We start from the raw sequence: 54,028 nt of genomic DNA on the forward strand, positions 1-54,028 counted from the left end.
CGACCGCGTCGGGCTGGTCGGGCACAACGGCGCGGGCAAGTCCACCCTGCTGCGGCTGGTGGCCGGGATCTACGAACCCACCCGCGGATCCGCGCGGCGCACCGGCCGGGTGGCGCCGGTGTTCGACCTCGGCCTCGGCATGGACCCGGAAATCTCCGGACTGGAGAACATCGTCGTGCGCGGCATGTTCCTCGGCATGACCCGCCGCCGGATGCGGGCCCGGATCGACGAGATCGCCGACTTCACCGAACTCGGCGACTACCTGCGGATGCCGCTGCGCACCTACTCCACCGGCATGCGGGTGCGGCTGGCGCTGGGCGTGGTGACGTCGATCGACCCGGAGATCCTGCTGCTGGACGAAGGCATCAGCGCGGTCGACGCGGACTTTCTCGAACGCGCCCGGGCACGGCTGCACGACCTGGTCGCGCGCTGCGGGCTGCTGGTGTTCGCCTCGCACACCGAGGAGTTCCTGCTCGACCTCTGCGATTCGGCGCTGTGGCTGGACTCCGGGCGCATCGTGCGAGCCGGCCCCGCGACAGACGTGGTGCGCGCCTACACGGGTAGCTCAGGCCGGGCGGACGCTGAACCCCAGCAGCGCCGGGCCGCCGACGATCCGATCGCCGCCGACCGTGTCCTTCAGCTTGTGCATCCCCGTGTCGTCGCCCCGGACCGGGAAACTCCGGGAGAAGTGCTGCACGAGGATCTGTGACCAGCCGATAGGAATCGGTCAGCTGACCGCCAGGAGCGGCCGGAGGCGTCCGGTGCGCAGGGTCTCGACATACCCGGAGGCCACCCGGCGCAGGACGACGCTGGCGGCGAGGGCGACGAGGAGACCGACGACGAACGAGCCGGCGACGTCGTGCGGGTAGTGCGCGCCGACGTAGACGCGGGAGGCTCCTTCCGCGAGGGCGAACAAGGCGGCGATGGCGCAGAGCCGGCGGCTGACCAGATACAGGGCCGCGACGGTGGCGGCGGCGACGGTGGAGTGGCCGCTGGGGAAGGCGTAGTCGTCGAGTGCGGGGCAGGCTTCGACGATGAAGGCGTTCGGCAGGGAACGGCAGGGCCGCAGTTCGGCGACGCCGGACTTGACGACCTCGGCGACGACGAAGGCGACCAGAACGCAGACGGGGGCGACGAGGGCGGCGGTCATCGTGGCCGCGTCCGCGCGCCGGGCCTGCCACCAGCCCACGATCATCAGCACGGCGAAGACCCCCAGTCCGTACTGGGTCCAGGCTTCGGCCGGAGCGTTGAGCCAGGCGGTGTGCCGCGCGAAGTCGGTCACCGAGGTGAACCACGAGCCGTCGACGGTCGAGCCGTCGAAGGCGAGCCGGAAGGGGGAACTGGGAGCCATGGCAGGTGGTCTTTCTGGGCAGTGGCGAGCGGTGGGCTGGTGCTTGCGACGGGGGGCGGACTCCTCCGTCTTCATCTACATGGTTGTAGATTCTCGTCATCGTAGCGGGATGGGGTCCGGGCGGTCGCCTGCCGGCAGGCGCGCGGCCTCGGCAGGCGGCATCGCTCCTGGTTGAGGTGCGAGATCGCGGCTGGCGACCGGTCCCGGACGATCGCCTGAGCGATGTCGATCATGCTCACGTGCTGCCGTCCTCGCAGGTCGCCGGTTCAGGGAAGCGGTCAGGCTAGCGTGCGGCGGCAGGGGCACCGATCTTGGGGATGCTAACTGTCGTTATTTTCCAGACCTAACTGTTGCCTTGCTTCCAGCCGCAGGTGAAGTGCCGGATGAGCGTCGCCGGGACCAAGGCGGTGAGCAGAGCGCCCACCACGATCGGCCCGGGGGAGCCCATGCCGATCCCGACGACCGTGATCACCAGCTCGGTGGCCAGCAGGGTGAGCAGACCCGCGGCGGCAGCGGCGAGCGTGGACAGGCGCACCGGGTGAAACGCAGCGAAGCGCCGGGCCAGCCGCGGGTTTTCCCGGACAAGCTCGTGCTCGATCTCGTCGAGCTGCTGTTGTTCGTGATCGCGCAGTGCCATGGCCGGCTACACGTCGTAGCAGAGGGGCGCAAAACCGCGGAGCATGACCAGAGTTGCCACCCGTGGCCTCCCTGCCTGTGTGATCGCAGCGATCGTCGGACCAGGCAGGGGCTGTTGGCGGCGCACGGCCGCGGTTGGGTCCGGCGAGCCCCACCGCCGGGCGCTGATGCGCGTGGCGGAGTCTACTGCGTTTCGACGGGCGGGAGAGTCGGCGGCGCGAAGCCGTACTCGCGGGCGTGCCGGGCGGACAACGCGGTGGCACAAGGCAGGCAGGCCAACTGCCGGATTTCGGTGAAGGCCAGGTCTGCGGAGCTGAAGCCGGTGGAGTGCGGGACGGAGTTGTGGCCGACGCGGACGCAGTCGCGGCAGACCGCGGCGCCGCAGGTGGTGCAGATTCCCACGGCGGGGCGCGTTTCATTGGCGAGAGAGCAGTCGAGGCAGTGCACGGGGTTGTCCTTTCTGGTCAGGCGAGGATGAGCACGAGGGCGAGCACGGCGACGAAGGCGATCAGCAGGTAGCCGACATAGGCGTCGAGCCGTCCGTTCTGGAGGCGTTTGGCGGTGCGGACGGCGGCGCGCAGCGGGCGCAGCAGCGGCCGGTAGAGGAACTGTTCGACGGCTTCCACGACGTCGGAGGTGTAGCCGAGGTGGGCGCCGGCGGCGTCGGGGCGCGGGTCGTCGTCCCGGCCGCCGCTCTGGCGTTCGACCGTGCGCAGTTCGGCGCGGGTCAGCAGCACGTTCGCCAGGACCTTGCGGGTCGGGTTGGTGAAGGCGAAGGGTTTGTACTGGTTCTCGCCTTCGACCCCGCCGGTCGCCGAACGCCACGCGGGCACCCGGCGGACGGCGAACATGCGGCCCCGCGCGAACACCAGGCACAGGAGTCCGGCCCCGGCCAGCAGCGCCGGCAGCACGACGGCGAGCCAGGACGGGGAGAGGATGGAGAAGCCGGGGAACACCGGTTGCAGCACCCAGGGCCCCTTGATCGCGGACCCGGTGGCGTCGCGGGGCACGATCGGGCCGAGCCCGGCGGCGATGACCCGCACCTGGAGGGGCGCGACGGCGGCGACCGCCAGACAGCCGGCGCCGAGGGCGGTGAGGGCGAGCTTGCCGAGCGGGCCGGTGTCCCGGGCCAGTTCCGCGTCGCGCGGTCCGCGGGGGCCGAGCACGGTGAGCCCGACGATGCGCACGAAAGCGACGGCGGCGAAGCCCGCAGTGAGCGCGACCAGCGCGCCGGTGACGGCGAGCGGCAGGGTGTAGCCGAGCGCGCCAAGCCGGAACTGCTGCATCAGCGCCTCCAACAGGAACCACTCGGACACGAACCCGGCAGTCAGCGGCAGCCCGGCGAGGGTGAGCGCGCCGATCGCCAGCCCCGTGCCGGAGAACCGCAGACGGTGCCCGACGCCGCGCAGGTCGTCGAGTTCGGTCGTGCCGGTCGCGTCCTCGATCCCGGCCGTGGCGGTGAACAACAACGATTTGGCCAGTGCGTGCGCGATCGTTTGCAGGGTGGCGGCGAGCAGCCCGACCGCGATCAGCGGCGGCATCGAGGCGGCGGCGCCGATCATCGCGACCGCGTAGCCGACCGTGATGAGCCCGGCGTTCTCCACGCTGGAGTAGGCGACCACCTCGGCGAGATCGGTTTGCACGGTGGCGTGCGCGATGCCCAGCAGCGCGGTCGCGCCGCCCAGCAGGAGCACGACGACGGCGAGCCAGGGCGGCGGCTGGTGCAGGAGCGCGAGGGTCCGCCAGAGGCCGTAGAACCCGACGTTCACCGCGACTCCGGCCATGACCGCGCGCAACGGTCCCGGTGCGGCGCGGTAGCCGCGCGGCATCCACACGTGCACCGGGACCAGCCCGACCTTGACCGCGAAACCGAGCACCAGCAAGGCGTAGGCCGCGTCGCGGACGCCGGTGTGCGGCAGCGTCGTGAAGCTGGGGAAGGAGAAGCTGCGGCTTTGGGCGGCGAGCAGCAGCAGGCCGACCAGCAGTGCCGCGCCGCTGACCTTGCCGAGTGCGATGGTGACGATCGCCGGTGTCGCGGTGCAGCCGCGCTGGTGGGCGGTCATGAGGTAGAAGGCGACGGTCAGCGTCTCCCAGGCGAACAGGAACACGAACACGTGGTCGGCGGTGACGATGACCGCGATCGACGCGAAGGCGAGCGCATAGGCGCAGCTGAGGCCCCTTGCCCGGACGCGGTGCGGCCGGACCGCCCAGTCCGCGCACGCCAGCGAGACCGGGACGGCGACGGAGAAGCTGATTACGAGGAACAGTGCGGAGAGCCGGTCGACGGTCAGGTCGGCCGCGCCGAAGCCGAGGAACGCGTCGAGGCTCAGCCGGATCGGGTGCCCCGTGAGCCCGGCGGCGCCGACGATGGTCAGCAGGGTCGCGGCCGCGGCGCCGAGCAGATAAGGCAGGGGGCGGGCCCAAGCGTGCCGGACGCCGAGCACCAGATCGGCCAGCAGCGCGAGGCCGAGCAGGCCGAGCGCGGCGATCAGGACGGCCGTCATCGCGTTCGCCTCGTCCCGGTCAGCCGGCCGGTGGCCAGCAGGATCGCGTGCAGCAGCCGGAACGGGCTCGGCGGCGACCCCGGCACCCACACGTCGACCGGGAGCAGGTCGCCGATGCCGCCGGCAGTGGCGTAGGAGGGCGAGACCAGGCCGCCGCTGATCGCGTCGGCGCCCACGGCGATGACCGCAAGCGGACGCGGCAGCGCCTCCAGCGTGCGGGCCAGCGGCGCGGCCATCCCGTGCGTTCCGGCGCCGGTGACGAGCAGGAGGTCGGCGTGGCGGGGGCTGGCGGTGAAGAAGATCCCCAGCCGGTGCACGTCGTAGACCGGGTTGAGCAAGGCGAGTACTTCCCATTCCTCGGCGCCGTCCGAGCCCGCGTCGACGTGTCTGATGTGGACGGACCGGCGGAATGCCCTGGTGCGCCGGGACAACGCGGCACGAAGACGGCGCAGTTCGGCATCGGTCTCGGCCAGTTCGGGCACCACGAGGGCTTCCCGGGAGAGCCGGGCGACGTCGTTGCCGTCCTGCCAGCCGAACCGGTCGGGCCGGGCGGCGACACAGGCACCGCACCCGATGCACCGGCCCTGGTCGAGCCGGACCCGGCCGTGGTCATCCTGGATCGCGCCGGTGGGACACAGCTCGTCCAGCCCCGGGTCCCAGGCCGTTTCGCCGACCGTGCGGGCGATCGAGCGGACGTCGTCGGCGTCGGGCCGCCGGGGGTGTCCGGTCGTGACGATCCCGTCGCGCAAGCCGCGGAAAACCCAAGGCATCTACATCGCCACCCCGGCTATGGAGAGGCCGAAACTGGCCTCGATGAACGGGAAATCGGTCAGGATGTCGCCGTGGAACGCCTGGGAGAACACGGCGAGGTTGTGGAACGACGCTGACCTCGGCGCGCATCGCCGCAGCCGCCCGTCGCGCTCGGCGTCGAGGAAGTACAGCACTTCGCCCTGCGGTGCTTCGGCCCAGCCGACCGCCTGACCGGCGACCGGGCCGACCGGGGCGGCCAGCGTCTCGTCGGGCCGGTCGCCGAGCAGTTCGACGATCTGGGCAAGCAGGTCGAACGACTCGGCGACCTCGTCCCACCGCACCCGCAGCCGGGCCATCGCGTCGCCGTCGCTGCGGCGCGGCCCGGGCGTGCGGCTGAGCTTGGGGTAGGCGTCGTAGGGCCGGTCCCACCGGGTGTCGTCGCCGGTGCCGCCGGCCCGTCCGACCGGGCCGAGCAGACCGTGCTCCAGGGCGAAATCCTCGTCCAGCGGCCCGGTTCCGCGCAGCCGGTCGAGGAACGACGCGGTCTGCATCAACGCCTCGGCGTCGGCGGAGACGGCGCGGCGGAGAGCGTCCATTCGGGACCGGAGGTCTTCGCGGCCGAGCATCGGAAGCGCGCGTACTCCGCCGGGAATCACGACACCGCGGCCGAATCGGTTGCCGCACAACGCGGACACCAGCCGCAGCGTGCGCTCCTTGTGCCAGCCGAAGCGGGCGACGGCGACCGCGAGGCCGGCGGCGTCGGCGAGTTTCATGGCGACGTCGAGGTGGCTGGCGATGCGTTCGAGTTCCGCGTGCAGCGCGCGCACCAGCTGTGCGGTCAGCGGCGGCTGCGCATCGGCGAGTTCCTCGACGGCGTGGCAGAACGCGAGGGCATGCGCGACGGAGGCGATTCCCTCGACCCGTTCGGCCAGCAGAACCGCGTGATTCGGGGCCATTCCTTCGAAGCGCACTTCCAGGCCGCGGTGTTTGAAGTGCGGGCGGACGTTCACGTGCGGGATGTCCTCGCCCGGGGTCTCGACGACGTACTCCACCGATTCGAACACCCCGGAGCGGACGGGACCGTGCGGGAGGCTGAACAGGCCGGTGCCCATCACGTGGCTGGGCAGCGCGCGCTCGTCCGGCTCGACGTGGGACGGGTGGAACGCGGCGCCGGGGCTGGGCAGGGGTTCGTTGTCGTCCGGGTGCGGCAGCACGAGCGGGTCGAGCCGCGGATGGCCCTGCGGGACCACGCCGAACAAGTCATGCAGCTTGCGCTCGTACCAGAACGCGGAGGGAATCCTCGGCGTCAGCGCGGGATAAGCGCCGGTGCCGGGCGGGAGCCGCAGGTCTACGACGTCGATGCCGCCCGGCCGGGCCAGCAGCACGTGCAGGGTCACGCCTTCGGTGACGTCGCCGTCGCCGATCAGGGCGGCGAACCGCGCCCCGTCGCCGATCCGGGCGAAGATCTCCTCCCGGCTCATGTCCCGCCTCCCAGCTCGGCCACTCCGCGGGCCAGGAGATCGGCGAAGTCCGCTGGCGGGTGCACGCCGAGCACGATCAGCACCACCAGCCCGGCCACCATCGGCGCGACCATCCAGGCACTCGGCTCCCCGCGCACCGGGAGCTCGGTGCCGCCGCGGACGAAGAGCATCCGCGTCGTCGCCACCGACAGCCCGAGGAAAGCCAGCGTGACCAGCACGACGAGGACCACGGTGACCGTGTCGTGGGCGCCGGCGAGCCCGCCGGCGACGATCTGGAACTCGCTGCGGAACAGCCCGAACGGCGGCATCGCCGACAACGCCAGTATCGCGAACAGGAACAGCGGCGCCGTCCACGGCAAAGTGTCCAAACAGGACCGGATGGTGCCGGTGTCCTTGGTGCCGTACTTGCGGACCAGCACCCCGGCGCCGAAGAAGGCGTTGCCTTTCGCCGCGGCGTGGGCGACCACGTGCAGCAGGACTCCGGCGAGTGCCAAGGGCGCGCCGAGCCCGATGCCGATCGTGAGGATGCCCATGTGCTCGACGCTGGAGTAGGCCAGCAGCCGTTTGAGGTCGCGTTGCTCCAGCAGGTACAGCGCGGCCAGCAGCAGGGTGAGGACGCCGAACACGAGCAGCACCGTTCGGGGGAAGCCGGAGCCGAGCGTGCCGGCGGCGACCTGGTAATAGCGCAGCACCGCGTAGAAGCTCACCGCGAGCAGCGAGCCGGACAGCATCGCCGAGACCGGCGTCGGCGCCTCGGAATGCGCGTCCGGCAGCCAGGTGTGCACCGGGAAGAGCCCGACCTTGGTGCCGAACCCGACGACGGCGAGCACGAACGCCAGCTGAACGGCGTTGTGCGGCAAGGTTTTCCCGGCGGTGAGCAGGGGCGCGAACGCGACGTCGTAGGACGAGCCGAGGACGGTGGAGCCGGCGTAGTACATGACAATCGTGGCGAGCAGCCCGATGCCTAGACCGGCGGAGGCGAGCAGCACGTACTTCCACGCGGCTTCGGCGGCGTTGTCGGTGTCGTCCAGCGCCACCAGCAGCGCCGACACGACGGTGGTGATCTCCACCGCGATCCACAGCAGGGCGAGGCCGTCCATGAGCGGCGCGCACATCATCGACCAGGCGAACAGGTTCAGTCCGATGTGGAATCTCCGGGCGTAGCGGGCGAATCCCGGACGGTCGCGTTCGGACTGGAGATAGCCGATCGAGTACACCGCGGTCGCGGCGTAGAGGAAAGTGGTGCCGAGCAGGAACACGACCGACACCGCGTCGGCCCGGAGGATCCCGAACTGCACCGGCCCGCGCACGACCGCGGGCACCAGCACGACGGCGAGGCCGAGGCTAGCCAGCGCGGTGAGCAGGCTCAGCGTCTCGCTCGCCCGGACGCGGGCCGGGAGCGCGCCAAGGGCGGACACCAGCGGGAGAGCGGTCAGCAGGACGAGGACGACCGGCATAGCCTCACCCCCTCAGCTTCGTGAGGTCGCGGGTGGACAGCGATTCCGATCGGCGGTGGTGGACCTGCATGAGCACCCCGAACACGACCACCGCGACCAGCAGGTCGAACAGGAACGCCACCTCGAGGATCAACGGCATCCCGGCAGCGACCACGAGACTGGCCAGGGAAACTCCGTTCTCCAGCGAGAAAAACCCGATCGCCTGCGAGACCACGTCACGGCGCACGATCATCAGCACGAACGCCACCAGGATCACCGCGACCGACAGCGCGAGCGCGGTTTCCGGGAGCGCGGGGCTGGTGACTTGGAAGCGCCCGGTCGCGAAGAACCCGAACGCCGCCACCGCGACCGCCAGCAGCACCTCGCTGGCCACGCCGAGCGCGCCGCTGCCGGCGATCTCGGTGCCCGCCGTGCGCAGCATCCGCAGCACCAGCCACGGCACGACGATCACCTTGAGCGCCAAGGACAACGCCGCCAGGGCGTACAGCTCCGGCACGTCCCGCACGACCGCGACGACCACCGCGAGCAGGGACACCAGCAGCGACTGCGCGGCATACACCCGGACTTGCGCGCGCAGCAACGCGGTCCGCAGCATCGCGAACTCGGTGAGCAGCACCAGCACCGCCAGCCCGTTCGCCACCCCGGCATACACTCCGGGAGGCGCGACGGCGGCAGGATCCGCGGCCAGCACGTTCATCAGCCGCCTCCGAAGTAGAGGGTGAACACGGCCAGCACCGCGAGCAGGAACGCGGCCGCGACGAATTCGGTGATCTTGAACAGGCGGAGCTTCGCGAACGAGTTGTCGATCACCGCGATCAGGACGCCGAGGACGACGCATTTGCCCAGCAGCGCGGCGATCGCCAGCGCCACGTCCCCGATCCCGGGCGTGGCGGCCAGGCCCCACGGGGCGATGAACACGTTGATCAGGATGGTGAACAGGATCAGCTGCTTCATCGCCGATCCCCAGCGCAGCATCGCCAGGTACGGGCCGGAGTGCTCGAACGCCCGGGCTTCCTCGATCATGCCGAACTCGTTGGTCCCGGTGTGCGTCTCCACCGGGATCCGGCCGGTCTCGGCCAGGATCACCAGCAGCAGCGCGGCCGCGGCGAGCAGGTGCGCGGGACGTACGATCTGCTCGGCCGAGGACCGGACGGTTTCGGCCAGCGCGTACGGAAGGTCGGTTCCGGTCACCAGCGCGACGGTGAACACCACGAACAGCACCACCGGCTCGGTGATCGCCCCGAAGGTCTTGGTCCGGCTGGCGCCCAATTGCGCGTAGGGCGAACCGGTTTCGGCGGCCGCGACAGCGATGGCGAAACTGGCCAGCGCCAGCACGAACCCGCCGCCGAGGATGTCGCCCAGGTACCCCAGCGGCAACGGGAACGTGGTGAGCACCGGGATCAGCAGCGGCACGGTCAGGTAGCACGCCATCGCACCGATCGGCGCGACCAGGAAGACCCAGCTCGCTCCGTTCGGAGCCAGGGATTCCTTGCGGAACAGTTTGCCCAGGTCGTAGTACGGCTGGAGCACGCGGGTGCCCCGCCGCCCCTGCAGCCGCGATTCCACCCGGGCGATCACGCCGGACACCCCGGGCGCGGCGACCAGCACAGTCAGCGCCTGCGCCAGCTGCACGAGGGGGATCGGCACCGGCGGGTTCACGATCGCTCCCCGGGCCGGGGAGCGAGCTGATGATCGGGGACTGCGGAGCCTTCGGAATCCTCGTCCACCCGGACCTCCTCTACCGGCCTGCCAGCGTGCGAACACGAAGGTGGTGCGGTAGAGGCCATTAGCGGAGGATCCGCGGTTAAGGCGAGCCCCATCGCCTGTGTTCCCAGTGTGACCACCACGGCGACGTCGCGCAAGCCCGTGCGCCGCCGCGGACCCGGATGGGTTCTTGACCGCCGGGTCCCCGAGCGGTTGTACTGGACGCGGCGATGGATCCCGCCGGGGCTCGTGTGTGCCCGAACCGCCTCCGCCGAGGCTGATGGCTTCCTGGCCGATGCTTGCCGCGCGGACCAGGAGGGCCGCTGTGAAGATCACCAAAAGGGCGCTGCGACTGTCGATCTTCCTCGGCGACGGCGACATCTGGCACCACAAGCCGACATACGTGGAGATCGTGCACCGGGCGCACAAGGCCGGTCTCGCGGGCGCGAGCGTCCTGCGCGGCTTCGAGGGCTACGGCGTGTCGTCGCGGATCCACACCCAGCACGTGTTCCGGCTGAGCGAGCACCTGCCGCTGCTGGTGCTGATCGTGGACTCCGAAGAGAAGATCCGGGCGTTCCTGTCCGAATTGGACGACCTCGAAATCAGCGGCCTGATCGTGGTCGACGAAGTGGAAACGATCCGCTACACCGAATCCGCGCCGAAGCAGTCGCATTGGTGGTCCGTGAGCTGACGCGGGTGAAACCCGGCACAGCCCGCGGGCCCGCGGACGCCGGCTCGGCTAGACTGGAGCTGCGGCGGTGGGGCTCGCCGCTTCGGGGTCAGCCCGGAAGAACCGCGGCTCTGCCCGCCGCCAACAGTCCCTGCTTGACCAGTGTCGTGCCCAGGACAAGCAGGAGGCGTGCGTGAGCAATGAGGTCGACGTGACCGACCCGATCGACCCGGATGTCGATCTCCAAGTACCGGCACAGCGCCGGGAACTCTTCCGCACGCACGGATTGGTGCTCGTCGTCATCGCGGCAGGCGGTGGTCTCGGGGCGCTGGCCCGTTACGGCCTGGCCACGCTGCTGCCCACTGCGCCCGGCCGCTTCCCGTGGGCCACCTTCGGCACGAACGTCGCCGGCTGCTTCCTGATCGGCGTTCTGATGGTGCTGATCACCGAGGTGTGGCCCGCGCACCGGCTCGTGCGGCCGTTCCTCGGCGTCGGCGTGCTCGGCGGATTCACGACCTTCTCCACCTACGCGGTGGAGACGCGCGGCTTGCTGCAGCCGGACACCGTCGGGCTCGCTTTCGCTTACCTGGCCGGAACTTTGCTCTGCGCGCTGCTCGCGGTGATCGCCGCCGTCTGGCTCACCCGGACCGTGACCAGTCTCGTCCGTCAACCCGAAGAAAGGGTCTGATCATGCAGCTCACGGGATACGCCCTGCGCATGTCGATCTTCATCGGCGAGGACGACGTCCGGCACCACAAGCCGCTGCACCGGGTGATCGTCGAACGCGCCCGGGACGCCGGATTGGCCGGCGCCACCGTGCTGCGCGGCTGCGAGGGCTACGGGATCCACGCGATGATCCACACCACCCGGCTGCTGAGCATGTCCGAAGACCTCCCGATCACGATCCTGATCGTCGACCGGGAAGACAAGATCCGCGCGTTCCTGCCCGAACTGGACGAGCTGATCAGCGAGGGCGCCGTCCTGCTGGACGAGGTCGAAGTGCTGAGCACCGACGGAGTCCGCCGCCCATGACCGCCGTGCTCGTGTTCGTCGGCGCGATGGTCGGCGCGCCGCTGCGTTACCTGACCGACCGCACGGTGCAGAACCGGCACGACAGCCTGTTCCCGTGGGGCACGTTCAGCGTCAACCTCGCCGGCTGCCTGATCCTGGGCGGGCTCGCCGGAGCCGGAACCGCGCTGCCCGCACCGCTGCTGGCGCTGATCGGCACCGGCTTCTGCGGCGCCCTCACCACCTACAGCACCTTCAGCTACGAAACGGTGCGGCTGCTGGAGCAAAAACTGTACTTCTACGCCGCGATGAACGTGATCATCAGCGTGATCGCCGGGCTGGGCGCGGCGCTGATCGGATACACCGTCTTGCACGCCCTGGTGGGCTGAACCCGGCAATACGGGTTACCGCTGACCGAGTCTCCTTCCGGGCTCGGCGCCGAACGGATCTCGACCCGGCGGTCATCCGGGCAGCGGACGGCCCAGCAGGCTCAGCGCCGCCCGTCTCGCGGGTGCGGGGCCACAGGAGGCGTAACTGTCGAGCAGATCGCGGTGCGCGCCGACTCCGCCGATGCGGACCAGCGCCTGCAAGACGGCGGTGGCCAGGTACGGGTCGGGTCCTTCGGCGAGCAGCGTGCGCAGCGGGCCGAGAGCACGGTGTTCCTTGCGGGCGCCCAGAATTTCGGCGGCGATGATCCGCCGCTCCGGCAGCGGGTGCCGCAGCGTCCACAGCAGACGGTCGACGTAGTCGAGGTCGGCGGCCACGACGGCACACAGCGGCTCCTTCGCGGGGGAGGCACCCAGCACGGTCGCACTGGTTCATCTGGCAAATCCACGGCATCCGGTCTTCCTCGCGTCGTCCGGCTGGACGGGCGGGACCCTGTGACGAAGTTCGCCGCACCCCGCGCCTGCTTCATACGGCACTCAGCCGCCGGTAGCCCGCGGAGCAGAGCGCACCGCCTCCGCGAAAAATGGCGCGTCCCCCAGGACGAGGCCGCCGAACGGCTCGCGCGCACCAGGCGGTGGCCAGCACCCGGTGGTTCCCCGGAGAGCCCGGTCATCCACGTCGTCGCGGTCGGCGGGCGGGTTGTCGGATGGGTCTGTCGCGAACGGGAAAGCGGACCGTCGTGCGCGCCGGAGGCTCGGTCGCCGAAGCGGACACGTTCGGCGAATCTGTTCGCGTGCTCGCGGGCTTATCATGAGAGGGCTGGCGAAGGAGTCGGGATGTTCGCGAAACGGGCGGTGCCGGTGAGTTCCCTCGACGCGCCGTGCGCTCCGTGGGAGATCCCGGTCGAACGCGACCTCGCCGAGCTCGGCGGCGGCCCGGCGCGGTCCTTCCGGCCGTCGTCCGCGCGGTTTCTCCCGGTGGACGCGGCCGAGGACCTCGCCGATCTCGTCGGCCCGCCGCGCCCGGGCGACCTGCTGGTGCTGCCGTCCGCGACGCGACCGGCGGCCGACGGGCTGGTCTGCGTCCCGGACCAGGTCGTGGGCATGGGCCCGCGCGGGGTGGCGCAGTGGGTGGACGATCTGCCCTACCCCCGCGTGGTGGGCGTGATCCCCTACGCCGAGCTGGTCGCCGCCGAGCACCTGCTGGCGGGCGAACACGGCTGCCTGGTACTGACCGGAGCCCGCACCCAGCTGACGATCCACTACCGCTCGCCCGCGTGGCCCGCTGTCGGCGACCTGCTGACCCGGCTGCGGGCCCACGCGCTCGCGAGCACCGGGGCGTCGACGATGTCCGCCACCGGCGAGCACGTCCAGTGGGAGGAGCTTCCGTACTCGCTGCTGGTCGGCCTCGGCGACCCCCGGCCGCCGCGGTGCCTGTCGGCGGCCGCGGAATCGGTTCGCGGCCGGTGGTGGCGGCACCGGCGGACCCGGCCCGCCGCGCAGGTGGTGCTGACCCGGTACGAATTGGTGGTGCTGCGGCACGTGACCGGCCGGGCGCCGCTGCGGCACGGGGTGAATCTCCTTGCTGTCGCCCGGGAACACATCGCCGGCCTCGACGCGAGCGGCGAAAGGCTGACGGTGCGCACTCCGGCCGGCGAGCACCAGGTCGAACTCAACCCGGCGCTGGCCGAGGCGGCGCAGACGAAGTTCCGTCCGATGCTTCGTGCCTGCGGCGCACGAGGATCAGCAGCGGGACGGCGGCGAGCTGCGCCACGACCGAGAACAGCACCACAATCGTGAGGGACACGCTGAACAGCGCACCGATGGCCGCGCTGCCAGCGAACCACGCGACGCCGTAGACGCCGGTGAACAGACCGTAGGCCGAGGCCCGCCGGTCGGCCGGGACCATCGGGGCCACCGCGGCCGGGATGATCGATTCGTGCACGCCCATTCCCAGCCCCCACAAGCACATGCCGATCAGCGCGGGCCAGAAGCCGCCGAGGAACGCCAGCGGCGCGTAGGCCGCGGCGACCACGGTCAGCGGGATGAGCAGGCCGATCCCGAAGCGGTCGAACAGCCGCCCGAACAGCAGTGATCCCGCGCCGCTGACCGCCATCGCGACGGCGTAGAAGATCGGCGTCAGGTCGGCGGACACGGCGCCTGCCTGCTGGAAGTGGAACGCGATCACGGGAAAGTCGGCGAAGCCCGCCGCGACCAGCGCCGCGGCGGCCAGATACAGCCAGAACCGCCGCGGGAACCCGTGCGCCTGCACCGGGGCCGTCGAGGGCTCCAGGTCCTGCGGGCGCGGGTAGACCAGCCGCGCTACGCCCAGCAGACAGAGCATGATCGCGGCGGGCACGGCGAGGACGGCGAACGCGAGCCGGTAGTCGTGCCGGCTGCTCGCCAGCACCAACGCGATCAGCAGCGGCCCGAACATGGCCCCGAACTGGTCGAGCGCCTCGTGCACGCCGAAACCCCAGCCGTACCCGATCTGCTTCGCGGCATGGGACAGCATCGCGTCCCGCGGCGGATTGCGGATCGCCTTGCCGACCCGTTCGAGGATCACCAGCAGCGCGGCGACCTGCCAGCTTCCGGCCAGTGCCAGCAACGGGACCACCGACATCTGCAACACGTACCCGCTGATCGTGATCGGCCAGTACCGGCCGGTGCGGTCCGCCCCGCGACCGGACACCACCCGCAGCCCGTACCCGAGCAGCTCGCCGAACCCGGTGACCACTGCGATCGCCAGCGCACCGGCCCCGAGCAGCCCGAGGAAAGGCCCGATGACCGCGCGCGACGACTCGTAGGTGAAGTCGGCGAAGAAGCTCATCACGCCGACCATCAGCACGAACTTCAACCCGGCGGACAACCGCCGCCCGCGAGCCTTATCGGCCATACCGCGCCACCGCCTCAAGACGACCGCGTTACGGTAGCAAAGTAACCGCCGTTACGCATCAGCACGCGACGGCACGATCGGGCAGACTGAGCCCGTGCCCGACCAGAAGACGAACGCCCCCCGTGGCTGGCTGCTGCTGATCTACCGGGTCCCGCCGGAACCGACTCGCCTGCGAGCCACGGTGTGGCGCCGCCTCAAAGGACTCGGCGCCGTCTATCTCCAGAACTCCGTCGCCACTCTCCCGGCCGCACCGGCAGCGGAACGCGCGCTGCGGAAGCTGCGCCACGAGATCGTGGAAATGGGCGGAACGGCGCAGCTGCTCACGAGCACCGCGCTCGTCGGGCAGGCGGACATCGTCGCCACCTTCCAGGCCGCTCGCGACGACGAGTACGAGGAAATCGTCGACAAGTGCCAGGACTTCCTGGCCGAAATCGAGAAGGAAACCGCCGCCGAGCACTTCACCTACGCGGAACTCGAGGAGAACGAGGAAGACCTGACCAAGCTGCGGAACTGGCTGGCGAAGGTCACCGAACGGGACGTCCTCGCCGCGCCTGGCCGCGCCGAGACGCTCCGGGCGCTGGAACGGTGTGAGCGGGTGCTCGAGGAGTACGCGGCGAAGGTGTACGCGTCGGACGCCGACGGACACTGATCGGGTCGCCTTGGCGGGTGCCGCGGGCCGTTCTGATGGCATTCAGCCTGGCTCAGCTCTGGCAGCACGTCGTCCTGGCCGGTGCTGCGATCCTGTTGCTGGCGCCCGAAAGCGGAGTCGTCACCGCACTCCGTGCCAGCGCACCAGCAGGGGCGTTGCTCGCGATCGCCGGAATCGCAGTCGTACACCGAGGCACGCGTGCCGCGACCGGCAACAGTTGCGCCATGACTCTTGGCCTGCAAGGCGACGAGCCGATGTCAGGAGGATGACCACGGGCATTGACAGCGAGAGGTGATCAGCACCGTTTGTTGCGATCGGTATCCGCGACGGGCGCGATCTGGTCGACGAGCGGGCCGCCGGTGTCCAGCAGTGCCCGGAGGGTCTCCAGGGGTTCGGGGACGAGGCGGTACCAGCTCCAGGTGCCGCGGCGTTCGCGGGTGAGCAGTCCGGCGGAGACGAGGACGCGCAGGTGGTGGCTGAGGGTGGGCTGCGGCATGGCGAATTCCTCGGCGAGGTCGCAGAAGCAGGCTTCGCCGCCGGGCGAGTAGCGGATGAGGGACACGAGCCGGATGCGCAGCGGGTCGGCGAGGGCTTTGAACAGGGCCGCGGCCTGGTGGGCGTCGGTGTCGGTGACGGCCGCGGCGGGTTCGGCCAGCAGCAGGGTGACCGGGACCGGGGTGCGGTTGTGCCGGTGTTCGCCCGCCATGGGTCCTCCCGTCGGTTCGTGTGCCGTAGTCGACCATACCTGCTGGATTGACAAAGTTCGATGCAATCGAGTTCACTTGGATTGAGAGAAGTCGATCCAAGGGGTGTGGGTGATGGTGCTGCCTGCTGGCGGCTTGCCCGTGCATGACGCGGACGCGCAGGTCGAGCGGATCGTGGACGAGCTGGCGGACCGGTTCCGCGGGACGTTCGAGCGGGAGGCGGTGGCGCGGTTCGTGCGCGAGTCGTACGCGCTGTTGTCGGAGTCGGCGACGGTGCGCACGCATTTGCCGGCGCTGACGGCGCGGTTCGCGCGCGAGCGGCTGCTGGACCGGGGCCGGGCGTCGGGGCTGTTGCGGGTGGAGGTGCCGCAGGTGCTGTTCGTGTGCGTGCACAACGCGGGCCGGTCGCAGATGGCGGCGGCGCTGCTGGACCATCACGCGTTCGGCCGGGTGGCGGTGCGCTCGGCCGGGTCGCGGCCGACGCGGGAGATCCCGGAGACGGTCACCGCGGCGCTGGCGGAGCTGGGCGTGTCGCTGACGTCGGCGTATCCGAAGCCGTTGACCGACGAGGTGGTGCGGGCGGCGGACGTGGTGGTGACGATGGGCTGCGGTGACGCGTGCCCGGTGTTCCCCGGCCGCCGCTATCTGGACTGGGCGGTGCCGGACCCGGACGGGCAGCCGCCGGCGGCGGTGCGGCGCATCCGCGACGATATGGACGCCCGCGTCCGCGGCCTGCTCGACGAGCTGACTCCGTGATTTTTCCGTTGCCGAGAAAGGAATCCTAGTGTCGCGTGTTCCGGAAGTGCTGTTCGTGTGCGTGCACAACGCCGGCCGTTCCCAGATGGCCGCGGCGCTGCTGGCGCACCACGGCCTGGGCCGGGTCGCGGTCCGCTCGGCAGGGTCGGAGCCGGCGGAGCAGGTGAACCCGGCCGCCGCGCGGGCGTTGGCCGAGTGGGGCCTGGACATCACCGCGGAGATCCCGACGAAGCTCTCCACCGCCGACGTCGAGGCGTCGGACGTGGTGATCACGATGGGCTGCGGCGACACCTGTCCGGTGTTTCCGGGCAAGCGCTACCTCGACTGGGCGCTGGACGACCCGGCCGGGAGGGGCGTGGAGGCGGTGCGCCCGATCCGCGACGAGATCGACCGCCGGGTCCGCGGCCTGCTCGCCGAACTGCTCGACGCCTGATTCCTTCACACCTGTTCTGCCGCAAGGAGAATCGTGACACAGACCGCCGACGACACCGCCCCGGCCGATGGCGACGTCCTGCACAAGCTCTCGTTCCTGGACCGGTTCCTGCCGGTGTGGATCATCGTGGCGATGGCCGCCGGGCTCGGCCTGGGCAGCGTCGTGCCCGGCCTGCAGTCCGTGCTGGACGCGGTGAAGATCGGGCAGGTGTCGCTGCCGATCGCGCTCGGGCTGCTGCTGATGATGTACCCGGTGCTGGCGAAGGTCCGCTACGACAAGCTCGACACCGTCACCCGGGACACGCGCACGATGGTGCTGTCGCTGATGCTGAACTGGATCGTCGGCCCGGCGCTGATGTTCGCCCTGGCCTGGCTGCTGCTGCCGGACCTGCCCGAGTACCGCACCGGGCTGATCATCGTCGGGCTCGCCCGCTGCATCGCGATGGTGATCATCTGGAACGACCTGGCCTGCGGCGACCGCGAGGCCGCCGCCGTGCTGGTCGCTTTGAACTCGGTGTTCCAGGTGATCATGTTCGGGGTGCTGGGCTGGTTCTACCTCGAGCTGCTGCCCGGCTGGCTCGGCCTCGACACCACGAGCGTTTCCTTCTCCCCGTGGGAGATCGCGCTGTCGGTGGTCATCTTCCTCGGCATCCCGCTCGTGGCCGGGTATTTGTCGCGGCGCATCGGCGAACGCACCCGCGGCCGCGACTGGTACGAAAGCAAGTTCCTGCCGAAGATCGGGCCGGTCGCGCTGTACGGGCTGCTGTTCACGATCGTGGTGCTGTTCGCGCTGCAGGGCGACAACATCACCTCCCGTCCGCTCGACGTCGCCCGGATCGCCCTGCCCCTGCTGGCCTATTTCGCGCTGATGTGGGGTGGCGGCTACCTGCTCGGCAAAGCGTCGGGCCTGTCCTATGCGCGGACCACGACCTTGGCGTTCACCGCGGCGGGCAACAACTTCGAACTCGCCATCGCCGTCGCGATCGGCGTGTTCGGCGTGACCTCCGGCCAAGCCCTCGCCGGCGTGGTCGGGCCGCTGATCGAGGTCCCGGTGCTGGTCGCGCTCGTGTACGTGAGCCTGTGGCTGCGCAAACGCTGGCGCACCAACGCATCCCGGACGTGAACCGCACCCAGGTAGCAGTGGTCGGCGGCGGGCAGGCCGGGCTCGCCGCTGGGTTCTACCTGCGCCGCGCCGGCCTGGACTTCGTCATCCTCGACGCGCAGCCCGATCCGGGCGGCACGGGTGGGAGTCGCTGAGGCTGTTCTCCCCGGCCCGCTACAGCGCCCTGCCCGGCTGGCCGATGCCGCCCTACCCCGGCGAGGGGTACCCGACCGCGCCGCACGTGGTCGACTACCTCGCCGCCTACGAAAAGCGCTACGCCCTGCCGATCGTGCGCGGCGAGACCGTGACCAGCGTGGTCCGCGACCGCGGCGGGCTGCGGGTCGCCACCGACACGACCTCCTGGGACGCGGCGGCGGTGATCTCCGCGACCGGCACCTGGTGGCGGCCGTTCCTGTCGCTGGTCTCCGGCGAGTTCGGCGGACGGCAGCTGCACACCGTCGACTACGACGGTCCGGCCGCGTTCGCCGGGCAGCGCGTCGTGGTGGTCGGGGGCGGGAACTCCGGCGCGCAGATCGCCGCCGACCTCGCCCCGGTCGCGACGGTGACGTGGGTGACGCGGCGGCCGCCGCGGTTCCTGCCCGACGACGTCGACGGCCGAGCCCTGTTCGACCTGGCCAGCCGCCGCGCCCGCGCGCTCGCCGCCGGCCAGGCCGATCCGGGCGGGGTCGGGAGCCTCGGCGACATCGTCGCCGTGCCGCCGGTCCGCGTCGCCCGCGACGCCGGGCTGCTCACTCACCGGCCGATGTTCGCGCGCCTGGCCGCGGACGGTCCGATGTGGAGCGACGGCAGCCGCCTCTCCGTCGACGCGGTGGTGTGGTGCACCGGGTTCCGGCCCACGCTGGGACACCTCGCCTCGCTAGGGCTGCGTACTGCGGGCGGAGCGATCCGCACCGAGGGAACCCGCGCTGTCGACGAACCGCGGCTGCATCTGCTCGGCTACGGCGACTGGACCGGCCCCGGATCGGCCACTCTCGCCGCCGTCGGCCCGACCGCACGCGCCGCCGTCTCCGAGATCGCCCGGCAGGCCGATCCGGACGGGCGAGCTGGTTCCTGACCTGCCTTGACATCCACCATGCGCGAGCACGGTCGTTTCCGGCGGAACGCGATCAGGTCATCCGTCGTCGCCGCCCGAACTGTCGCGAACCTTCCGGTAGGTCGCAGCGTTGCGCAGGGAAGACCGTCCGGTGTAGGACGCGTAGACCGCGAGCAGGCCGTCTTGCTGCTCGTCCGAGAGGTCGTTGAGGCCCAGCACCATCTGCTCGAACGGGTCGAGGGCAACCCCGGGCACGATCTGCCTGATCTCCGCGTTTAGCAGCATCTCCTCGGGGATGTGCAGCACCTCGCAGATCTTTTCTAGGAGCGATTCGCCGGGACGCTCCCCTCCCATGATCTGCGATATGCGGCCGGGCGTGACGGCAACCTTCTCCGCGAGTTCCTTCTGGGACAAGCCAGCGAGTTCGAGACGGCGGTTGAGCAGTTCGCTGAGCGCCGTAGTCGGCATGCTTAGAAGCTAACTAAACTGCTAAATCGCTGTCAACCTCTCCGCTCGCGGTCTTGCTGAGCGCGTCGACACGGCTACGTCGCCGCCTGCACGGCATTGGCGCTCGCCGCGCTCGCCTGGGCCGGGAGACCGCCCCGGGCCTGACCCGTCGGCCCGGCCGCCGGGAGTGCCTGCGACGATCACGCCATGCCCGACCCGACACCCGCGTCCACCGCGGCGTGCTGCGCACCGCTTGTGCAGGAGCCGCTGTCTGCCGAGGACGCCGGGCAGTTCGCGGCCGGGTTCAGGGCGCTGGCCGATCCGGTGCGGCTGCGGCTGCTGTCGCTGATCTGCGCGGGTGGGGACACCTCGGCCGGGGAGTTGGCAGCGGCGTTCGCGGTGACCGGGCCGACGATCTCGCACCACTTGAAGGTGCTGCGCGAGGCCGGACTGGTCGAGACAGAACGCCGCGGCACCTCGATCCGCTACCGGACCCGCGAGGAAGCCATGTCCGCGTTGTCCGGGCTGCTGGCGGTGCCGCTCAGCTGACCGGCTGGCAGCAGCGCCGCCGGCCTGGTGCCGCGGTGTCGGTTCTACGGCATCGTGGTCAGGGACGGGAGTCTCAGTCCTTCGGGGAAACTGCTTGAGCACGAACTCCGAGCCGTGGAAGGAGAATCACGCTGCGGGCGACGAATCTCGTGGCGGCGGGTGCTCGCTGAGCCAGCGCCGCTCGACGGTCCAGCCCGGATTCATGCTCGCGTATTCGACGATCCAGGTCGGGCCCCCGTGACTGTCTCCGGTCCAGGGCGTCGGCAGCCGTGGCCCGGTCAGCCGCAAGTGCGGGGTCGGGTCGTGGTCACGGTGGCAGAACACCTGGGAGTCGGCGGCGTCGAAGATCATCTGGCTGACGATCTGTCCCGTGCCGCCCTCCATTTTGAACCGGTGGTCGACCCGCTTCCGGGGGTCTTCCTTTCTCGCGCGGTGGCCGGGCAGCAGCAGGAAGCGGTGCGGGTCGAGCGGCAGGATGACGTCGCAGTACGCGGTCGCCAGCAGCTGGTTCTGGGCGTCCTGGGCGTTCAGGACGACGACAGGCACGTCGCCGGTCCACAGGCACAGGTCGCTGAACCCGAGGCCCCACGGCCGATCGAAGATCACCCAGCTCAGCCGGGCGAGCTGTTCTCCCATGAACCGGAGCTGCTCGTCGCGGCCCGCCGCTGACCTGATCGACTGGGGCAGCGCCAGCTGGCCGGTTCCGTCGCCGGCGAGGTGTTGCAGACGTTTCCGCTGGCGGACGGTCCGCACGATCTGCGAGGCGATCCACCACGCCAGCGCGGCACGCTCGTTGGCCGGCAACGGCCACCGGCCCGGCCCGGGCAGTGCGCCCCGGGGGTCTTCGAGCATCGTGTCGAACGCGGGCACCGCCTGCTTTTCGGGTTGCACAGCAGCTTCTCGGCCCGTTCGCCGTAGAAGTCGCCCACCGCGGCGACCTTCCGGATGTTCGATCCGAACGGCTGGTCGAGGCAGTCGATGTTGCGGGTGGAGATGAACCACTCGCGGCTGCCGGGTTTCCGCTGCCAGCCGAACCGCCGCAGGTACATCTGCGGCACGGTGTGGTCGTTGCTCATCGCGCGCCCCTGTTCGTCAGCACCTTCCGCGGCAAGCATGTCATCGAGCACCGACAGGAATCAGTTACCGGAATCGCTCCGGCTGCTGAAGGCCAGGCTCAGCTGACCGGCTGGCAGCACCGCCGCCCGGCCGACACCGGGGTGCCGATCAGCCGGTCGACGAGGTAGGCGGCGTCGCGGCCGACGCCGCGCAGGGTGGCGGAGGCGAAGCTGCGCTGCCACTCCAGCCCGACATAGCCGAGCCCGGGCACGGTCGTGGACAACCCCTTCCTCTGCAACGGGATCCCGTCCCGCAACGCCCCAGTTCCGTCCAGATAGGACAGTCCAGGCCGGAACCCGGTCGCGAGAACGATCGTGTCGGCGGGTTCGCTCGTGCCGTTGGGCCAGTGCACGCTGTCGCCGTCGAGGCGGGTGAACATCGGCCGCCGGTCGGGCCGCCCGGCGGCGACCGCGGCCTGGTAGCGGCCAGGGTCGGCCACGGGTGTCGCGGGCGGGGCGGACAGGAGGTGCCCGACGGGAAGGTGGTCGAGGCCGAGCGTGGCGGTCCACCAGTGCGCGTCGCGGCCGAGCGGGCGTTGCGGGGCGAAGCGGATCGGCGCGCGGGTGGCGAGGGTGACGCGGGCGTGTTCGGCGAGTTCGGCGGCGATCTGCACGGCGGAGTTCCCGGCGCCGACGACGATGACCCGCTGCCCGGCGAACGGCGCGGGGTTGCGGTATTCGCTGGAGTGCAGGACGGTCCCGGCGAACTCGTCGAGTCCGGGCAGGGCCGGGGTGTGGGGGCGGCTGAAGCCTCCGGTGGCGGCGATGAGCGCGGGCGCGGTGAAGGCATCGCCGTGCTCGGTGCGGACGGCGAACCCGTCGCGGTCGCGGGTGACCGTGGTGGCGCGGTGGCGGGTGCGGATGTCGGCGTCGAGTGCGGCGGCGTAGCGGCGCAGGTAGGCGACGACGTCGTCGCGGTGCGGGTAGCGGTCGGGGTCGCCGGGGAAGGGGCAGCCGGGCAGGCTGCTGTAGCGGGCCGGGGAGAACAGGGTGAGGCTGTCGTAGTAGTGCGGCCAGGATCCGACCGGTTCGGGTCCGGCTTCCAGCACGAGCGGCCGCAGGCCCCTCATCAGGAGGGCGTGGGCGGCGGCGAGGCCGGACTGGCCGCCGCCGAGGACGATCGCGTGCGGGTCTTCGGTCATGGCGTGCTCCGGGTCGGGGTGACGGTCAGGGCGAGGACCGCGGCGGCGAGGTTGACCGCGGCGAGGGCGAGGAAGGCGGGGCGGTAGCTGCCGAACGCGGCGGCGAGGGCGGACCCGGCGAACGGGGCGAGCGCCATGGTGACGGTCATCGGGGCGGAGAGCAGGCCGTTGAGGCGGCCGTAGTGCGCCGGGCCCCAGCGGTCGGTGATCGCAGTGGCCTGCAGCAAGGTGAAGACCCCGCGCGCCATCCCCGCCACGACCGAAGCGGCGATCAGCGCGACGGTGGTGGTGAGCAGGCTCAGCAGAACGGTGGTCAGCGACGTCGCGGCGAGGGAGGCGGCGGTGCGGGCGCGGACGCCGGTGCGGCGGGCGAGCGCGGCGTAGCCGAGACGGCCGAGGACTTGCCCGGTGCCGCCGAGGCCGAGCGCGAGCGCGGCGGTGCCGGGACTGATCCCGCGTTCGAGCAGCAGCGGCACCAGGTTCACCACGACGGCGAACACGGAGAACGTCGCCAGGCTGAATGCCGTCACCAGGATCCGGAACCCGCTGCTGCGCGCGATCCGCGCCGGGTCCCCGTGCGCCGCCTCGTGTTGTGGGGGTTCGGCGGGCGGCCACGGCCCGCGCAGCCCGAACCAGTGCCCGGGGATGGTGACCGCGGCGAGGATCGCCAGCAGCACCAGGTAGGTGTGGCGCCAGTCCAGGTACGCGGCCAGCAGCGCGGTCAACGGCGCGAACACGGTGCTGGCCAGCCCGGCCACCAGGGTGAGGGTGGTGAGCGCCGGGACGCGACGCGGGCCGTGCCAGCGGGTCAGCGCGGCGAACGCGGGCGGGTACAGCGTCGCGCTCATCGCCAGCCCGGCCAGCGCCCACGCCGCGATGAACCACGCGAGGTTCTGCGCGGTCGCGACCAGCACCACCGCCGGGACCGCCAGCAGCGACCCGACCGTCATCAGCACGCGCGGGCCGTGCCGGTCCAGCCACCGGCCCACCCCGATTCCGGCGACGGCGGACACCAGTTGCGCGCCGGAGAGGGCGGCGGTCACCGCGGCCGCGGGCCAGCCGGTGTCGCGGCTGATGTCCGGGGCCAGCACGGGGAACGCGTAGTAGAGCACGCCCCAGCTGGTGATCTCGGTGAGACAGAGAACGGCCAGCACTCGGCGCAGCCCGGACACCGGCAGTGCCGCGGACCGCGCCGTCGCCGTGCCGCGCACGCCGCGTCAGTTCCCGGCGCGCGACGGCGCGGCCAGCGTCAGCACCTCCGGCTCCGCCGGACCGCAACACCCGTCCGACGCTGCGGTCGTGCCGGGGTCGTCGAACAGTCCCGCCCCGCCGCACACGCCGGTCTCGGCCAGGACCAGCTCCACCCGGCCCGCGGCCTCGTGGTCGCCCGCGAGTGCGGCGGCGATGCTGCGGACCTGCTCGTAGCCGGTCATCGCCAGGAACGTCGGCGCGCGGCCGTAGCTCTTCATCCCGGCCAGGTAGAACCCGGTCTCCGGGTGCGCGAGTTCCTTCGCGCCGTGCGGGTACACCGTCCCGCACGAATGCACGTTCGGGTCGACCAGCGGCGCCAGCCGCACCGGAGCCTGCAGCGTCGCATCGAGTTCCAGCCGGATCTCCGACAGCCACCCCAGCTCGGGGCGGAACCCGGTCAACGCCACCACTTCGTCCACATCGGACAGCCGCTGCCCGTTCGCCGACCCCAGGCTCAACCGGCCGGTGTCGTCGCGCTCCACGGTCTCGGTGCGGAACCCGGTCACCACCGAGACCAGCCCCGCTTCCACCGCTTCCTTCGCGCGCGTGCCGAGCGCGCCGCGGGCGGGCAGCTGGTCGGCGTCGCCGCCGCCGAACGCGGTGCCGATCCCGCCGCGGCGCAGCACCCAGCTGATCCGCGTCGCCGGGTTTTCCTTCGCCAGCCCGGACAACGCCACCAACGCCGTCAGCGCCGAATGCCCGCTGCCCGCCACCGCGATGTGCTTGCCGGAGTACCGAACCCGCACCTGCGCGTCGCCCAGATTCGGGACCCGGTAGACGATCCGGTCGGCTGCGGCGTGTTCGCCGATCGCGGGCAGGCCCTCGCCGCCCAGCGGGTTCGGGCTTCCCCACGTCCCGGACGCGTCGATCACCGCGGAAGCCAGCAGCCGCTGCTCGCCCGCGGCGGTGCGCACGTGCACGGAGAACGGCTCGTCGTCGCGGCCGCTGTCGACCACCCGGTCCCGGCCCCGCCGCGCGACCCCGACCACCTCGGCGCCGAACCGCACCCGAGACCCCAGCGCCTCGGCCAGCGGCTGCAGGTACCGCTCGGCCCATTCGCGGCCTGTCGGGTACTCCGCGCCGTCCGGACGGACCCACCCGGTCGGCTCCAGCAGACGGCCGCCCGCCGGGTCGACCAGCTCCGACCACGCCGAGAACAACCGGACGTGATGCCACGCCGCTACCGCAGCACCCGCACGCGGCCCGCGTTCCAGCACCAGCGGCTCCAGACCCCGCTCCAGCAGCTGCGCCGCCGCGGCCAGCCCCACCGGGCCCGCCCCCACCACCACGACCGGGTACTCGCTCATCCCACACCCCTGATTCATCGATCGGACTCGATTAACGAGCCAGACTGTATCGAGCGCGATCGATGGATGCAACCATCGACCGCGATCGATATACTGTCCGCATGCCGATCGCGCTGCCCCAGGCCCAAGTGCTGCCGACCGCCGACGCCGCCACCTACGCCGACTGGTTCGCCTGCCTCGCCGAACCCGTCCGCGTCCGGCTGCTGCACGCCGTGTCCACCAGCCCGCGCGGCATCACCGTCGGCGCGCTCACCGAGATCCTCGGCACCAGCCAGTCCACGACGTCGCATCACGTGCGCAAGCTCGCCGACGTCGGGTTCGTGCACCTGGAAAAGGTCGGCACCGCCACCGTCGTCACCGTCAACGAAGCCTGCTGCACCGGGCTCCCGCACGCCGCCGACGCCGTCATGGGCCTGCTCGGCCCCCGCCCCTGCTGCCCCGACGACGTGCCCGCCGACATCACCGTCCGCGCCCTCGAACCCGCGGACTGGACCGCCGTGCGGCGGATCTACGGCGAGGGCATCGCCACCGGCATCGCGACCTTCGACACCGCGGTCCCCGCCCGCAAAGCCCTCGACGCGACGTGGCTGCCCGGGCACCGGTGGGTCGCCGACCGTGACGGACAAGTCGTCGGCTGGGCCGCCGCCAGCCCCGTCTCGAACCGCGACTGCTACTCCGGCGTCGCCGAAACCTCCGTCTACATCGCCGAAGCCCACCGCGGCCGCGGCGTCGGGAAAGCCTTGCTGCGCACACAGGTCATGGCCGCCGACGACGCCGGACTCTGGACCCTGCAAACCTCCATCTTCACCGACAACCGCGCCAGCCTCGCCCTGCACCACTCCGCTGGCTACCGCACCATCGGCGTCCGCGAACGCATCGCCCAACGCGACGGAACCTGGCACGACACCGTCTTCCTCGAACGCCGCAGCCCCGTCAACTGAGCGGCTGGATTTCCCGTCTCGCGAGGCGGACACTGAACGCGTGGACAGGCAGGCCGTTCACGACGAGATGGAGCGTGCTCGCACCGAGTTTCACCGGCTTCTCGACCAGGCGAGCGACGCGGACCTGCGCCGCGCCAGCAACGGGACCCGCTGGACCAACCGCGAACTGCTGTTCCACATGCTGCTCGGCTACCTGATCGTCTGGGCACTGCGGAACCTGGTCGCACTGTTCGACCGGCTCCCTGACAGCGTGGGCAAGCGCTACGCACAGGCCCTGAACGCGGTGACCGTCCCCTTCGATGCCGTGAACTACGTCGGTTCCCGCCTCGGAGGGAACCTCCTGAAACGCCGGGGGATGGCAGCTGTCGCAGACCGCGCGATCGCGCGTCTGCACCAGCGACTCGACCGGGAAACTGAGGCCGCCCTCGCCCGGACGATGCACTTTCCGACCCGCTGGGACCCCTACTTCCGCGACCGCATGTCACTGGCCGACGTCTACCGGTTCCCGACCCGGCACTTCGACCACCACGCACGACAGCTCACGCTGCCCTACCTTTCAGGGATGTCCGCGGTCCGCGAGGATCGGCGGATGCAGGTGGAGCGGGTATGGCTTTCATGCCTGCTGCCGGTGATGGTTCAGAGTGCTGTGCCGCCCGCTCCACCACCTGGTTCTGACCGCTGATTAGGCACTGCGAACCATCGCTATGTAGGGCGTTGACGGCGGAATCGGGACGCACCACACCGTGTGATCGACCGGAGGTTCGATGGCAGTAAAAGCAGGCATCGATGTCGCCAAGGAGTTCCACTGGGTCGCGATCGTCGCCGCCGAGACCGGGAAAGTCCTGCTCTCCCGGCGCGTCGACAACGACCCGGACAGCATCGACGCCCTGATCGCCCAGCTGCGCCAGGCCGAAGCCGAGCACGGCGAGCTCACCGCCGCGATCGACCTGATGGGCGGAGTGGCCAGCTTGCTGACCGCCATGCTGCTGGAGGCAGGTGTCCGCCTGGTCCACGTCCCGGGCCTGGTGGTCAACCGAGCCCGCCGCGCCAGCAAGGGCGGCGAAGCCAAATCCGATCCCCGCGACGCGGCCACCATCGCCGACCAGCTGCGCCTGCGCGACGACTGGCGCATCGTCACCGCCGAGGACGACATCACCCTCGACCTGCGGATGCTGGTCTCCCGACGCCGTGAACTCGTCATCGATCAGACCCGCCGCCTCAACCGGCTGCGCGAAACCCTGGCCGGGTTCTTCCCCGGCCTGGAACGCGTCGTGGACGTGACCAACCTCAGCGACCTGCGGCTTCTGGTCCGCTTCGTCACACCGGAAGAGGTCCGCGAAGCCGGACGCGACGGCCTGATCGATCACATGCTGGCCGCGGGCGTCCGCCGCAGCTATGCCGAACCCTTGGCAGGCAAGGCGATTGCGGCCGCTCAGGCCCAGCATGTGATCGTTCCCGGGCAGAAGCGCATGGCCGAGTTCGCCCGCGAGTTCGCCACCGACGCGATCGCGGCCCGGCACCGCATCGGCGAACTGGAGAACCAGATCGCCGACGGGCTCGACCGCCACCCTGACGCGGCCCTCGTCCGAAGCCTGCCGGGGATGGGGGCCACCCTGACCGCGGAATTCCTCGCGGAGGCAGGAAACCTGGACCGCTTCGCCAGCGCCGATCAGCTCGCTTCGGCCGCCGGCCTCGCGCCGGTCCTGCAGCAGTCCGGGAAGATGAACTACCTGCGGCGAGCCACCGCCGGCAGCAAACACCTGAAGTTCATCTTCTACCAGTCCGCGTTCTGCGCGATCCGCACCGACCCACTCAGCAAAGCTTTCTACCAGCGCAAACGCGCCGAAGGGAAGCGCCATCACCAGGCACTGATCGCGCTGGCCCGACGACGCATCAACGTCCTCTACGCGCTCCTGCGCACCCGCCAGCCTTACCAGGCCGACTACCGACACACCACGGCTACCGCTGCTTGACATAAACATTAGGCAGCACTCCGGCTCCGAGTGACCCAGCGGGTGCGCGTGCCGGGCGACGCCGCCATTGTCGCATTCGTCCCCCACGCCGAGGGTCTCCTGGACGCGGCCGCCGTGGTCACCCACGCCGGTCACGGCACAGTGGCCGCGGCCATGCGGCACGCCGTGCCCGTGGCCGGGCTGCCCGAGCACGCCGCCGTCAACCGGCACTGGCCGCACGCCTCGCCGAGCGGGATGCCGGAATCGCGCTCGACGGCGAACCAGCCACACCTGCGGACATCCGCGCCGCCGTCGGCAAAGTGCTGGGGGCAACGGCTTTCGGGACGCAGCCGCCACCGTCGCCGCGGCAATCGCTGCCACGTCCGGTGCGGCCGGAGCAGCCAGCCTGCTCGCCAGTTGAGAGCTGCGGCATGGGGGAAGGCTGTCCGATGGGCAACCAGGATGGTGGGCGGAACGGGAGGGCCGCCCACCATCGCCTCCACAACGACTCGTGCGCCGCGACGGGTTGCGATCCCGCGCAGGATCCGCCCGACACGACGGGGCGCCCAGGGTGCAATGATGCCGATTCCCCTTTTGCCTTTTCAATCAAGAAGCGTGACGTTCTGGGCGACGACGGGTAACCCGCCGCTCCGGCTAGACCAATGTGACTCAGGGTCGAACGCATGTTCGGCTCTGAGTACGGGTTGCCGGGCTGCAGGCGGCCCAGGCTGTGGATACGAGCAGGGTGATTTTGTGGTGGACGAGTGGCCGTCAACCGTTCGGAGAGTGAGTCCGCCGATTCCGGTCTGGGTAGGCGTGCGCAAGCTGCTCGTGCTGGGTACGGAAATCCTCGTCGCACGCAACCGCGCTGGCTTGCGGACCGAGACCGACGGTCCCGGCCTGCTGTTCGAGCGGGCTCGCCGCGAGGACGGAGGAATGCTCAGCTGGGTTACCTACCAGCTCGTCACCGCCGACGACCAATTTTCACGGCCGGTCAGCCACTACGTGCCAGCCCACCTGCTCCGCAGACGAGGGCCTGCCCGTCGTCACCGGTTCGGCGACTACCGGCCGCGGACCCACGGGTAAAACGGTTGGCGGTTGCCGAGTCTCAGCAGCGAAGAGCGTCACTTTTCAGGCCTGCGCTCCGCCCACTCTGCTCGAGGACGCGTGCCAAGGTACAGGGCTGTTTGCGGTGTCGGTTGCTCGAGCCTTGGCCGCACTCTTGCGGCACTAGGCAGGCGGCGAAAGCGTTCCGACCTCACGCAGCAAACGTGTTCGACGACTTCTTCCGTCGTCTGATGACTCACCAGCTCACAAGTGCGCCCAGTTACTGGCCTATCGCGGTACTTCGTCTGGCTGGGCAACGGACTGGTGCCAGTCGATGTGGTAGCCGGTGAGCCAGGGTGCGGTGTTGCGTGGTCCTTTCTTGAGTTTTCAGGGGAGGACGGCGTCGCGGATCATCCGTTTGACGGGGCCGGGGGTTGCGTTGCCGCCCATGCGTGCGCTGGTGGCGACGACGCGTTCGACGCGGGGGCGTCGGATGGTTTCGTAGGCGTGGAATGCTTGGGGTGTGGGCAGGTCGCGGAGGCATTGGGCGAGGACGATGCTGTCTTCGATGGCCATGGAGGCGCCATGGCCGGCGTTGGGGGCGGAGACGTGGGCGGCGTCGCCGATGATGATGGTCGTGTCGGTGTGCCAGGTGGGCGTGGTGGCGATGTCGTAGCCGTTGGCGCCGGTGACGGCATCGTCGCTGGCGCGGACGATATCGGCTGCCGGTGTCCGGTCGCGTGCGAGGAGTCCGGCGACCCGTTGTTTCCATTCGTCGGAGGTGGTGCTGGCGAGTTGTTCTTTGGTGAGTTCGGTGCGGGGGTGGGGGAGGTTGGCGAACCACCAGGTCTGGCCGTCGGGTGCGGTGAGGAACGCGAAGAACGCCTTGCGGCCGAAGACCATCCGGAAGGTGCCGGGTTCGGTGGTGACGGCGGCGTGGGCGGCGTAGCCGCAGACGGTGATGGCGCCGGTGTAGCGCGGGTTCGGCGCGGCGGGGTCGATGAGCCCGCGGGTGGCGGAGTGGATGCCGTCCGCTCCGATCAGCAGGCTGCCTTGGGTTTCGGTGCCGTCGGCGAATTGCGCGGTGACCGGGTCGCCAGGTGTGGTGGTCGCGCTGGTGAGGCGTTTGCCGTGGTGGACGGCGATGCCGCGGCGGCTGGCTTCGTCGCGGAGTGCGCGGTAGAGCGTGGACCGCTTGATCATCCGCGGGCCGCGGTCTCCGGCGGCGCCGCCGATGGGGGCCTGGCCGAGCCGGGTGCCGCGGTGGTTGAAGAATTCGACGGTGCTGGCTGGGAAAGAGTGTGTGCGTACGAGGTCGGCGGCGTCGATGGCGGTGAGGGCGTCGAGTCCGTTGTGCATGATGCTGAGGAACGCGCCGACGCCGTCCGCGGTGGTGGGGTAGGCCTCGTAGATTGCCGAGTCGATCCCGGCATTCTGCAGTGCCATCGCGGTGACGGGGCCGGCGATTCCCCCGCCGATGATCATGGCCGTGGTCATGGGTCTCCTGTCGAGTTCATGGCGCGGGAGAGGGACACCAGTTCGCGGACGTCCGCGTCGAGGCTGTCGGCGGCCGCGACGACGACCGGTGTCGCATGGACCGACCGGGCCTGTTGTCCTGCGGCTCGGGCGGCGAGCGCGTGTGTCAGCGAGCGCGCCAGGTCGTCGTAGCCTTCGCAGGCGCGGGGCGGCAGGTAGGGGCTGATGCGGACGAGACCGTCGCGGCATTCCACGACGCGGCGGTAGTAGCGCCGGTGCGTGCCGCGGAGCCGGAAGAGGTCGCGCCAGGGACTGGGGGTGACCCGTTGCAGTTCGTCGTCGGGAAACTGCGCGTGGAGCACTGTCCACAAAGGATCGAGCTGGCGGTATACGCGGCGGTGGCCTGACCAGACCCGCAGTGCGGTGACCCGCATCGCGGCGGCGGGATAGATGACGCCGGCGAGGAAGATGACGACGCCGGGAAGCAGGAAGACGGCTGCGGCTACCGCGCCGAGCACGGTGGCCGCAGCGCCGCTGGTCTCGGCGAGCGCGGAGGGGGACGACGCGCCCGCCCGGCGCAGGATGATCTCGGGGATGAACACGCAGTTCGCCAGGACGATGGCGGCGAGGCCGACGGAGGCGATCCGGAGGCCGCGGGCGAGGCGCGGGTTGGCGTCGCGGGCGTAGCGGCGCGCCCAGAAGAACGCGGTGCCGAAGCCGAATGCCAGATAGAGATCCGCGGTGACGGTGAACACGGCGCCCGCGGGCGAGGAACTGCTGTGGACAGTGGGAGGGGCGAGCGCCGCGGCGGCGATCAAAACGGCTTCGGCCGCGACGAGCGGCACGGCGAAACGGCGCGCTCGGGGCCATGCCTGGCGTGGTTCCAGGGCCGAGAAGAGGAAGAACAGGACCAGGCAGGTCACTCCGATCAGCAGCGTGCCGTGCTGGATCAGGCGGGACATCATCGGCGGGAGGCCGAGCACGGTCGCCTCGCGGTCGGCGGCGAGGCCGAAGGGGAAGGCGAGCGACAGGCATGCCGCGAGCCCTGTTAGGGCGCGCAACGGGAGATTCTGCGGGGTCCGGCTCAGTCGTAGGCCCAGCCAGGCCAGCACCGCGATGGCGGCGATGCCGTAGGCGAGGACAAGGTAGGTCACAGCCACCCCAGCCGGTCACTGAGCGCGGTCTCCATTCGATGCGCAGTGTCGTTGCCCGCGGCTGGCACCCAGACACGGTCGAGAACCGAAGCCCACTCCAGGATGATGGTGGCGACTGTTTCCGCTTCGTATTCCTGCTCGGTGTCGTACGAGGTGCGGCGGAGCGCGCGGCGGACCGCGTCCGGCGCCAGGTCGGGGTACTCGGCGCGCAGGGCCTCGGTCGAGGAACCCGGGCAGAGGTCGCTGAGCAGAGTGTCGTCGTGTGCGTCGCTGTCGTGGCCGGCCAGCATGTGACCGAGTTCGTGCAGGATGATGTGGTCTTGGTGCGGCTTGCTCGTTTCCTGCTGGTAGAAAATGTAGTCCGCCGAAGCCGCCGCGACCCAAGCGCCGAACGGGCCGGGCACCGGGATGGGATGCGCACGCAGCCTGATCGGCTTGCCACGCTGGACCCCGACGCGGCGGCACAGTTCGGTGACATCCAACGGCGGATGGATGTCGAGATCAGTCAAAAGCTGCCGGCAGCGACGGCGCAGCTGCCGTTCGGACGTCATCTGCCCCTCCCTCCAGGCTCAGGACCGGACTAGCACATAAGCCACCGTGCCGGATCGCTCCCTTGGCTGCCACAGCGCTCACTCCGTTGGCGATTGGCCTCGCTCAGCCTGCTCGTCGCGATAGACCACGTCGAGCAGGTCCATCACCAGCCGTCGGCGCTCGGGGGACAGAGCACCTGCACGCATCGCGATCAGCTGGGCTTCACTCGTGTTCGCGGTCAGGCTTTCCTGCGCAGCCTGGAGCTTCTGCAGCTGTTCGTCGACCCGGTCGGTCACCGCGTCATCGAAGAAGTACGACGCTGGCACACCGAAGAACGCAGCCAGCGCATACAGGTGGCGCAGCGTCGGGTTGTCTTTCCGCGCCTTGCGCAGATGCCAGATGTAGCTTCCGGAAATCCCCACGCCCGTGGCGGTGATTTCCGCTGCGACGAAGTCGTTCGTGTACTCCTGGCCGCTGCGCGGCTTCATGGTCGCGAACAGCTTGTTCAGCCTGGCGGCCAGGATGTCCGCGAAGTTGTCCGGCAGGCTCGCCGGAAGGTGCCCATCCGGATACGCCGGTGTCGCCATGCGATCTCCACCCCGACTGCTTCCACTCACGTAAACACCCGTACGAGTCATGATGTTGATCCTGGTTGAACTCGTCCGCGTGACCAGCCTAAACTCGCGACCATCGTGATTTCAACTCCGAACCAACGGTAGCGAACCCGACGCCTTCACGTCAGTCAAAGCCACTCGTTCGGAGGAAGATCAACAATGGTATCTACCTGGCCATCCCTGTCGGGGCAGGGGCCATGCTGCTCTGCCTGCGGACAGCCGCTCGGCTCGTGGGGCACGGACAAATACACCGGAGTGCTTAACCGGGAAGGGTGGGAAGTCCGGGTCGCCTCGGTCCTCGACGGGTCCTTAGGGCATGCGATCGCGCTGCTCGTCCTCGACCTTGATCATTTCAAGGCTGTCAACGACCGATACGGTCACCCTGCAGGCGACGCCGTTCTTCGCGTTGTCGCTGCGACGCTCACGGCCGCGGTGCGGCGCGAAGACATCGTCGGGCGGTATGGCGGAGACGAATTCATGGCACTCCTTCCCGGCGCGAACCGGGCGTGCGCAAAGGGGATCGCGGAACGGATACTCAGGCGGATACGCGACTCAGTCGTCGAAGCTCGGTCCGCCGACGGACGCTCTGTCTTCATCGCAGGGCTGACCGCCTCCGTCGGCGGTGTCGTCCTGAATGCCCGCGGCAGCACTGGCATCGCGGATCTTGTCCGACGAGCCGATGAGAACCTCCTGAGCGCAAAGCGGTTTGGCAAGGACCGCGTGCTGATAGCGGCAGACGGCGACCTGTCCCGAAACTTCTGCCGTCCTAGACTCAGATGAGAGTCATCCGAACTGATCCCTTGTTGACAGTTGAAGATCGAGTCGACGGGGCCTACGCTGGTCTTATGGACGTTGCGCGTTCTGCGGCCTGATCTCCTCCCCGGCCGGCTGCACGAACGGACCTGCCCGTCTTCGAACTGCGACCTAGCCGCCGGGAGGATGCAATGACCGAGCTGTCGAACCGAACTGGACAAGTCCAGTTGATGCCCGGACGAACCCTGAGGCCCGTCAAGCATCGCCGGCCTACCACTCATGCAGACGGGACGGCTCCCGGAAGCTCACGACACGACGGCGCGTGGCGCGACGGCTGGGATGCCGAGCAGCTGCGCAAGCTGTCAGACGTGAAGCGCCTTTTCAGCGGCGACTGGATGCACGCAGTCATCGTCGCGCTCGCCGACGGGCCAAAGCACTATAAAGAGCTTCTCGACACGATCAGGACACTATGCGAACGGGACCGCGGGCACCGTCGCACTCTGCACGAAAGCGTTCTCGCGCGCACGCTCAAAACCATGACTGCCGACGGGCTGATCCTTCGGCACCAGCAGTCCACAGCTTTTCCGCCCTCCGTGCAGTATTCGTTAAGCCCGGAGACGGCCGAAGCGCTCGACGCGATGATGCCGATGGTCACTTGGGCGACGAAACATGCCGATCTCATACAGCGCGCCCGCGCACGCCGATGCAGCTCCCAGGCGTCCAGCTCCGAATGAGTTGAGCTATCGCAAGCCTCCTCGCTCGGAGTGCGGTCGTCGCAACCGTCACCCGGACCGGGCGTACAGGTCGCGCACATGCGGCGCGTACACCATGTTCTCGCGGGCGTACAGGTTGCGGCAGTGCTGGTCGCGCATGGCCAGGACCAGCAGTTCTGTGCGCGACAGGTTCAGACCGTCGGCGATCTTCACGACGGTGGGGATAGACGGCGCGGCCGCCATGCGTTCGACTCGCGACAACCACAGGCGATCGGCACCCGTCAGTTCGGCGACCTGGGTCAGGGTGCGATTGTGCCTGATGCGCCACAGGTAGAGCATTTCGCCGAAGTAGGTCAGGGTCCGGTGTGGCCCTGCGATGTCGGACGCTCGGACGGTGCGGTGTCCCCGGTCGCGGTCTGAACGGGTGGCTGCGGGGTAGCTGCGGCCTGCGGCGATCGCTAGTGCGTACGGATCGGCTTTCAGCGCGTAGGCCAAGGCTGCGGCGGTCCATAGTGATTGCAGCGGGGTGCGGCCTCGTTCGAGGGTTCCGATGGTGGAGGCGCTGATCCCGGATCGTACCGCGAGGCGGTTGATGCTCAGGCCCGATGCCTGCCGGCGTCTGCGCACCAAAGCTCCGGCTGTCTCGGGCGGTTGGGCTGCAGCGTCGGGTGTCGGTGTGCCGACGGCGGATGCGGGTATCGGTTCGAGGGTCACCGGTGGGCCTCGATTGCCGTTGGGGGTTGGGCAAGTTCTGCCGCAGGCGAAAGTCGTTCCAGGTTTCGGATGCGGTCGTCGATCACCTTCCGGGATTGTGTCGTGGGCAGTGCGAGCAGACGCAGATCCGCGGTGAGCCGTCGGTAGGCTCCGTGGTCGGGGGCGAAGACACCCGCACTGTGGTGCGCGAAGTACGTGACCGGGCCTGCGGCCGTCTCGTAACAGGTGAACGGGGCCTGCAGTGCCGGGCTGCCGCAGATCTCCGACGGAACGATGCGCACTCTGATCATCGGGTTCGCCTTCTCTAACGCCCGCAGGAACCGGAGCTGGCTGCAGGTGACCTCCGGTGCTTGGAGATGGGACGACAGGGCAGGTTCGCCGAGGAAGACTTCGACCTGTTTCCTGCGCGTTTCCGCGGTAGGGGTTCGCAGAAGCCTTCGCTGCTCTGCCTGGGTTTTGACGAATTCACTTACGCATCCGGGAGCTGCGCCGAGATCCTTCAGGACAACGCGGGCGTAGTCGGACGTCCACAGGGAGGCGGGCACGAGCGTCGGATGGTAGTCCACAAAGGATTTTGCGCGTTGGGTGAAGTGGTTGCGTGCTTCGGCATGGTGGCGGTGGTGAGCCGGGTGGAGGATTACCACGCTGTGGTCGGTCGTCCTCGCGAGGCTGGAGATGTAGGCGTGGTCGTCTGGAGCGACGGACAGGGCGCAGAGGATTCCGCCGACGTGCTCGGCGTCGGGCTTGCGCACGCCGAGTTCCCACTGCGCGACTTGCGCGTGGTGCTTGTGGATCAGGTTCGCCACTTCGCGCAAGGTCTTGTCGGCCTTGCGGCGTTGCGCGTGCAGGACAGCGCCGAGCAGCAGGTGCCGGGGCGACGGCTGAAGGGTGTCTCGTTTGCTCGTCACGAAAAGTCCATGTTCTTGCTCTATTGGCGAAGCAGGGGCTGTGCGAGTCGGCGGCGCGGACTGTGCGTCGAGGCAGTGCGCGACCGGACTGTTTTCGTCTTCTTCGGTCGGGGTGGGCCATCGTCGGCTTGGCCGGCGCGGAGGCTGATCGCGTTCTGGCCGCCGTGGGGCCGGATTGCGACTTTCTCGCGCAGGAGGAGCCGGCGGATCGTGCCATAAGACGCGTGGTGCGTGTCCGCGACCTGCTGGATGGTGGCTCCGCCCTCGTAGTCGCTGACGACTCGCGCGATGTTGAGTTCTCTTTTCACTCCTTGCCGGACAGGGGGCATCGCGACGCCCTGCTGGCGAAGAATCCGGCCTGTCCAGCTCAGCGACAGCCCGTAGACAGCGGCGATTCTCGTGATCGTTGCGCCATCCCGGTATGCCTGCGCCATTTTCTCGTTGCGGCTGTTCAACTCAGGTGTGCTAGTACTCCAGCTGTAGTTCGTGATCGGGTGCTGGTTGTTGGTGTCGCTGCTGGTAGTGGCTTTGGCGGGAGCGGTGTTGGTGTCGTCGGCGCCAGGCGGACCAGGCCAGGATGTCGATGATCTTGCGTGCTGGTTGCAGGATGAGCTGGGCGTAGAGGTGCCTGATCTCGTTGCGTGTCAACGGGATCAGGTCCTCGGCCGACGGTGTGCTGCGAGCCTGAGCCGCGGCGATGGCGAGGAAGGCGTGCGCGAACATGACCAGGGTGGTCCAGCGGTACCAGGAGGTCCAAGTGCGGACCTGGTGTTCGTCGAGGCCGGTGAGTTCTTTGCCGGTCTGGAAGGTCTCCTCGATCGTCCAGCGCCGCCCGGCGACGCGCGCGAGGTCGGCCAGCGCGACCCGGCGGGGGCTGTAGCAGCGGTAGAACGCCGTTTCCCCGGTCCGCCGGTTACGGCGCATCAAGATCCAGTGGTATCCGGTCTTGCCTGCCGGATGCAGCCGCAGCCGGGCCCACAGGTAGTAACGGCGGCCTTTCGCGCCGGCCCCGGCGGAGAGCTTCTGCCAGGCCCGCTTCGGCAGCGCGGCGGCGCGCTCGTCGGCCCGCACGCTCTCCTCGCCCGGACCGGGAACGCGGTGGTCGCAGGCCACGGCCAGCACATAGGCCTGTTCGCGGGCCTCGAGCGGATCGCGCAGGCCGGCGGCGTCTTTGCCGTAGGCCTCGTCCCCGGTCACCCACCCCACCCGGACTCCCGCCTCCAGCGCACGAGCGATCATCGCCAAGGCCAGCCGGGATTTCGTGGTGAACAGGGTCTGCGCGGGCACTCCGGCCCGGTCCCGCCGGGCCTGGTCCTCTGCCCAGCTTTCGGGCAGGTAGAGCTCGCGGTCGATGAACGTGTGCCCGGCCGGGGTGGAATACACCAGGAACACCGACATCTGCGAGTTCTCGATCCGTCCCGCGGTGCCGGTGTATTGCCGCTGCACCCCGACCGACTCGACGCCCTTCTTCAGGTCACCGGTCTCGTCGATGACCAGCATCGCGTCCTCGACACCCAGGTGCTCGACCACGACCTCGCGCAGGTCGTCGCGGACCCCGTCCGCGTCCCATGTCGCGCGCGAGAGCAGGTTCTGCATCCCGTCCGGGGTCCGGTCTCCGACCTGCTCAGCAATGGTCCAGCAGTTCACCCGCGCCAGCCCGGACAACAGACCCTGCACGAACCGCCCGGCCCGCCGACGCGACTCCACCCGCACGAACCGCCGCCCGATCCGCACGAACATCTCACCCAGCAACGACTGCCATCGCGCAGGGTCTACGCTGGCAGCCGCGGCCGCCACATGATCTTGAGTTGTCCTCACAAACACCATGATCACGTGGCGGCCGCACCCGTCTCACACGACCCCTCCAGCAAGATCACGAACTACAGCTGGAGTACTAGCTGGCATCACGACAACCGATGCTCGGCGCGATGGTATGGGTATGGACGTCGAGGCGGACGGGACTGCTCGCGTAACAGATCTCGGTGCGTGCGGGCCCACAGGTAGGTGCCGCGCAGCACCACGTGTCGGCACCTCCCGATGTCCAAGCCCCGCGGGAAGAACTTCCGCCAGCGTCCGGACGCGACATTCTTGTCGTAGGCCTCGGCCCATTCGGCCAGTTCGCGATCGCCTGTTCCGGCGGTGATCCCGGAGGATGCCGGGTCTTTCTCGAACCACTCGCCGGCGTACATGCCTAATACCAAATCGTCGTCGGAGAACGCTGTTGCGAGGTGTTCGCGTATCCGGCGGTACAGCGCGGCCGGGTCATCGGCGAGCAGCGGTCCTACCCGGCCGGCGACCTCCTGTAATACGCGATTCGCAGCGCCTGTGGTCACGCACGGGATCGTCCAGCAGACGGTCCGGTCGGGCAGCTCGTCGTCGAAGACGCGTGCGTCCAGCACGCCCGTGTCCTGGTTCAGTGTTATCGCGACTGCCTGGGCGTGTTGTCGGCCCGGCAGGTGCCGGTGCAGGCTGGTCGGCGCAGCTTCGTCCAGCAGGAGGATCCGTGCTTGAGCCGGGTGCTGCTGTCCGGCAGGCCGCCGTGTCCGCGCGCGGTTGCTGAGTTCGCACGCGGCCTCCTCGGCGGCGACTAATCCGGCGGCGGTGTCGAACTCCCTGCCGTCTCCGGTGTGCGGAACGAAAGCAGCCAGGTCGAGCGCGGCGAGCCGGGCCAGCCGCCAGCCGCGCGGATGCGGGTCGCCGGGCACGTCGCTGTCGGCGAACCACACTCGCCACGTGCGTCCGCGCTTGTCGACCGTTTCGTGGACGAATCCCGGAGCGTCGTAGAGCCGCCGCCATGTCGGCGGTCCGGTGCGATCTCGCACGGACGGGGTCCCGTTTGCGTGATCCGGCATCAGCGGCAGCTCCGTCGTGTGCTGGTCGGGCATTCCATGAGTCCGTGCCTCGTGGTGATCAGTTCTGTGGTGTTCCAGCCGGTCGGCCTGTCGGTAGTGTGCGACCAGACGACTGTGACCGTCTGTGCCGCGTCGCAGAGGCCGTAGAGCCTGCATTCGCAATAGAGCGTCGGGTCGGGCTCGTCGAAATTCCGGGTGCAGAAGTCCCTGTGGTGGCTGTTGAACGTGCGGCCGGTCGAACCGGCGCCGCTGGTGACCTCGAGGTAGGCGAGCTGGACCGTCTTGGTTCCGGTGCCACCGTCCGCTTTGATCTCCTGGGACAAGGAGTGCAGTCCACAGTGACAAGCGTTCAGCAAATCTCGTTGATCCTCGTTGGTCGGTGCTGGCTTTCGAGGGTCGCGCGATGCCGGCAGCCGCGGGGACTCGCGTTCTGCGTGCGGGAATCGGGTTCCGTCGGCCTCTGCGAGTGTCTGCAACGGTTTCTTGCCTCCTGTCTGTCTCTCGACGGGCGCTGCTGCGTGCTGACTTCGTCGGGTCTTAGCGGGCCGCGCCGGTAACCGGACGACTGGAGCGCTAGTTCTCGCCGTCGGTGTCCTGATTCGGTTTCGTTGTCGGCTGGACGGCATCGGCATCCATGGCTGCGCCCTTCTGCGCGGGTGACCAGTACGTGGTGAGCATGTCGCGGACGGGGACCGGGACCCCTTGAGGTCCCAGAGGAACGGTGACGTCCTCGAGGATCTGCCACAGCGCCCGATCGGCCGGCTCGGGATCGACCTCTGCGCCGAGGGTGCGGCGGTGGGAGTCGATGGCCTCGGCGAGCCTGCGCACGGCGTTGCGGTGCCTGCGGTTCAGGGCGGCTGCCTTGTGGTTTTCGTCGGCAGCGGCGGCTCGCGTCTGGGACAACCTGGTCTCGACGAGGCGTTTGAACATGGTGACGCGGACACGCCACTGGCTGTATCGCTGCTCGTAGTGCGACGCCGGGTCGAAGCCCAGTTTGCTGCCTCGTTCGTTGCGCCTTGATCGCCGCGTGCGGAGGTCGTTGTCGACCCTCTGTTGTGTCGCGACCAAGATCGTCCGGACGCGGTCGAGCAGCGGCGGGACGAGCAGGGCCTCCCACAGTCCGGTAGCGTCCGGGCCGAGGTTGGCAAGGACCAGTTCTTCGAGCTGGTCGTCGCTGCACCCGATCAGTTCGGCGAAGTCCGGAACTGCGTCTGTCGCATCGTCGAGGCGACTGCTCTGCGCCTCCCTTGACGTCATCTGGTATCCCAAGGCAGGAACCGGCTCCGGACGCGACAACTCGCCATCGCTGGCAGGGAGCCAGCCGCGGTTGTCAATCGCTGTGCGGAGTAACTGGGTCATGGTGTCCACGCCCGCCACGGAACGTCGGCGGACAGGCTTCCGGCGGCGAGCACCTCCGCGATTGCCGCCGGGCGCAGCACAGAGACCTCGGCCTCGCCCGCCCACCGGTGCGTACGAGGCCGGTGAACGGTGATGCGGTCGGTGTCGGCGAGCGTCACGTCAAACAGGAACGCCAGCTCGGACGACGACCCGTGCCGGCCTCCGTCTATTTCGTGCTCGACGACGGAGCAGAAGTCGAGTCCGGTGATCGCTGCGTCGATCTGGCCGCGCAGGGTGCGGCGGAGTGCCTGCTCGACGGGTTCGCCGTCGCGGACCGGGCCGCCTGGCAAGACAAAGGCACCGGTGTCGTCGGTGATGAACAGGATGTCTTCGTCGCGGCCGATGAGGGCGTACGTTCCTACTCGTGGCCCTGGTGTGCGGCAGGCGTTGTTGTTCATAGCGGATGTCCCATCGAGTGCTGAGGGCCCGAACCGATCGGCGCGGCCGGGCGTGTCTTGCGGACCCGCCAGCCTCGGTTGCGCATCTGAACTCCGGCCTCGGAAAGAACCCGGTGCACGAAGCCGTACGAGCGCCCGCATTCCTCGGCCAGCGCACGAACAGTCGCGCCTTTCTCGTACCTCTTCTTCAGCTTCCTGCGCATCGCGTCCCGGGCGGGTCCGGTGATCCGACACCCCTTGATGCTGATTGCTGGCGCTGCCAAGGTGTCCCGTCCTTTCTCTTGTTATCGAAATCGGTGCCGCGCGACTAGGCGCTTCCGGGATGAGGAGGCGGCTCGTGCTGCGCATGGTGTCCTTCGCGCTAATGGTTGGCTGGTGCGAGATCGCGGTCCTCGACCGGCCATGCGATCTGCGTCGCGGTCCAGTCGTCCAGCGGCCGGTGGCGGATGACGGAGGGGCGGCTCATCTCGGCCGCCCGATCGTCTGGGAACCCTCCGGGTGCTGCGGGAATTCGCGCCGCGTCCTGCGCGGTACCGGGCCGGTAGATCACGGCTGCTGACTCCTCTCGTACGCGCGGCGGGCACGGTCCCCGCCGGGAAGCACTTGATGCACCACATCAGAACGACGTCCTCGCGAGGCTCCCCGTCGGCAAGGCAGATGACTCCGCAGTCGCTCATCCCGAGCCAGGTGCGCCCGCGGCACAGGATTCGCAGGAGTCTCTGCGGAACCTTGTGCATCACCGCTTCGCCGCGAAGTGAGAACGGCCAGAGTGCGAGGCACACCCTGTATGAGGGCGCATTGGGGCTCTCCCGGAACATGTCAAGCTGCCTTCAACTCAGCGAGCAGTTGGCCCTTGTCGCATTCGCAGAGTTCAGCGAGCGCGTCTTGCGCGGGCCGGGGAACGAGCAGCCGGCCTATTGAGTACGGGGGCAGGTCTCGCAAGCGGATCTCTGCCCAGCGTGCGAGTGGATGTCCCGACCGGGCCAGCTCGGCTAGGTTCACGACTACCGTGCCGTCGCTGATCGCCTCGTCGTACACGCGCTCGAACAAGCGTCCGGGCGGCAGTCCCAATACGTTGCAGTACACCGTGAACCGGGCGACCGTCATCGCGCGCGTTCCGAACTCGTGCGAGGCGATAGTCTGCGTCGCCTGGCCAACACCCATCGCGCGCCAAGTCCTGCCGCGTCCAGTCGCCGATCTCGCGTTCACAACGCAACGCCCTGCCCAGGATCTTCAGGAACCTCGCTTCGACGTCTGCGCGACCGTCCAGTTCACCGTCGGGATTCTCGGGCGCACGGGTGTCCTGCTTTCGCCCATCGTCGTTTGTCATGACGCCCTCCTGCCGCGCTGGCTTCGTCCGCGAACGCGATGAGGCCGCCGAGCCGGCGGGGGCCGGCGATGCCGTCCGGTTGGACCGCCCTGGACGAGCACAAGAACAGCCCGCCGCTTCTCGCTCTGCCGCATACGGGACAGGTGAATGAGCCGAGCGCACTCGACGCATTGAGCGCCGGGGGCCGAGATAGCGAGCGAACACTCCAGCTGACGACCGCAGACGGCGACGAGGGGTACGCCGTGCTCGCGAGACTCGTAGAAGGCCTCGTCGGTGACCTGATGCTGCATGCCGTCGCGCCCGCAGGTATAGGGCGTCGTCCACAGGCGTTGGACTGGTGCGGCCATTCCAGACACCTCTCATCCGGGGTGGAGCGCGGTGGAGGCGACCGGTCGGGGTCAGCCGCCTCCACCGCGGCTATGGGGCGGCAGACAGGCGAGGGCGCCTAGGCTTTCTGCCGCTGGGCAGAATGTGAACGCCGTCGGGCTCGACCTCGCCCGTCCGCCGCCGATTTCCCCGAAGGCATGCGCGCCGCGCGGCACGAAACACCGCCGGGGTGGCTACTGAGTCAGAGCTGGACGTTGCCGTGACCGATCAGGTGGCTGAATCGGCGGGCTCGAGCATTGCATTCAGCTCGTCGCGGATGATCGCGGCAGACTGCTCAGGCGGACGGTTTGAGCAATCCAGGGTCAGAACGGGGAAGCCGACCTCATCCAGCATCGTGCGAGCTTCCCGGTAGAACTTGGTCTCCGTGCGGCTATTGCCTGGCGGGCTCTGGAAGCGGTTGTGCGGTCCACGTGCGTGCAACCGTTCCGAGATCACGTCGGGGTCGGCCTCAAGGATGACCGTAAGGTCCGGTCGTTCGACTTCTTCGTTGATCTGCCAGAGAAACACGGGGTCCACGCCGTCGAAGCGCTGGACGACCAGCCCCGATGCCAGGTACCGGTCGGAGATCACCACGTGGCCAGTCTGAATACGTGGCTTGATCTCGGTTTCCACGTGGTGATACCGGTCAGCCGCGTACAAGCATGCGAGAGCGTGACCGGTGACAGTCGGTGTGAGTTCGGCGGCGAGCTTCCCGATCGGGCCGTTCGACGGCTCCGCCGTCACGTGCACGTGACGGCCCTCCGCAAGAAGAATCTGTGCCAGATGCCGGACGATCGTCGTCTTTCCCGCACCGCCGGGGCCGTCGACGCTGATGAGCAGGCCGCGGTCGAGATCAGAAGAGGACGGCGTCATCTTCGTCACCTCGCTCCGGTCGTTCGCGGAGTGCTTCGAGCGATCGCCCGGCCGCGACATGAGCAAATAACCGGGCGGTCACCGTCGTGTCGTACGCGGCGCGATGCGGCTGCTGCATGTCCTCCAGCCCAGCGTCAAGCCCGAGCTGCCTGACAAGCGATCCGAGCTTGTAAGTCGGATGGCCGGGCAAGAAGCGCCGCGAGAGCTTGAGCGTGTCGAACACTTCGGGGCATTCCCAGTCGCCAAGTTCGCGCTCCAGCACACCGACGTCAACATGGGCGTTGTGGGCGATGAGCGCGGGGGCGTCCAAGGCCTTCAGCACCTCGGCGGCGATTTCGGCGAATGCGGGAGCTCCTGCTACCTGCTCATTGGTGATCCCGTGGATCCGCTTCGCGAAAGGGGTGATCGGCCGGCCAGGCCGCACTAGCCACGAGACGGGCTCGCTGATGCTTCCGTGTTCGATCCGGACAGCCGCAATCTCCACGAGATCGGCGGGCTGTTGGCCGTTGCCCTCGACATCCACGACGACGTAGCTGAGTGCAGTCCAGTCAGTCATGCTGGAACTCCCGTCCATCCAATGTCGGCGCGACCATGCCGGAGCGCATGGTGAGGGTGTCTCGCGTCGTGCACCTGAAACCCGAGCGCGTGCTGGAGGAAGTACCGTGGCTGCTCAGTTTCCAAGCCGGACACGACGACGGCCCGCTGGGAAATGTCTACGACCTCAAGGTCGCGCGCCTCGGGCAACACGCTGGCGCAACGGTGTACATCTTCTGTTGCTGGCACGCGTTGCGCCCCGGCACACAGTTCTCTCTGCGGGAGCGGGCAGATGTCGCAAAGTTCCCGAATGCCGTAGTGACCGTTGTAGTCGGGCAGGCCATGCGCGTACGACACGGCACAGGAAGTCTTGCGGAACAAAGCAGCCGAGTCAGCAAACGCATCGAGGACCCGGCGTTCCAGCGTCTCGGGCACGATCTTGCGGCGTGCAGTATCGGTATAGGGCTCGGGGATGCCGTTGGCCTTGTAGTACGCGGCGATCTGGTCGCGGTAGAAAAGTCCAGTGAAAACCGTAGCGTCCGCGTGCCGGCTCAACTCGTACGCAATGGAGAGGTGCTGATCGGTGTCGTTCAGGCCGGGGACGAGCGGACGCCAATAGAGAATCGTCCGGTACCTTCGCCGCACCGGTTCGCTCATCAGCTTCAACGACTCGGCTGCGACGTGCGACGGGTACGGTTCGATCTTCGGGTCGTCGATCCCTGAGTAGGTGAACAGCAGCGTCAGCTTGACGTGGCGAAGCTGGTTCAACCGGTCGATGTCGTAGGGCTTGAGCTGGTGCCGCGTGATGACCAGCACGTGATTGGTCAGCTCGCGTTCGTCCAGATCTTCGAGCACCGCATACGTGTGCGGGCGGACCTTCGGCAAGAAAGGCTCGGTGGCCCGGTTGAACAACTGGACCGGTGTGACGTGCGGTTGAAAATACCGGTGGTTGACCAGTTCGTCCACCGCTTGCGCGTCCGGCATGAGCGCAACAGGCTGATCCTTGTCCCACAACCCGTAGGTATGCCGGATGCAATATGCGCATCCCAGTGGGCATCCCTGGATGTGGTTGAGGCTCAAGCCGCTCTTTCGATATTCGACCACCTCGCGCGCACTCTCGGAGAGGAGGCCGATCCGGTCCTTGCTGAGCAGGGGTACTGGCGTAATCACGTAGCTCGTCTCCAAGGTCGGCCGGGGCGGACTCAGGGAGACTAGGCAGGTTCACGTGCGCGAGAAAAGCAAGTTGCTCGTAGTTGCACGCAACAAGTCAAACAGTTGATGATCGGAGCAACGTGGCGCTAGTCCTGCGGCAGCTGCTCTGCGAACTCGTCCATGACGCGCGTGATGATGGCGCGAGCGGCACGGCCATAGCTGGCGACAGCGGCGAGTTCGCTGAAGACGTCCGAGTACAGCTCGATCTCTTGGGGCTGTGCGAGGTTGAGGGCCGCGGAATATGTCTCGACCAGGACCTTCTCCTCGTCGTACAACCAGAACCCGTGCCACGGTGCTGCGGTGTACTGGGTGTCAAATCCGATGATCCCGAGCTTGACGTTGGGGAGCGCGGAGATCGAGACCAGGCGATCAAGCTGGCCGAGCATGACCGGCACAGTTGACAGGCGGAAGCGCAGAGCCGCCTCGGTGAGGACGAAGTGGAAGCGCTTGTCCGGCCGGTAGAAGATGTCCTGCCGCTTCAGGCGGCCCGCGACTGCGTCGTTGATGTCGTTGGCGAGCTTGAAGACACGGATGCTTTCGGCGAAACGCGCGCGAGCGTACTCGGAGGTCTGAAGGAGCCCCGGAATCACGGTCGACTCGAATACGCGGAACAGCTGCGTCTTTTGATCCAGTTCAGCAAGCGAGTTCTGCCGCGGCCGGATGCCGCCACGAAGAATCCGCTGCCACTCGGCGTGCTGAACTTCCAGTGTGCGGAGCGACGCGAGCAGTGCAGGAGCCTCGTCCTCGCGCCCAGTCGCCTTCGTCCAGGACTTGATGTCGTCTTCGCTGGGTTTCTGCTTGCCGTTTTCGATCTTGGAGATCTTCGAGAAATGCCATGACAGCGACTCCGCGAGCTTCCTGCCGGTCAGACCGGCTTGTTCGCGCAGCTCGCGGAGCCGACCGCCGAGCGCCATGCGCGCCTCATGGACGTTCGAGGGATCAGAGGCCCTGTTGCTTGGCAAAATCGTCCCGCCGTACCGCGTGATGCCAGGCTGCATCACGCCAGTAGTTGTGTTGAACTACCTGCTCCGGGTCTTCGACGACCTCGCCGCCTAAGAATCCCATGCGATCGTCGAAATGCATCCGAACCAGCAAGCGCGAGTCGAACAACCAGTAGTCATGCTTCGGCAGCCGGTCGGCACGGGTTCGCGGAAGGTAGCGGATGTCTTCGCCTGCTCCGCCGGTGAACTGCGAACACCACACGCCGAACCGGCTGTAGTCCGTGAGCGGCATTGAGACGATGCGCACGCGGCTGAAGAGCCGGCCCGCGGCCTTCGCTTCGCGGATCATGTCAAGCCAGCTCTGCATCCAGGGCAGGTCGTCCGGCTCGCCGGCGAGGAATTTGCGCAGGGACTCGTTCTCGTACGTCGCGTCGTACTGATCGAAGGTCTCCAAGCGGAAGGCCGTGTGCTCGAAGCCATGGAAGAGTTGCCTGAACTCCGGTCCTGGCTTGATCAGCTCAGTCAGCGTGTTCCTCCTTCGGCTCCTGCTGTGCGTAGCGTTTGGCGTAGAACTTCAGGACATCCTCGGGGATCTCGATCAGGGTCTCATGATCGGGGACCGGTCCGATGGCGGCCAGCGCTTGCGGGTCAGTCACCCTCCATCCCTGGGCAATGTAGGTGGTGCGGTCAGTCCGGTCAGTGGCATAGAGCGTCGGCGAGTTGTCGACCTGGGATTCGGGATCCTTGCCGAGGAACGTAACGTGCATCATGCCTCCGTTTCGAGCAACTTCCATCTTGTTGCTCACCATGGTGACGCACGACACCATGACCGTCAACGGTGAGAATGCGGGTCCTTGGGCTGAAGCGCGGGATCGCTGCCCCAGGGTTCGCTGTGCGTACCCCGGGCAGCTTGCCGGGAATCGACGGGAGTCAGCGTACGACCGTCGATGACCCGAAATATAGGAGGAACGGCAGTGCTCCGGCCAGGAGGAACGGGCCGAGCGGGATGTCCCCGCTCGCGCCCTGCTTCCCGACGATTCTCGCGGCCCCGACAACGGTGCCGCCGAGGAGCCACCCCGCTGCGAGGCCGGCCCAGACAGCCTCCCAGCTGATCCAGCCGAGTCCAGTTCCGAGCAGTCCTGCCAGCTTCATGTCGCCGCCGGCAATTCCGCCCAGGGCGTACAGAGCTCCGTTGACAGCCAAGGCGACGGCCATCGCCGAGGCTGCTCGCGCAAAGTTGCCGCCATGAGCATTCAGAGCAGCGTCGGCCCCCAGCGAGATTCCTAGAACCGCGAATGCCGTGCCTAAAAGAATATTCGGCAGTTTGTGCACGAGCAGGTCGATTGTTGCCAGCGGCACACCGAACCCGCCAATGCCGCTGTACGCGACCAGTTCCAGGGACCAGTCGAAGCGGCACGCGAGTGCGGCGAACACGATGGCTGTCACGGCTTCGAGCAAGCCAAGGGGCGGCGGTGCTGTGGCGGGCTCGCTCGCAGCGGCATATCGGATGACTATCGGGCGCAGCATCAACGCGAGCGCTGCGCCAACGAGTGCCCAGCCCAGGACCGCAGCGGTCTGCATGGCGATTATGGCCCGTAAGTATTCGAAGTTTTCGGGCGAGGCTGGTTCACGAGGTGCCCCCAATCAGCGCTGAGTAGCTCGTCATCAGCACTACCAGATTTACTACTCGCCAGTTGGGAAACTCGCACATTGCTAGTTCGAATGGGTGAACGTTGAAGGCAGAGTACCATTCCGACTTCCGGGTCGGTACTTCCACACCTTGCAGTCAGTATGGGTACGCAAGGTAGACCTGAGCCAGGGCACTCGGCAGAAGTTCGAGTGAGAGGAGTGGAGGGGTGGAGTCCGTGGTCTCCCAAAGGGCATGTCGGCCAGCAGCGGTGTTTTCGAGCGTCATCGTCGCTGCCTTGGCGGCTGGATGCAGCGCGGGCTCGCCGTCCGATCCTGCTCCCGCTGGCTCCTCCGAAGCTCCTGGAGCGCCTACGTCGGCAGCCGCACCGCCAGCGTCGACAGCACCGGCTGACGCCGCACGTCAAGGAGCGGTGGCGGCATACCTCGGGATGTGGGAAGACATGGCCGCCGCGGCGAAGACATCAAACTGGCAGGACCCGCGCTTAGGGCAGCACGCCACTGCCACGGCACTGACCAACATCACCCGCGGCCTGTACGCGGACAAGGCGAATGGTCTCGTGACCAAAGGGCAGCCCAAGAACTCACCCAAGGTGTCATCCGTCGAGCCGCCCACAGACCCGACAAAGGTGATCGTCGCTGACTGCGGCGACGACAGCAATTGGCAACATTATCGTGCGGACAACGGACAGCCGGCCAACGACGGCCCGAGCGGACGTCGGCAAATCAATGCCGTTGTCGAACGGCAGGGAGACGGCGCATGGCGGGTTACCGACTTCGGAATTCACGAGGTCGGGTCATGTTGAGGAGAGCTGCGCTGATTGCGGGGACGACCGGATCGCTGGTGCTCGCAGGAGCAGCCCCGGCGTTGGCGGGCGGCCCTTGGGGATCTGCGGATTGCCAGCAGACTCCGTCCCCGGCGTGCCAGCTCGGCGCGGGCCAAGGCGGTACTGACGGCACCCCCGGGCGAGTCCCGTCCGGCCCCGGCAGGAATCCGGGCCGACAGGGCGGAGGTCAACACGATGACCAGCCGGACACCGGCGACCGAGTGATCGGCCCGAACGACAAGAGCGCCGACTGCGGATACCAGCGCTCGGACTACCGGCCCCCGGCGGGTGGAACGATCACCGCCGCCTATCGGCCATCCGACCGGGAACGCGGCACTGAGGTCCGGCCTGCGGTGTTTCGCCTGGCGAGCGTGCGGACGGCACCGTTGGTGCACACCGCCGCGCGGCCTCTGCAGGCGCAAGCCAGCCCTGGTCAGGGACCGGGCGCGTGGTACCTGTACAAGTGCTCCGGCCCTGGCTTCTCGGATGCGCTGTACCGGACGCCGATCTGGATTCCAGACAGCCAAGCGCCTGGTCCGGCTCCGCTGCCGTCGCCTGCGGAACTAGCGCAGGCCGCGCGCAACCAGCTCCGATTGCCGAGCCCCACGATCGCGGCGAACCCGCGCCGAGATCAGCTGGTGGCCCTGCCGACGTGGTTGTGGTTGTCGAGCGGCTGGGATCAGCAGTCGGCCACGGCCTCCGTCCCCGGGGTCTCGGTGACCGCGGTCGCGAAACCGACCTCGCTCGTGTGGTCGATGGGCGACGGATCGAAGGTGACGTGCGGCAGCGGCGGCACCCCGTTCCCTGCCAAGGGCGATCCGAAGGCAGCGTCGCCGGACTGCGGTCACACCTACCGGACGTCCTCGGCCGGGCAACCGAACAACGCATATCCGGTCACAGCCACCGTGCACTGGGCGGTCTCATGGTCCGGGGCTGGCCAATCCGGAACATTCCCCGACATGACGACCACAGGCAACGCGGCGTTCCGCGTGGCGGAGAGCCAAGCGCTCAACACCGGCGGACGGTGATCCGCAACGGGGCACGCGCTCCGCGCTGACAACCACAGAACTCAGTCCGAACAGCCACCGCGCCGCAGACGGCGTCGCGGCGCGGTGGCGCCATGCCTGAAACCAGAAGGGAGGCCGGTCATGAGCACACCCCCCTCGACACGCACGGACACCGCTGGCACGGCGACCGCGCCACCGGACGCCTGGGCCCAGCGGGGAGGCAAACAGGAGCCGCCGTCGCGCTGGAAGACCGTTCGCCCGTCTCGGCGGATTCCGTACCTGCTGCTCGGTGTCGTGTTAGTGATCGCCTGCGCCGCCGCGGCGGTGATCGTGTCCATCCAGCTTGACAACCGACAGCCGGTTCTGGTGTTGGCTCGTCCGGTCACCGTCGGCCATCTGTTGTCCGCACCGGACTTTCGGCAAGTCTCCGTGTCTGCCGATGTCGGGCTCGACGCAGTACCGGCCGCCGAGTCGTCCACTGTGGTCGGTCGCCCTGCGGCGTTCAGCTTGCCTGCCGGCACACTCCTGACCCGTGGCTCGCTGGGGCCGCCGGCGATCCCGGTTGACGGCCAGGCAATTGCCGCGGTGGCATTGAAAGCCGGACAGTTCCCGCCAGCGCTCGCACCTGGTGCGCGGGTCGCTGTACTGGTGTCTTCTGGTTCAGCTTCGACCGGGACAGCGAGTAGTAATCCCGGACAGGTTGCGGTTCCGATCGCGCAGTGGACTGCGACGGTGAGCGATGTCGGTGCGGGCCCGGACCCGCAGAGCACGGTGGTCTCGTTGCAGTTGCCAGAGGCGAACGCCCGCCAGCTCGCCGCCGCTCCGGCAGGCCAGGTCAGTCTCGTCGCATTGAGCGGAGGCGGCGGCTGATGTTGATCGCTCTGTGTTCGCTGAAGGGGTCGCCCGGGGCGACGACCGCCGCTCTCGCGCTGGCGGCGCGATGGCCGGCCGAGCAGACACCGGTCGTGGTCGAGTGCGATCCTGCGGGCGGAGACCTGGCCGCGCGGTTCCGGCTGCCCTCAGCGCCTGGGCTGGTGAGTTTGGCAGCCGCAGCACGCAAGAGCGCGGAGGCGTCGGTGCTGTGGCAGCACGTCCAACGCCTGCCGGCTGGACTTGGGGTGATCGCCGGTCCGGTTGGTGCGGAGCAAGCTCGTGCTGCCTTGGGCGTTCTCGCGCCACGGGGCGCTTCGGTCTTGCGCGCCGCAGGTGATCAGCCTGGCGTGGTGGTGCTGGCCGACTGCGGTCGAACAGCCCCTGATTCACCAGCTCTGCCGATCATCCGGGCGGCTGATGCGATGGTGCTCCTGGCTCATGCCCGCGATGACGAGCTGTCTCATGTCGCCGGCAAGCTCCGAACCGCGGCGACGTGGAATTCGCGACCAGGCTTCGTTCTTGTCGGTGACGGCTATGCCACGGCCGAGGTCGAACACGAACTCCAGATCGGGGTCTTGGGCAGGCTTCCTCACGACCCCAAGGGCGCTGCGGTGCTGTGCGGGTACAGCCGGAACGGGCCGAGTCCGGACCGCTCGGCGCTGGGGCGTGCGGCGTTGCGGCTGGCGCACGGGCTCGCCTCGGCGCGACGTCTGCATGCTGCGGCGAATGCGCCAGCAGCCTTCGGTGCCCGAGCGAACCACTCTCGTGGTCCAGTCGCCACGCCGCTGTCTCTGCATCGAGCGCGGTCGTCGACGAACGGGACGCGCCCATGACCTCGCCGCACATCTACCCGGGCCAGCAAGCCTCACCTAACGGTGTGTCGATGCCACCGAACCTGCCACCGCCCACCTCTTCATTTCCAGGGCCGACGAGCGTTCCTGGCGTCGACCCTCGCCACGCCGCGGCCGTGGATCGGCTGCGCGTTCATCTTCGCCGAGAACTGTCTCGGCAGTTGTCCACCCGTATGCAGGCCGACGACGATGCCGGCCGTCCTGCGATGGAACCGGGCGAGCGGCGTCGGATGGCGCAGGCGATTCTCGCTGATGCCGCGGAAAAGCAAGCACAGCACGAACTTGACACCGGCGGGGCGGTAGTGCCGCAGGACGTCGAGCAACGTGTTGTTTCCGCTGTGTTGGACGAGATCTTCGGTATGGCTGGCCTCGAGCCGTTGCTCGCGAATCCGGACATCGAGAACGTCAACATCAACGGGGACCGAGTGTTCGTGCGTTACGCCTCAGGCCTGCGGGAACGCCTGCCTCCGATCATCGGCTCTGACGCCGAACTGGTGGATCTGATCCGCGATCTCGCCGCACGCTCCGGTGTGGAGGAACGGCGCTTCGACCGCGGCAGTCCGATCGTCAACTTCTCCTTGCCTGGCGGCGAACGTGCGTCGGCGGTGATGGCGGTGACGGCCAGGCCGTCGCTTTCGATCCGCCGTCATCGGTTCGCTCGAGTAACGTTGCGGGAACTGCGGGAGAACGGAACGGTCGACCTGGCGCTGGAGAACTTTCTCACGGCGATGGTGCGGGCACGCAAGAATGTGCTGGTGACCGGCGGCGTCGCGATCGGCAAGACGACCCTGCTGCGAGCGTTGGCCTCGGCAATCCCGCCGCACGAACGGCTCGTTACCATCGAGGACGTCTTCGAACTGGGACTCGACCACGACCCTGGTCATCCGGATGTCGTCGCGATGCAGGCGCGCGAAGCCAACGTCGAGGGCCAGGGCGAGATTTCACAGTCCGAGCTGGTGTGGCAGTCCCTGCGAATGAGTCCGGACCGGGTCATTGTCGGCGAGGTTCGCGGCCCGGTCGTCATTCCGCTCACCAACGCGATGTCCATGGGCAACGACGGCTCGATGGGCACGCTGCATTCGTCCCTGTCCAGCGGTGTGTTCACGAAGCTCGCCGCCTACGCGGTCCAAGGGCCTGAACGCCTTTCGCTGGAGGCCACGAACCTGCTGGTTGCTTCCGCGCTGCACTTCGTGGTCCATCTGGAGAAGCCCCGGGGCGAGGACGGCAAGCGAGTCGTGTCCTCAATCCGCGAAGTCGTCGGTGCGGACGGCACTCAAGTGATTTCGAACGAGGTGTGGCGCCCAGGGGCTGATTTCCGCGCGATTCCCGGCATTCCGCTGCGGACGGCCACGGTGGACGACCTTGTCGACGCGGGCTTCGACCCGGATCTGTCGGGCCGGGCTGAAGGGTGGTGGAAGCCGTGACTACGACCACCGCGTTGATGGCACTGCTCGGAATTGGTGTCGAACTCGGTCTGCTGCTGATTGTGGCCGCCTGGCGGGGCGTCACTGTGCGCTGGCCTCGTTGGAGCCGGCGCAACAGAGGACAGACCGGACGGGATCCGCTCCGGACGCGGTGGCTGCTCGCGGCCGCGGCAGTGGGCATCGTGGTCGCCATCGCCACGGGATGGCTTGTCGGGGGCGTGCTGGCGGCAATGGCGACCTGGGGCTTGCCGCGGGTGCTCGGTTCGGACAAACAACATGCCCGAACTGTGGCTCGCATCGAGGCGATCGCGTCGTGGAGCGAGATGCTGCGCGACACACTCGCTGCGGCGGCGGGGTTGGAGCAAGCCATCGTTGCCACTGCGGAGACCGTGCCCGAGGCGATTCGCCCGGAGATTCACGAGCTGACGTTCCGTCTCGAACGCGGCGACCGGCTAGCTGCCAGCCTGCGGCACCTGGCCGATCAGCTCGCTGATCCGACGGCCGACCTGCTGATCAGCGCTCTGGTGCTGGCCTCGGAGAAGCAAGCGCGTCAGCTGGCCGAATTGCTCGGCGAACTCGCGACCGAGACTCGTGAGCAGGTGTCCATGCGGCTGCGGGTGGAAGCTGGCCGCGCTCGCACCCGGACCAGCGTCCGGATGATTGTCGGAGTCACGTTGGCGTTCGCCGCCGGGTTGACCGCGCTCAACCGCGGTTACCTGGCTCCCTTCGACTCAGCCTTCGGACAGATCATGCTCGCCGTCGTCGGTGCGCTCTTCACGCTGTCGTTTCTGTGGCTCGCCCGCATGGCTCGTTATCAGACCCCAGACCGGTTCCTGACTGACCTTGACGCACTGCGCGGCCGCGACGGCGCGACAGCGTCCACAGGGGAGGGGCAAGCATGATCACCGCATTGGCAATCGGAGCTGGGTTCGGGCTCGGGATTTGGGCCATCCTGGTATGGGCAGTGCCACCGCGTCCCGGTCTGGCCTCACTCCTGCGGCGACTCGACAACACGCCTACGCCAGCACCGATTACGCCACTGGAACGTTCTGGCTGGGCGACCACGCTGGGAAAGCCGTTCGTCGGGCTGTTGACCGCAGTCGGGCTGCCCAGCCCTGTCGTGCGCAAAGACCTCGCCATGACCGGCAGGCCTGTCCCTGCCCACCTGGCTGACAAAGCGGCACTCGCGATTGCCGGGCTCTTGCTGCCGACGCTCGTCTCGGTCGCGCTTGCGCTGCTGGGCATGCCCCTGGCTTGGGAGGTATCGCTGATCGCGAGCTTGCTTACCGGGTTCATCGGATTCTTGCTGCCCGACATCACGGTTCGGCGCGCCGCCGCGCG

65 protein-coding genes and 1 riboswitch (2 of these 66 only partly in view) are annotated in these 54,028 nt (G+C 68.7%); of the genes, 25 read left to right on the forward strand and 40 right to left on the reverse strand.

Annotation, left to right across the window (positions count from 1 at the left end):
* A protein-coding gene (gene wzt / locus ATK30_RS27610; RefSeq protein WP_101438000.1) for a galactan export ABC transporter ATP-binding subunit Wzt/RfbE crosses the window boundary here: on the forward strand, positions 1-709 show its 3' portion. The gene continues 170 nt to the left of window position 1, outside the view; the window shows 709 of its 879 coding nt (coding positions 171-879); its start codon lies beyond the left edge, outside the window; its stop codon occupies positions 707-709.
* Between the two features lie 18 nt (positions 710-727).
* Here the strand turns inward: wzt and ATK30_RS27615 are convergent, their stop codons facing one another.
* The 9 genes from ATK30_RS27615 to ATK30_RS27655 all read right to left on the reverse strand — a co-directional run bounded on the left by ATK30_RS27615 (position 728) and on the right by ATK30_RS27655 (position 9,838).
* Positions 728-1,351 carry a phosphatase PAP2 family protein gene (locus ATK30_RS27615; protein ID WP_101438001.1) on the reverse strand — a complete coding sequence of 208 codons (624 nt, stop codon included), beginning with the start codon at positions 1,349-1,351 and terminating at the stop codon, positions 728-730.
* A 343-nt stretch (positions 1,352-1,694) separates the two neighbouring features.
* The gene (locus ATK30_RS27620) at positions 1,695-1,988 is read right to left on the reverse strand and encodes a DUF3040 domain-containing protein (protein WP_101438002.1); all 294 of its coding nucleotides are present in this window, start codon (positions 1,986-1,988) and stop codon (positions 1,695-1,697) included.
* 182 nt (positions 1,989-2,170) lie between these two features.
* On the reverse strand, positions 2,171-2,434 hold the full coding sequence (locus tag ATK30_RS45110) for a DUF2180 family protein (RefSeq protein ID WP_158242506.1): 264 nt from the start codon (positions 2,432-2,434) through the stop codon (positions 2,171-2,173).
* 17 nt (positions 2,435-2,451) lie between these two features.
* Complete coding sequence (locus tag ATK30_RS27630) at positions 2,452-4,491, reverse strand: proton-conducting transporter transmembrane domain-containing protein (RefSeq protein ID WP_101438004.1); 2,040 nt, start codon at positions 4,489-4,491, stop codon at positions 2,452-2,454.
* Positions 4,488-5,261 carry an NADH-quinone oxidoreductase subunit B family protein gene (locus tag ATK30_RS27635; RefSeq protein WP_101438005.1) on the reverse strand — a complete coding sequence of 258 codons (774 nt, stop codon included), beginning with the start codon at positions 5,259-5,261 and terminating at the stop codon, positions 4,488-4,490. The genes ATK30_RS27630 and ATK30_RS27635 overlap by 4 nt, the downstream gene beginning before the upstream one ends.
* Positions 5,262-6,722, reverse strand: coding sequence for a hydrogenase large subunit (locus ATK30_RS27640; protein ID WP_101438006.1), 1,461 nt, complete (start codon positions 6,720-6,722; stop codon positions 5,262-5,264). It lies immediately after the preceding gene.
* A complete protein-coding gene (locus ATK30_RS27645) occupies positions 6,719-8,179 on the reverse strand; it encodes a proton-conducting transporter transmembrane domain-containing protein (protein ID WP_101438007.1) in 1,461 nt (486 codons plus the stop codon). Before ATK30_RS27645 ends, ATK30_RS27640 begins: the two co-directional genes overlap by 4 nt.
* 4 nt (positions 8,180-8,183) lie before the next feature.
* Positions 8,184-8,876: a hydrogenase gene (locus tag ATK30_RS27650; RefSeq protein WP_183124309.1), complete on the reverse strand. Its 693-nt coding sequence runs from the start codon at positions 8,874-8,876 to the stop codon at positions 8,184-8,186.
* Positions 8,876-9,838, reverse strand: a complete 963-nt coding sequence (locus ATK30_RS27655) for a respiratory chain complex I subunit 1 family protein (protein WP_244194741.1) — start codon at positions 9,836-9,838, stop codon at positions 8,876-8,878. Before ATK30_RS27655 ends, ATK30_RS27650 begins: the two co-directional genes overlap by 1 nt.
* 111 nt (positions 9,839-9,949) lie before the next feature.
* A riboswitch (Fluoride riboswitch) is annotated at positions 9,950-10,012 on the reverse strand.
* 196 nt (positions 10,013-10,208) lie between these two features.
* Here ATK30_RS27655 and ATK30_RS27660 point away from each other — a divergent pair.
* From ATK30_RS27660 to crcB (ATK30_RS27675), 4 genes are all read left to right on the forward strand, one after another.
* A complete protein-coding gene (locus ATK30_RS27660; protein WP_037359883.1) occupies positions 10,209-10,574 on the forward strand; it encodes a DUF190 domain-containing protein in 366 nt (121 codons plus the stop codon).
* Positions 10,575-10,746: 172 nt separating this feature from the next.
* Complete coding sequence (gene crcB / locus ATK30_RS27665) at positions 10,747-11,241, forward strand: fluoride efflux transporter CrcB (RefSeq protein ID WP_341867363.1); 495 nt, start codon at positions 10,747-10,749, stop codon at positions 11,239-11,241.
* A 2-nt stretch (positions 11,242-11,243) separates the two neighbouring features.
* The gene (locus tag ATK30_RS27670) at positions 11,244-11,585 is read left to right on the forward strand and encodes a DUF190 domain-containing protein (RefSeq protein WP_101438010.1); all 342 of its coding nucleotides are present in this window, start codon (positions 11,244-11,246) and stop codon (positions 11,583-11,585) included.
* Positions 11,582-11,950, forward strand: a complete 369-nt coding sequence (crcB, locus tag ATK30_RS27675; RefSeq protein ID WP_037359887.1) for a fluoride efflux transporter CrcB — start codon at positions 11,582-11,584, stop codon at positions 11,948-11,950. The genes ATK30_RS27670 and crcB (ATK30_RS27675) overlap by 4 nt, the downstream gene beginning before the upstream one ends.
* A gap of 72 nt (positions 11,951-12,022) precedes the next feature.
* Here the strand turns inward: crcB (ATK30_RS27675) and ATK30_RS27680 are convergent, their stop codons facing one another.
* Positions 12,023-12,367, reverse strand: coding sequence for a HEAT repeat domain-containing protein (locus ATK30_RS27680; protein WP_101438011.1), 345 nt, complete (start codon positions 12,365-12,367; stop codon positions 12,023-12,025).
* A 1,252-nt stretch (positions 12,368-13,619) separates the two neighbouring features.
* Entirely contained in the window at positions 13,620-14,843 is a 1,224-nt protein-coding gene (locus ATK30_RS27690; RefSeq protein ID WP_051165938.1) for an MFS transporter, read from the reverse strand.
* 94 nt (positions 14,844-14,937) lie between these two features.
* Between ATK30_RS27690 and ATK30_RS27695 the strand changes: the two genes are divergently transcribed.
* Positions 14,938-15,492 (forward strand): Chromate resistance protein ChrB, encoded by a 555-nt coding sequence (locus ATK30_RS27695; protein ID WP_037359894.1) that lies wholly within the window; start codon positions 14,938-14,940, stop codon positions 15,490-15,492.
* A 17-nt stretch (positions 15,493-15,509) separates the two neighbouring features.
* Positions 15,510-15,761, forward strand: a complete 252-nt coding sequence (locus ATK30_RS44770) for a hypothetical protein (protein ID WP_143271432.1) — start codon at positions 15,510-15,512, stop codon at positions 15,759-15,761.
* Positions 15,762-15,787: 26 nt separating this feature from the next.
* Here ATK30_RS44770 and ATK30_RS27700 read toward each other — a convergent pair whose 3' ends face one another.
* A complete protein-coding gene (locus ATK30_RS27700; RefSeq protein ID WP_063695767.1) occupies positions 15,788-16,198 on the reverse strand; it encodes an ArsR/SmtB family transcription factor in 411 nt (136 codons plus the stop codon).
* Positions 16,199-16,310: 112 nt separating this feature from the next.
* Between ATK30_RS27700 and ATK30_RS46380 the strand changes: the two genes are divergently transcribed.
* Genes ATK30_RS46380 through ATK30_RS27720 form a run of 5 tightly spaced genes read left to right on the forward strand, consistent with a single transcriptional unit; the run spans position 16,311 to position 19,561 of the window.
* On the forward strand, positions 16,311-16,952 hold the full coding sequence (locus ATK30_RS46380; protein WP_051165952.1) for an arsenate reductase ArsC: 642 nt from the start codon (positions 16,311-16,313) through the stop codon (positions 16,950-16,952).
* 28 nt (positions 16,953-16,980) lie between these two features.
* Positions 16,981-17,385 carry an arsenate reductase ArsC gene (locus ATK30_RS27710; protein WP_037359896.1) on the forward strand — a complete coding sequence of 135 codons (405 nt, stop codon included), beginning with the start codon at positions 16,981-16,983 and terminating at the stop codon, positions 17,383-17,385.
* A 33-nt stretch (positions 17,386-17,418) separates the two neighbouring features.
* On the forward strand, positions 17,419-18,507 hold the full coding sequence (arsB, locus tag ATK30_RS27715) for an ACR3 family arsenite efflux transporter (RefSeq protein ID WP_037359899.1): 1,089 nt from the start codon (positions 17,419-17,421) through the stop codon (positions 18,505-18,507).
* Positions 18,504-18,641, forward strand: a complete 138-nt coding sequence (locus ATK30_RS47780) for an FAD-dependent oxidoreductase (RefSeq protein WP_235079086.1) — start codon at positions 18,504-18,506, stop codon at positions 18,639-18,641. Before arsB ends, ATK30_RS47780 begins: the two co-directional genes overlap by 4 nt.
* A gap of 29 nt (positions 18,642-18,670) precedes the next feature.
* Positions 18,671-19,561, forward strand: coding sequence for an NAD(P)-binding domain-containing protein (locus ATK30_RS27720; protein ID WP_235079104.1), 891 nt, complete (start codon positions 18,671-18,673; stop codon positions 19,559-19,561).
* 57 nt (positions 19,562-19,618) lie between these two features.
* On the opposite strand, the gene ATK30_RS27725 is transcribed toward ATK30_RS27720, so the two are convergent.
* Positions 19,619-20,008, reverse strand: coding sequence for a helix-turn-helix domain-containing protein (locus ATK30_RS27725; RefSeq protein WP_037359901.1), 390 nt, complete (start codon positions 20,006-20,008; stop codon positions 19,619-19,621).
* Positions 20,009-20,194: 186 nt separating this feature from the next.
* Here ATK30_RS27725 and ATK30_RS27730 point away from each other — a divergent pair, with 186 nt between their 5' ends.
* The gene (locus ATK30_RS27730) at positions 20,195-20,536 is read left to right on the forward strand and encodes a metalloregulator ArsR/SmtB family transcription factor (RefSeq protein WP_037359903.1); all 342 of its coding nucleotides are present in this window, start codon (positions 20,195-20,197) and stop codon (positions 20,534-20,536) included.
* Positions 20,537-20,662: 126 nt separating this feature from the next.
* Here ATK30_RS27730 and ATK30_RS27735 read toward each other — a convergent pair whose 3' ends face one another.
* The 4 genes from ATK30_RS27735 to ATK30_RS27750 all read right to left on the reverse strand — a co-directional run bounded on the left by ATK30_RS27735 (position 20,663) and on the right by ATK30_RS27750 (position 25,351).
* On the reverse strand, positions 20,663-21,427 hold the full coding sequence (locus ATK30_RS27735; RefSeq protein ID WP_037359904.1) for a DUF4238 domain-containing protein: 765 nt from the start codon (positions 21,425-21,427) through the stop codon (positions 20,663-20,665).
* A 283-nt stretch (positions 21,428-21,710) separates the two neighbouring features.
* A complete protein-coding gene (locus ATK30_RS27740) occupies positions 21,711-22,793 on the reverse strand; it encodes a flavin-containing monooxygenase (RefSeq protein ID WP_101438012.1) in 1,083 nt (360 codons plus the stop codon).
* Positions 22,790-24,004 carry an MFS transporter gene (locus ATK30_RS27745; protein ID WP_183124308.1) on the reverse strand — a complete coding sequence of 405 codons (1,215 nt, stop codon included), beginning with the start codon at positions 24,002-24,004 and terminating at the stop codon, positions 22,790-22,792. Before ATK30_RS27745 ends, ATK30_RS27740 begins: the two co-directional genes overlap by 4 nt.
* 6 nt (positions 24,005-24,010) lie before the next feature.
* Positions 24,011-25,351 (reverse strand): FAD-dependent oxidoreductase, encoded by a 1,341-nt coding sequence (locus ATK30_RS27750; RefSeq protein ID WP_101438013.1) that lies wholly within the window; start codon positions 25,349-25,351, stop codon positions 24,011-24,013.
* Positions 25,352-25,452: 101 nt separating this feature from the next.
* Between ATK30_RS27750 and ATK30_RS27755 the strand changes: the two genes are divergently transcribed.
* From ATK30_RS27755 to ATK30_RS27770, 4 genes are all read left to right on the forward strand, one after another.
* Positions 25,453-26,292: a helix-turn-helix domain-containing GNAT family N-acetyltransferase gene (locus ATK30_RS27755; protein ID WP_101438014.1), complete on the forward strand. Its 840-nt coding sequence runs from the start codon at positions 25,453-25,455 to the stop codon at positions 26,290-26,292.
* A gap of 40 nt (positions 26,293-26,332) precedes the next feature.
* Positions 26,333-26,974: a DinB family protein gene (locus tag ATK30_RS27760; RefSeq protein ID WP_101438015.1), complete on the forward strand. Its 642-nt coding sequence runs from the start codon at positions 26,333-26,335 to the stop codon at positions 26,972-26,974.
* An 82-nt stretch (positions 26,975-27,056) separates the two neighbouring features.
* Positions 27,057-28,265, forward strand: coding sequence for an IS110 family RNA-guided transposase (locus ATK30_RS27765; RefSeq protein WP_101433892.1), 1,209 nt, complete (start codon positions 27,057-27,059; stop codon positions 28,263-28,265).
* A 765-nt stretch (positions 28,266-29,030) separates the two neighbouring features.
* Positions 29,031-29,330: a hypothetical protein gene (locus ATK30_RS27770; RefSeq protein WP_101438016.1), complete on the forward strand. Its 300-nt coding sequence runs from the start codon at positions 29,031-29,033 to the stop codon at positions 29,328-29,330.
* 348 nt (positions 29,331-29,678) lie between these two features.
* Here the strand turns inward: ATK30_RS27770 and ATK30_RS27775 are convergent, their stop codons facing one another.
* The 4 genes from ATK30_RS27775 to ATK30_RS27790 form a co-directional block, all read right to left on the reverse strand.
* Positions 29,679-30,788 (reverse strand): FAD-dependent oxidoreductase, encoded by a 1,110-nt coding sequence (locus tag ATK30_RS27775; RefSeq protein WP_244194742.1) that lies wholly within the window; start codon positions 30,786-30,788, stop codon positions 29,679-29,681.
* Positions 30,785-31,921, reverse strand: coding sequence for an MAB_1171c family putative transporter (locus ATK30_RS27780; protein WP_101438017.1), 1,137 nt, complete (start codon positions 31,919-31,921; stop codon positions 30,785-30,787). The genes ATK30_RS27775 and ATK30_RS27780 overlap by 4 nt, the downstream gene beginning before the upstream one ends.
* On the reverse strand, positions 31,918-32,472 hold the full coding sequence (locus tag ATK30_RS27785) for a hypothetical protein (protein WP_101438018.1): 555 nt from the start codon (positions 32,470-32,472) through the stop codon (positions 31,918-31,920). Before ATK30_RS27785 ends, ATK30_RS27780 begins: the two co-directional genes overlap by 4 nt.
* A 78-nt stretch (positions 32,473-32,550) precedes the next feature.
* The gene (locus ATK30_RS27790) at positions 32,551-33,039 is read right to left on the reverse strand and encodes a helix-turn-helix domain-containing protein (RefSeq protein WP_235079090.1); all 489 of its coding nucleotides are present in this window, start codon (positions 33,037-33,039) and stop codon (positions 32,551-32,553) included.
* 186 nt (positions 33,040-33,225) lie between these two features.
* Here ATK30_RS27790 and ATK30_RS27795 point away from each other — a divergent pair, with 186 nt between their 5' ends.
* On the forward strand, positions 33,226-33,846 hold the full coding sequence (locus tag ATK30_RS27795; RefSeq protein WP_101438019.1) for a diguanylate cyclase: 621 nt from the start codon (positions 33,226-33,228) through the stop codon (positions 33,844-33,846).
* A 164-nt stretch (positions 33,847-34,010) separates the two neighbouring features.
* Positions 34,011-34,553, forward strand: coding sequence for a winged helix-turn-helix transcriptional regulator (locus tag ATK30_RS27800; RefSeq protein ID WP_244194743.1), 543 nt, complete (start codon positions 34,011-34,013; stop codon positions 34,551-34,553).
* A gap of 48 nt (positions 34,554-34,601) precedes the next feature.
* On the opposite strand, the gene ATK30_RS27805 is transcribed toward ATK30_RS27800, so the two are convergent.
* The 18 genes from ATK30_RS27805 to ATK30_RS27890 form a co-directional block, all read right to left on the reverse strand.
* Complete coding sequence (locus ATK30_RS27805; RefSeq protein ID WP_101438020.1) at positions 34,602-35,246, reverse strand: transcriptional regulator; 645 nt, start codon at positions 35,244-35,246, stop codon at positions 34,602-34,604.
* Positions 35,243-36,154 carry a Scr1 family TA system antitoxin-like transcriptional regulator gene (locus tag ATK30_RS27810; protein ID WP_101438021.1) on the reverse strand — a complete coding sequence of 304 codons (912 nt, stop codon included), beginning with the start codon at positions 36,152-36,154 and terminating at the stop codon, positions 35,243-35,245. Before ATK30_RS27810 ends, ATK30_RS27805 begins: the two co-directional genes overlap by 4 nt.
* Positions 36,155-36,174: 20 nt before the next feature.
* Positions 36,175-36,609, reverse strand: coding sequence for a helix-turn-helix domain-containing protein (locus ATK30_RS27815; protein WP_208637432.1), 435 nt, complete (start codon positions 36,607-36,609; stop codon positions 36,175-36,177).
* A gap of 10 nt (positions 36,610-36,619) precedes the next feature.
* Positions 36,620-37,894: an IS701 family transposase gene (locus ATK30_RS27820; protein WP_101433821.1), complete on the reverse strand. Its 1,275-nt coding sequence runs from the start codon at positions 37,892-37,894 to the stop codon at positions 36,620-36,622.
* A 164-nt stretch (positions 37,895-38,058) separates the two neighbouring features.
* Complete coding sequence (locus ATK30_RS27825; protein WP_143271433.1) at positions 38,059-39,006, reverse strand: hypothetical protein; 948 nt, start codon at positions 39,004-39,006, stop codon at positions 38,059-38,061.
* Positions 39,006-39,329 (reverse strand): hypothetical protein, encoded by a 324-nt coding sequence (locus ATK30_RS27830; RefSeq protein WP_101438023.1) that lies wholly within the window; start codon positions 39,327-39,329, stop codon positions 39,006-39,008. The genes ATK30_RS27825 and ATK30_RS27830 overlap by 1 nt, the downstream gene beginning before the upstream one ends.
* Before the next feature lie 250 nt (positions 39,330-39,579).
* On the reverse strand, positions 39,580-40,374 hold the full coding sequence (locus ATK30_RS27835; RefSeq protein WP_143271434.1) for a hypothetical protein: 795 nt from the start codon (positions 40,372-40,374) through the stop codon (positions 39,580-39,582).
* Positions 40,362-40,802, reverse strand: a complete 441-nt coding sequence (locus ATK30_RS27840; RefSeq protein WP_037359931.1) for an NUDIX domain-containing protein — start codon at positions 40,800-40,802, stop codon at positions 40,362-40,364. The genes ATK30_RS27835 and ATK30_RS27840 overlap by 13 nt, the downstream gene beginning before the upstream one ends.
* Positions 40,799-41,005, reverse strand: coding sequence for a helix-turn-helix domain-containing protein (locus tag ATK30_RS46390; RefSeq protein ID WP_081655060.1), 207 nt, complete (start codon positions 41,003-41,005; stop codon positions 40,799-40,801). The genes ATK30_RS27840 and ATK30_RS46390 overlap by 4 nt, the downstream gene beginning before the upstream one ends.
* Positions 41,006-41,163: 158 nt before the next feature.
* Entirely contained in the window at positions 41,164-41,352 is a 189-nt protein-coding gene (locus ATK30_RS27850; RefSeq protein ID WP_037359933.1) for a hypothetical protein, read from the reverse strand.
* Positions 41,353-41,621: 269 nt separating this feature from the next.
* Positions 41,622-41,966 (reverse strand): hypothetical protein, encoded by a 345-nt coding sequence (locus ATK30_RS27855; RefSeq protein ID WP_037359935.1) that lies wholly within the window; start codon positions 41,964-41,966, stop codon positions 41,622-41,624.
* Between the two features lie 760 nt (positions 41,967-42,726).
* Positions 42,727-43,371: a dTMP kinase gene (gene tmk, locus ATK30_RS27860; protein ID WP_037359936.1), complete on the reverse strand. Its 645-nt coding sequence runs from the start codon at positions 43,369-43,371 to the stop codon at positions 42,727-42,729.
* On the reverse strand, positions 43,352-43,927 hold the full coding sequence (locus ATK30_RS27865; RefSeq protein ID WP_037359938.1) for a 3'-5' exonuclease: 576 nt from the start codon (positions 43,925-43,927) through the stop codon (positions 43,352-43,354). The genes tmk and ATK30_RS27865 overlap by 20 nt, the downstream gene beginning before the upstream one ends.
* A complete protein-coding gene (locus ATK30_RS27870) occupies positions 43,924-45,075 on the reverse strand; it encodes a radical SAM protein (protein WP_037359940.1) in 1,152 nt (383 codons plus the stop codon). The genes ATK30_RS27865 and ATK30_RS27870 overlap by 4 nt, the downstream gene beginning before the upstream one ends.
* Positions 45,076-45,203: 128 nt before the next feature.
* Positions 45,204-46,031, reverse strand: a complete 828-nt coding sequence (locus tag ATK30_RS27875) for a helix-turn-helix domain-containing protein (RefSeq protein ID WP_235079091.1) — start codon at positions 46,029-46,031, stop codon at positions 45,204-45,206.
* Positions 46,032-46,056: 25 nt separating this feature from the next.
* Entirely contained in the window at positions 46,057-46,584 is a 528-nt protein-coding gene (locus ATK30_RS27880) for a DUF6879 family protein (RefSeq protein WP_037359944.1), read from the reverse strand.
* Positions 46,577-46,885, reverse strand: coding sequence for a hypothetical protein (locus ATK30_RS27885; protein WP_374204457.1), 309 nt, complete (start codon positions 46,883-46,885; stop codon positions 46,577-46,579). Before ATK30_RS27885 ends, ATK30_RS27880 begins: the two co-directional genes overlap by 8 nt.
* A 103-nt stretch (positions 46,886-46,988) precedes the next feature.
* Entirely contained in the window at positions 46,989-47,639 is a 651-nt protein-coding gene (locus tag ATK30_RS27890; protein WP_051165943.1) for an A24 family peptidase, read from the reverse strand.
* A gap of 479 nt (positions 47,640-48,118) precedes the next feature.
* Here ATK30_RS27890 and ATK30_RS27895 point away from each other — a divergent pair, with 479 nt between their 5' ends.
* From ATK30_RS27895 to ATK30_RS27905, 3 genes are all read left to right on the forward strand, one after another.
* On the forward strand, positions 48,119-48,511 hold the full coding sequence (locus ATK30_RS27895) for a hypothetical protein (protein ID WP_235079095.1): 393 nt from the start codon (positions 48,119-48,121) through the stop codon (positions 48,509-48,511).
* Positions 48,512-48,903: 392 nt separating this feature from the next.
* A complete protein-coding gene (locus ATK30_RS46395) occupies positions 48,904-49,560 on the forward strand; it encodes a hypothetical protein (RefSeq protein WP_235079097.1) in 657 nt (218 codons plus the stop codon).
* 120 nt (positions 49,561-49,680) lie between these two features.
* The gene (locus ATK30_RS27905; protein ID WP_081655062.1) at positions 49,681-50,409 is read left to right on the forward strand and encodes an SAF domain-containing protein; all 729 of its coding nucleotides are present in this window, start codon (positions 49,681-49,683) and stop codon (positions 50,407-50,409) included.
* 389 nt (positions 50,410-50,798) lie between these two features.
* On the opposite strand, the gene ATK30_RS44775 is transcribed toward ATK30_RS27905, so the two are convergent.
* Positions 50,799-51,005, reverse strand: coding sequence for a hypothetical protein (locus ATK30_RS44775; RefSeq protein ID WP_143271435.1), 207 nt, complete (start codon positions 51,003-51,005; stop codon positions 50,799-50,801).
* Positions 51,006-51,241: 236 nt separating this feature from the next.
* Here ATK30_RS44775 and ATK30_RS27910 point away from each other — a divergent pair, with 236 nt between their 5' ends.
* The 3 genes in view from ATK30_RS27910 to ATK30_RS27920 are tightly spaced (each overlapping or abutting the next) and all read left to right on the forward strand, a layout consistent with a single transcriptional unit that may run on beyond the window.
* On the forward strand, positions 51,242-52,687 hold the full coding sequence (locus tag ATK30_RS27910; RefSeq protein WP_037359949.1) for a CpaF family protein: 1,446 nt from the start codon (positions 51,242-51,244) through the stop codon (positions 52,685-52,687).
* Positions 52,684-53,589 carry a type II secretion system F family protein gene (locus ATK30_RS27915; protein WP_238604462.1) on the forward strand — a complete coding sequence of 302 codons (906 nt, stop codon included), beginning with the start codon at positions 52,684-52,686 and terminating at the stop codon, positions 53,587-53,589. Before ATK30_RS27910 ends, ATK30_RS27915 begins: the two co-directional genes overlap by 4 nt.
* A protein-coding gene (locus tag ATK30_RS27920) for a type II secretion system F family protein (protein ID WP_037359951.1) crosses the window boundary here: on the forward strand, positions 53,586-54,028 show its beginning. Its footprint extends 451 nt past the window's final position; the window shows 443 of its 894 coding nt (coding positions 1-443); its start codon is at positions 53,586-53,588; its stop codon lies off the right edge, out of view. Before ATK30_RS27915 ends, ATK30_RS27920 begins: the two co-directional genes overlap by 4 nt.

It is taken from the genome of Amycolatopsis echigonensis, from assembly GCF_002846615.1.
GTDB classification, from domain to species: domain Bacteria; phylum Actinomycetota; class Actinomycetes; order Mycobacteriales; family Pseudonocardiaceae; genus Amycolatopsis; species Amycolatopsis echigonensis.

Excerpts from the sequence above, each read along its gene's own strand:
- ATK30_RS27670 (WP_101438010.1), top strand. The coding sequence starts at position 11,244 with ATGCAGCTCACGGGATACGCCCTGCGCATGTCGATCTTCATCGGCGAG.
- ATK30_RS27690 (WP_051165938.1), bottom strand. The coding sequence starts at position 14,843 with ATGGCCGATAAGGCTCGCGGGCGGCGGTTGTCCGCCGGGTTGAAGTTC.
- ATK30_RS27795 (WP_101438019.1), top strand. The coding sequence starts at position 33,226 with ATGGTATCTACCTGGCCATCCCTGTCGGGGCAGGGGCCATGCTGCTCT.
- ATK30_RS27775 (WP_244194742.1), bottom strand. The coding sequence starts at position 30,788 with ATGACCACGGCCATGATCATCGGCGGGGGAATCGCCGGCCCCGTCACC.
- ATK30_RS27910 (WP_037359949.1), top strand. The coding sequence starts at position 51,242 with ATGACCTCGCCGCACATCTACCCGGGCCAGCAAGCCTCACCTAACGGT.
- crcB (WP_037359887.1), top strand. The coding sequence starts at position 11,582 with ATGACCGCCGTGCTCGTGTTCGTCGGCGCGATGGTCGGCGCGCCGCTG.
- ATK30_RS27730 (WP_037359903.1), top strand. The coding sequence starts at position 20,195 with ATGCCCGACCCGACACCCGCGTCCACCGCGGCGTGCTGCGCACCGCTT.
- ATK30_RS27620 (WP_101438002.1), bottom strand. The coding sequence starts at position 1,988 with ATGGCACTGCGCGATCACGAACAACAGCAGCTCGACGAGATCGAGCAC.
- ATK30_RS46380 (WP_051165952.1), top strand. The coding sequence starts at position 16,311 with ATGGTGCTGCCTGCTGGCGGCTTGCCCGTGCATGACGCGGACGCGCAG.
- tmk (WP_037359936.1), bottom strand. The coding sequence starts at position 43,371 with ATGACGCCGTCCTCTTCTGATCTCGACCGCGGCCTGCTCATCAGCGTC.
- ATK30_RS27725 (WP_037359901.1), bottom strand. The coding sequence starts at position 20,008 with ATGCCGACTACGGCGCTCAGCGAACTGCTCAACCGCCGTCTCGAACTC.
- ATK30_RS27875 (WP_235079091.1), bottom strand. The coding sequence starts at position 46,031 with ATGGCGCTCGGCGGTCGGCTCCGCGAGCTGCGCGAACAAGCCGGTCTG.
- ATK30_RS27800 (WP_244194743.1), top strand. The coding sequence starts at position 34,011 with ATGACCGAGCTGTCGAACCGAACTGGACAAGTCCAGTTGATGCCCGGA.
- ATK30_RS27740 (WP_101438012.1), bottom strand. The coding sequence starts at position 22,793 with ATGACCGAAGACCCGCACGCGATCGTCCTCGGCGGCGGCCAGTCCGGC.
- ATK30_RS27890 (WP_051165943.1), bottom strand. The coding sequence starts at position 47,639 with ATGCAGACCGCTGCGGTCCTGGGCTGGGCACTCGTTGGCGCAGCGCTC.
- ATK30_RS27785 (WP_101438018.1), bottom strand. The coding sequence starts at position 32,472 with ATGACGTCCGAACGGCAGCTGCGCCGTCGCTGCCGGCAGCTTTTGACT.
- ATK30_RS27790 (WP_235079090.1), bottom strand. The coding sequence starts at position 33,039 with ATGGCGACACCGGCGTATCCGGATGGGCACCTTCCGGCGAGCCTGCCG.
- ATK30_RS27640 (WP_101438006.1), bottom strand. The coding sequence starts at position 6,722 with ATGAGCCGGGAGGAGATCTTCGCCCGGATCGGCGACGGGGCGCGGTTC.
- ATK30_RS27755 (WP_101438014.1), top strand. The coding sequence starts at position 25,453 with ATGCCGATCGCGCTGCCCCAGGCCCAAGTGCTGCCGACCGCCGACGCC.
- ATK30_RS27905 (WP_081655062.1), top strand. The coding sequence starts at position 49,681 with ATGAGCACACCCCCCTCGACACGCACGGACACCGCTGGCACGGCGACC.
- ATK30_RS27820 (WP_101433821.1), bottom strand. The coding sequence starts at position 37,894 with ATGTTCGTGCGGATCGGGCGGCGGTTCGTGCGGGTGGAGTCGCGTCGG.
- ATK30_RS27825 (WP_143271433.1), bottom strand. The coding sequence starts at position 39,006 with ATGCCGGATCACGCAAACGGGACCCCGTCCGTGCGAGATCGCACCGGA.
- ATK30_RS27840 (WP_037359931.1), bottom strand. The coding sequence starts at position 40,802 with ATGAACAACAACGCCTGCCGCACACCAGGGCCACGAGTAGGAACGTAC.
- ATK30_RS27630 (WP_101438004.1), bottom strand. The coding sequence starts at position 4,491 with ATGACGGCCGTCCTGATCGCCGCGCTCGGCCTGCTCGGCCTCGCGCTG.
- ATK30_RS27885 (WP_374204457.1), bottom strand. The coding sequence starts at position 46,885 with ATGGTGTCGTGCGTCACCATGGTGAGCAACAAGATGGAAGTTGCTCGA.
- ATK30_RS27750 (WP_101438013.1), bottom strand. The coding sequence starts at position 25,351 with ATGAGCGAGTACCCGGTCGTGGTGGTGGGGGCGGGCCCGGTGGGGCTG.
- ATK30_RS27865 (WP_037359938.1), bottom strand. The coding sequence starts at position 43,927 with ATGACTGACTGGACTGCACTCAGCTACGTCGTCGTGGATGTCGAGGGC.
- ATK30_RS27650 (WP_183124309.1), bottom strand. The coding sequence starts at position 8,876 with ATGAACGTGCTGGCCGCGGATCCTGCCGCCGTCGCGCCTCCCGGAGTG.
- ATK30_RS46390 (WP_081655060.1), bottom strand. The coding sequence starts at position 41,005 with ATGCGCAGGAAGCTGAAGAAGAGGTACGAGAAAGGCGCGACTGTTCGT.
- ATK30_RS27700 (WP_063695767.1), bottom strand. The coding sequence starts at position 16,198 with ATGGCGGGCGAACACCGGCACAACCGCACCCCGGTCCCGGTCACCCTG.
- ATK30_RS27615 (WP_101438001.1), bottom strand. The coding sequence starts at position 1,351 with ATGGCTCCCAGTTCCCCCTTCCGGCTCGCCTTCGACGGCTCGACCGTC.
- ATK30_RS27645 (WP_101438007.1), bottom strand. The coding sequence starts at position 8,179 with ATGCCGGTCGTCCTCGTCCTGCTGACCGCTCTCCCGCTGGTGTCCGCC.
- ATK30_RS27635 (WP_101438005.1), bottom strand. The coding sequence starts at position 5,261 with ATGCCTTGGGTTTTCCGCGGCTTGCGCGACGGGATCGTCACGACCGGA.
- ATK30_RS27765 (WP_101433892.1), top strand. The coding sequence starts at position 27,057 with ATGGCAGTAAAAGCAGGCATCGATGTCGCCAAGGAGTTCCACTGGGTC.
- ATK30_RS27855 (WP_037359935.1), bottom strand. The coding sequence starts at position 41,966 with ATGGGTGTTGGCCAGGCGACGCAGACTATCGCCTCGCACGAGTTCGGA.